Annotated in this window: 54 protein-coding genes and 3 tRNA genes (2 of these 57 running past the window's edge); 35 read left to right on the top strand and 22 right to left on the bottom strand. The window is 70.9% G+C overall.

The genetic code is table 11. The features are described 5' to 3' along the window. The 3 genes from DEJ12_RS18095 to DEJ12_RS14860 form a co-directional block, all read right to left on the bottom strand. Positions 1 to 1,141 carry the 5' portion of a DUF6716 putative glycosyltransferase gene (locus DEJ12_RS18095; RefSeq protein ID WP_181433088.1) on the bottom strand. Its footprint begins 476 nt before the window's first position, so 1,141 of the gene's 1,617 nt are visible here — the first part of the coding sequence; the start codon lies at positions 1,139 to 1,141; the stop codon falls past the left edge of the window. Positions 1,142 to 1,208: 67 nt separating this feature from the next. Next, on the bottom strand, positions 1,209 to 2,081 hold the full coding sequence (locus DEJ12_RS14865) for an N-acetylneuraminate synthase family protein (RefSeq protein WP_071405510.1): 873 nt from the start codon (positions 2,079 to 2,081) through the stop codon (positions 1,209 to 1,211). Beyond that, positions 2,078 to 2,845 carry a cytidylyltransferase domain-containing protein gene (locus tag DEJ12_RS14860; protein ID WP_111030565.1) on the bottom strand — a complete coding sequence of 256 codons (768 nt, stop codon included), beginning with the start codon at positions 2,843 to 2,845 and terminating at the stop codon, positions 2,078 to 2,080. Before DEJ12_RS14860 ends, DEJ12_RS14865 begins: the two co-directional genes overlap by 4 nt. A gap of 152 nt (positions 2,846 to 2,997) precedes the next feature. Between DEJ12_RS14860 and DEJ12_RS14855 the strand changes: the two genes are divergently transcribed. Further along, a tRNA-Arg gene (locus DEJ12_RS14855) sits at positions 2,998 to 3,070 on the top strand. A 62-nt stretch (positions 3,071 to 3,132) separates the two neighbouring features. On the opposite strand, the gene DEJ12_RS14850 is transcribed toward DEJ12_RS14855, so the two are convergent. Together DEJ12_RS14850 and DEJ12_RS14845 are read right to left on the bottom strand one after the other, a co-directional pair. After that, positions 3,133 to 4,467: a hypothetical protein gene (locus DEJ12_RS14850; protein WP_111030564.1), complete on the bottom strand. Its 1,335-nt coding sequence runs from the start codon at positions 4,465 to 4,467 to the stop codon at positions 3,133 to 3,135. Positions 4,468 to 4,556: 89 nt separating this feature from the next. Further along, the gene (locus DEJ12_RS14845) at positions 4,557 to 4,823 is read right to left on the bottom strand and encodes a hypothetical protein (RefSeq protein WP_017886047.1); all 267 of its coding nucleotides are present in this window, start codon (positions 4,821 to 4,823) and stop codon (positions 4,557 to 4,559) included. Positions 4,824 to 4,973: 150 nt separating this feature from the next. On the opposite strand from DEJ12_RS14845, the gene msrA reads away from it, so the two are divergent. The 3 genes from msrA to DEJ12_RS14830 all read left to right on the top strand — a co-directional run bounded on the left by msrA (position 4,974) and on the right by DEJ12_RS14830 (position 6,545). After that, on the top strand, positions 4,974 to 5,501 hold the full coding sequence (gene msrA / locus DEJ12_RS14840) for a peptide-methionine (S)-S-oxide reductase MsrA (RefSeq protein ID WP_111030581.1): 528 nt from the start codon (positions 4,974 to 4,976) through the stop codon (positions 5,499 to 5,501). A 37-nt stretch (positions 5,502 to 5,538) separates the two neighbouring features. Then, positions 5,539 to 5,742, top strand: a complete 204-nt coding sequence (locus tag DEJ12_RS14835) for a hypothetical protein (protein ID WP_027464651.1) — start codon at positions 5,539 to 5,541, stop codon at positions 5,740 to 5,742. A gap of 119 nt (positions 5,743 to 5,861) precedes the next feature. Further along, entirely contained in the window at positions 5,862 to 6,545 is a 684-nt protein-coding gene (locus tag DEJ12_RS14830; protein WP_111030563.1) for a single-stranded DNA-binding protein, read from the top strand. Positions 6,546 to 6,617: 72 nt separating this feature from the next. Here the strand turns inward: DEJ12_RS14830 and DEJ12_RS14825 are convergent, their stop codons facing one another. Next, positions 6,618 to 7,355, bottom strand: coding sequence for a hypothetical protein (locus DEJ12_RS14825; protein WP_111030562.1), 738 nt, complete (start codon positions 7,353 to 7,355; stop codon positions 6,618 to 6,620). A 189-nt stretch (positions 7,356 to 7,544) separates the two neighbouring features. On the opposite strand from DEJ12_RS14825, the gene ettA reads away from it, so the two are divergent. Both ettA and DEJ12_RS14815 read left to right on the top strand, forming a co-directional pair. Beyond that, positions 7,545 to 9,230: an energy-dependent translational throttle protein EttA gene (ettA, locus tag DEJ12_RS14820; RefSeq protein ID WP_111030561.1), complete on the top strand. Its 1,686-nt coding sequence runs from the start codon at positions 7,545 to 7,547 to the stop codon at positions 9,228 to 9,230. 32 nt (positions 9,231 to 9,262) lie between these two features. After that, entirely contained in the window at positions 9,263 to 9,715 is a 453-nt protein-coding gene (locus DEJ12_RS14815; protein WP_071405517.1) for a thioesterase family protein, read from the top strand. Here DEJ12_RS14815 and DEJ12_RS14810 read toward each other — a convergent pair. Then, the gene (locus tag DEJ12_RS14810; RefSeq protein WP_111030580.1) at positions 9,702 to 10,565 is read right to left on the bottom strand and encodes an acyl-CoA thioesterase II; all 864 of its coding nucleotides are present in this window, start codon (positions 10,563 to 10,565) and stop codon (positions 9,702 to 9,704) included. The two genes, DEJ12_RS14815 and DEJ12_RS14810, sit on opposite strands and share 14 nt — an antisense overlap. A gap of 91 nt (positions 10,566 to 10,656) precedes the next feature. Here DEJ12_RS14810 and DEJ12_RS14805 point away from each other — a divergent pair, with 91 nt between their 5' ends. Beyond that, complete coding sequence (locus DEJ12_RS14805; protein WP_071405518.1) at positions 10,657 to 11,358, top strand: hypothetical protein; 702 nt, start codon at positions 10,657 to 10,659, stop codon at positions 11,356 to 11,358. A gap of 122 nt (positions 11,359 to 11,480) precedes the next feature. Then, the gene (locus DEJ12_RS14800; RefSeq protein WP_258370555.1) at positions 11,481 to 12,263 is read left to right on the top strand and encodes an NAD(P)H-binding protein; all 783 of its coding nucleotides are present in this window, start codon (positions 11,481 to 11,483) and stop codon (positions 12,261 to 12,263) included. 210 nt (positions 12,264 to 12,473) lie between these two features. On the opposite strand, the gene DEJ12_RS14795 is transcribed toward DEJ12_RS14800, so the two are convergent. The 3 genes from DEJ12_RS14795 to pepN form a co-directional block, all read right to left on the bottom strand. Further along, positions 12,474 to 12,935: a globin gene (locus DEJ12_RS14795; protein ID WP_258370564.1), complete on the bottom strand. Its 462-nt coding sequence runs from the start codon at positions 12,933 to 12,935 to the stop codon at positions 12,474 to 12,476. Between the two features lie 56 nt (positions 12,936 to 12,991). Next, positions 12,992 to 14,059 carry a mechanosensitive ion channel family protein gene (locus DEJ12_RS14790; RefSeq protein ID WP_111030560.1) on the bottom strand — a complete coding sequence of 356 codons (1,068 nt, stop codon included), beginning with the start codon at positions 14,057 to 14,059 and terminating at the stop codon, positions 12,992 to 12,994. 75 nt (positions 14,060 to 14,134) lie between these two features. Further along, entirely contained in the window at positions 14,135 to 16,714 is a 2,580-nt protein-coding gene (gene pepN / locus DEJ12_RS14785) for an aminopeptidase N (protein WP_111030559.1), read from the bottom strand. 213 nt (positions 16,715 to 16,927) lie between these two features. Between pepN and DEJ12_RS14780 the strand changes: the two genes are divergently transcribed. Next, a complete protein-coding gene (locus DEJ12_RS14780) occupies positions 16,928 to 17,488 on the top strand; it encodes a disulfide bond formation protein DsbA (RefSeq protein WP_244993485.1) in 561 nt (186 codons plus the stop codon). Between the two features lie 72 nt (positions 17,489 to 17,560). On the opposite strand, the gene DEJ12_RS14775 is transcribed toward DEJ12_RS14780, so the two are convergent. Further along, complete coding sequence (locus DEJ12_RS14775) at positions 17,561 to 18,079, bottom strand: GNAT family N-acetyltransferase (protein ID WP_111030558.1); 519 nt, start codon at positions 18,077 to 18,079, stop codon at positions 17,561 to 17,563. Here DEJ12_RS14775 and DEJ12_RS14770 point away from each other — a divergent pair. The 3 genes from DEJ12_RS14770 to DEJ12_RS14760 are packed head-to-tail and all read left to right on the top strand — an operon-like array spanning position 18,078 to position 20,220. Beyond that, a complete protein-coding gene (locus DEJ12_RS14770) occupies positions 18,078 to 18,719 on the top strand; it encodes a helix-turn-helix domain-containing protein (protein WP_084741142.1) in 642 nt (213 codons plus the stop codon). The two genes, DEJ12_RS14775 and DEJ12_RS14770, sit on opposite strands and share 2 nt — an antisense overlap. Before the next feature lie 46 nt (positions 18,720 to 18,765). Continuing rightward, on the top strand, positions 18,766 to 19,254 hold the full coding sequence (locus DEJ12_RS14765; RefSeq protein ID WP_111030577.1) for a ribose-5-phosphate isomerase: 489 nt from the start codon (positions 18,766 to 18,768) through the stop codon (positions 19,252 to 19,254). 36 nt (positions 19,255 to 19,290) lie between these two features. After that, complete coding sequence (locus tag DEJ12_RS14760; protein ID WP_111030557.1) at positions 19,291 to 20,220, top strand: Fpg/Nei family DNA glycosylase; 930 nt, start codon at positions 19,291 to 19,293, stop codon at positions 20,218 to 20,220. Between the two features lie 36 nt (positions 20,221 to 20,256). Here the strand turns inward: DEJ12_RS14760 and DEJ12_RS14755 are convergent, their stop codons facing one another. Beyond that, positions 20,257 to 21,729 carry an amidohydrolase gene (locus tag DEJ12_RS14755; protein WP_111030556.1) on the bottom strand — a complete coding sequence of 491 codons (1,473 nt, stop codon included), beginning with the start codon at positions 21,727 to 21,729 and terminating at the stop codon, positions 20,257 to 20,259. After that, positions 21,726 to 22,385 (bottom strand): FMN-binding negative transcriptional regulator, encoded by a 660-nt coding sequence (locus DEJ12_RS14750; protein ID WP_111030555.1) that lies wholly within the window; start codon positions 22,383 to 22,385, stop codon positions 21,726 to 21,728. The genes DEJ12_RS14755 and DEJ12_RS14750 overlap by 4 nt, the downstream gene beginning before the upstream one ends. A 179-nt stretch (positions 22,386 to 22,564) precedes the next feature. On the opposite strand from DEJ12_RS14750, the gene DEJ12_RS14745 reads away from it, so the two are divergent. From DEJ12_RS14745 to DEJ12_RS14715, 7 genes are all read left to right on the top strand, one after another. After that, positions 22,565 to 24,151, top strand: a complete 1,587-nt coding sequence (locus DEJ12_RS14745; RefSeq protein ID WP_258370557.1) for an ABC transporter substrate-binding protein — start codon at positions 22,565 to 22,567, stop codon at positions 24,149 to 24,151. An 8-nt stretch (positions 24,152 to 24,159) separates the two neighbouring features. Further along, a complete protein-coding gene (locus DEJ12_RS14740; protein ID WP_111030554.1) occupies positions 24,160 to 25,554 on the top strand; it encodes a M14 family zinc carboxypeptidase in 1,395 nt (464 codons plus the stop codon). Continuing rightward, entirely contained in the window at positions 25,554 to 26,495 is a 942-nt protein-coding gene (locus DEJ12_RS14735) for an ABC transporter permease (protein WP_027464675.1), read from the top strand. The genes DEJ12_RS14740 and DEJ12_RS14735 overlap by 1 nt, the downstream gene beginning before the upstream one ends. After that, entirely contained in the window at positions 26,492 to 27,382 is an 891-nt protein-coding gene (locus tag DEJ12_RS14730) for an ABC transporter permease (protein WP_111030553.1), read from the top strand. The genes DEJ12_RS14735 and DEJ12_RS14730 overlap by 4 nt, the downstream gene beginning before the upstream one ends. A gap of 70 nt (positions 27,383 to 27,452) precedes the next feature. Further along, positions 27,453 to 28,862 carry a serine hydrolase gene (locus DEJ12_RS14725; protein WP_258370558.1) on the top strand — a complete coding sequence of 470 codons (1,410 nt, stop codon included), beginning with the start codon at positions 27,453 to 27,455 and terminating at the stop codon, positions 28,860 to 28,862. Beyond that, positions 28,859 to 29,440, top strand: a complete 582-nt coding sequence (locus DEJ12_RS14720) for a GbsR/MarR family transcriptional regulator (protein ID WP_042538535.1) — start codon at positions 28,859 to 28,861, stop codon at positions 29,438 to 29,440. Before DEJ12_RS14725 ends, DEJ12_RS14720 begins: the two co-directional genes overlap by 4 nt. Further along, entirely contained in the window at positions 29,437 to 31,098 is a 1,662-nt protein-coding gene (locus DEJ12_RS14715; protein WP_111030552.1) for an ABC transporter ATP-binding protein, read from the top strand. The genes DEJ12_RS14720 and DEJ12_RS14715 overlap by 4 nt, the downstream gene beginning before the upstream one ends. An 18-nt stretch (positions 31,099 to 31,116) precedes the next feature. Here the strand turns inward: DEJ12_RS14715 and DEJ12_RS14710 are convergent, their stop codons facing one another. Continuing rightward, positions 31,117 to 31,698, bottom strand: a complete 582-nt coding sequence (locus DEJ12_RS14710) for a hypothetical protein (RefSeq protein ID WP_146245565.1) — start codon at positions 31,696 to 31,698, stop codon at positions 31,117 to 31,119. 257 nt (positions 31,699 to 31,955) lie between these two features. On the opposite strand from DEJ12_RS14710, the gene DEJ12_RS14705 reads away from it, so the two are divergent. Both DEJ12_RS14705 and DEJ12_RS18090 read left to right on the top strand, forming a co-directional pair. After that, entirely contained in the window at positions 31,956 to 32,285 is a 330-nt protein-coding gene (locus tag DEJ12_RS14705; protein WP_035807629.1) for a hypothetical protein, read from the top strand. A gap of 101 nt (positions 32,286 to 32,386) precedes the next feature. Beyond that, positions 32,387 to 32,539 (top strand): hypothetical protein, encoded by a 153-nt coding sequence (locus tag DEJ12_RS18090; protein ID WP_163343414.1) that lies wholly within the window; start codon positions 32,387 to 32,389, stop codon positions 32,537 to 32,539. A gap of 67 nt (positions 32,540 to 32,606) precedes the next feature. Here the strand turns inward: DEJ12_RS18090 and DEJ12_RS14700 are convergent, their stop codons facing one another. The 3 genes from DEJ12_RS14700 to DEJ12_RS14690 are packed head-to-tail and all read right to left on the bottom strand — an operon-like array spanning position 32,607 to position 35,731. After that, positions 32,607 to 33,464, bottom strand: coding sequence for a DMT family transporter (locus DEJ12_RS14700; protein ID WP_111030550.1), 858 nt, complete (start codon positions 33,462 to 33,464; stop codon positions 32,607 to 32,609). Beyond that, positions 33,461 to 34,123, bottom strand: coding sequence for a response regulator transcription factor (locus tag DEJ12_RS14695; RefSeq protein ID WP_027464682.1), 663 nt, complete (start codon positions 34,121 to 34,123; stop codon positions 33,461 to 33,463). Before DEJ12_RS14695 ends, DEJ12_RS14700 begins: the two co-directional genes overlap by 4 nt. 39 nt (positions 34,124 to 34,162) lie before the next feature. After that, positions 34,163 to 35,731: a sensor histidine kinase gene (locus tag DEJ12_RS14690; RefSeq protein WP_111030549.1), complete on the bottom strand. Its 1,569-nt coding sequence runs from the start codon at positions 35,729 to 35,731 to the stop codon at positions 34,163 to 34,165. Between the two features lie 132 nt (positions 35,732 to 35,863). Between DEJ12_RS14690 and DEJ12_RS14685 the strand changes: the two genes are divergently transcribed. After that, a complete protein-coding gene (locus DEJ12_RS14685; RefSeq protein ID WP_111030548.1) occupies positions 35,864 to 36,694 on the top strand; it encodes a helix-turn-helix domain-containing protein in 831 nt (276 codons plus the stop codon). Positions 36,695 to 36,933: 239 nt separating this feature from the next. Here DEJ12_RS14685 and DEJ12_RS14680 read toward each other — a convergent pair whose 3' ends face one another. Then, positions 36,934 to 37,965: a LacI family DNA-binding transcriptional regulator gene (locus DEJ12_RS14680; RefSeq protein ID WP_111030547.1), complete on the bottom strand. Its 1,032-nt coding sequence runs from the start codon at positions 37,963 to 37,965 to the stop codon at positions 36,934 to 36,936. 118 nt (positions 37,966 to 38,083) lie between these two features. Between DEJ12_RS14680 and DEJ12_RS14675 the strand changes: the two genes are divergently transcribed. The 7 genes from DEJ12_RS14675 to DEJ12_RS14645 all read left to right on the top strand — a co-directional run bounded on the left by DEJ12_RS14675 (position 38,084) and on the right by DEJ12_RS14645 (position 47,221). Next, on the top strand, positions 38,084 to 39,358 hold the full coding sequence (locus DEJ12_RS14675; RefSeq protein ID WP_111030546.1) for a sugar ABC transporter substrate-binding protein: 1,275 nt from the start codon (positions 38,084 to 38,086) through the stop codon (positions 39,356 to 39,358). A gap of 33 nt (positions 39,359 to 39,391) precedes the next feature. After that, positions 39,392 to 40,270 (top strand): carbohydrate ABC transporter permease, encoded by an 879-nt coding sequence (locus DEJ12_RS14670; RefSeq protein ID WP_111030545.1) that lies wholly within the window; start codon positions 39,392 to 39,394, stop codon positions 40,268 to 40,270. Then, entirely contained in the window at positions 40,267 to 41,244 is a 978-nt protein-coding gene (locus DEJ12_RS14665; RefSeq protein ID WP_111030544.1) for a carbohydrate ABC transporter permease, read from the top strand. Before DEJ12_RS14670 ends, DEJ12_RS14665 begins: the two co-directional genes overlap by 4 nt. Next, positions 41,244 to 42,641: a cellulase family glycosylhydrolase gene (locus DEJ12_RS14660; protein WP_111030543.1), complete on the top strand. Its 1,398-nt coding sequence runs from the start codon at positions 41,244 to 41,246 to the stop codon at positions 42,639 to 42,641. Before DEJ12_RS14665 ends, DEJ12_RS14660 begins: the two co-directional genes overlap by 1 nt. A 14-nt stretch (positions 42,642 to 42,655) precedes the next feature. After that, a complete protein-coding gene (locus DEJ12_RS14655; protein WP_111030542.1) occupies positions 42,656 to 45,682 on the top strand; it encodes a glycoside hydrolase family 38 C-terminal domain-containing protein in 3,027 nt (1,008 codons plus the stop codon). 40 nt (positions 45,683 to 45,722) lie between these two features. Continuing rightward, positions 45,723 to 46,694 (top strand): endo-beta-N-acetylglucosaminidase H, encoded by a 972-nt coding sequence (locus DEJ12_RS14650; protein WP_111030541.1) that lies wholly within the window; start codon positions 45,723 to 45,725, stop codon positions 46,692 to 46,694. Positions 46,695 to 46,930: 236 nt separating this feature from the next. Continuing rightward, the gene (locus tag DEJ12_RS14645; protein WP_111030540.1) at positions 46,931 to 47,221 is read left to right on the top strand and encodes a DUF1905 domain-containing protein; all 291 of its coding nucleotides are present in this window, start codon (positions 46,931 to 46,933) and stop codon (positions 47,219 to 47,221) included. A gap of 23 nt (positions 47,222 to 47,244) precedes the next feature. Here DEJ12_RS14645 and DEJ12_RS14640 read toward each other — a convergent pair. Then, a tRNA-Gly gene (locus tag DEJ12_RS14640) sits at positions 47,245 to 47,318 on the bottom strand. A 54-nt stretch (positions 47,319 to 47,372) separates the two neighbouring features. Here DEJ12_RS14640 and DEJ12_RS14635 point away from each other — a divergent pair. The 5 genes from DEJ12_RS14635 to DEJ12_RS14615 all read left to right on the top strand — a co-directional run bounded on the left by DEJ12_RS14635 (position 47,373) and on the right by DEJ12_RS14615 (position 50,664). Next, a complete protein-coding gene (locus DEJ12_RS14635; protein ID WP_111030539.1) occupies positions 47,373 to 47,648 on the top strand; it encodes a hypothetical protein in 276 nt (91 codons plus the stop codon). A 94-nt stretch (positions 47,649 to 47,742) separates the two neighbouring features. After that, a tRNA-Pro gene (locus DEJ12_RS14630) sits at positions 47,743 to 47,819 on the top strand. A 53-nt stretch (positions 47,820 to 47,872) separates the two neighbouring features. Continuing rightward, positions 47,873 to 49,180, top strand: a complete 1,308-nt coding sequence (tig, locus tag DEJ12_RS14625; protein ID WP_027464695.1) for a trigger factor — start codon at positions 47,873 to 47,875, stop codon at positions 49,178 to 49,180. A gap of 168 nt (positions 49,181 to 49,348) precedes the next feature. Beyond that, positions 49,349 to 49,978: an ATP-dependent Clp protease proteolytic subunit gene (locus tag DEJ12_RS14620; protein WP_035807635.1), complete on the top strand. Its 630-nt coding sequence runs from the start codon at positions 49,349 to 49,351 to the stop codon at positions 49,976 to 49,978. Positions 49,979 to 50,004: 26 nt separating this feature from the next. After that, on the top strand, positions 50,005 to 50,664 hold the full coding sequence (locus DEJ12_RS14615; protein ID WP_027464696.1) for an ATP-dependent Clp protease proteolytic subunit: 660 nt from the start codon (positions 50,005 to 50,007) through the stop codon (positions 50,662 to 50,664). A gap of 63 nt (positions 50,665 to 50,727) precedes the next feature. On the opposite strand, the gene DEJ12_RS14610 is transcribed toward DEJ12_RS14615, so the two are convergent. Beyond that, a complete protein-coding gene (locus tag DEJ12_RS14610) occupies positions 50,728 to 51,336 on the bottom strand; it encodes a copper resistance CopC family protein (protein ID WP_181433089.1) in 609 nt (202 codons plus the stop codon). Positions 51,337 to 51,386: 50 nt separating this feature from the next. Beyond that, entirely contained in the window at positions 51,387 to 52,115 is a 729-nt protein-coding gene (locus DEJ12_RS14605; protein ID WP_181433090.1) for a YcnI family protein, read from the bottom strand. A gap of 236 nt (positions 52,116 to 52,351) precedes the next feature. On the opposite strand from DEJ12_RS14605, the gene clpX reads away from it, so the two are divergent. Further along, complete coding sequence (gene clpX, locus DEJ12_RS14600; protein WP_017886000.1) at positions 52,352 to 53,632, top strand: ATP-dependent Clp protease ATP-binding subunit ClpX; 1,281 nt, start codon at positions 52,352 to 52,354, stop codon at positions 53,630 to 53,632. A 117-nt stretch (positions 53,633 to 53,749) separates the two neighbouring features. Here the strand turns inward: clpX and DEJ12_RS14595 are convergent, their stop codons facing one another. Then, positions 53,750 to 55,251: the 3' portion of a M3 family metallopeptidase gene (locus DEJ12_RS14595; RefSeq protein ID WP_111030536.1), read on the bottom strand. The gene runs 523 nt beyond the window's last position; only the last 1,502 of its 2,025 coding nucleotides appear in the window; its start codon lies off the right edge, out of view — the gene reads right to left on this strand; it ends in the stop codon at positions 53,750 to 53,752.

Below are 55,251 nucleotides of genomic sequence, written 5' to 3'. Positions count from 1 at the left end.
GCATCCACTCCGGCCGGACGACACCGAACCGTCCGTCGACCAGGTCGACGGCGTCACCCTCGAGGCCGCTCCCCACGAACACCTCGTTGATCAGGTGCCGCCCGATCCCGAAGTCGGTCAGCGTGAGCGCGGGCACGCCTCGCGCCGCCGCCTCGAGCACCGCGGTCGAGCTGATCGTCACGAGCGCCACCGCACGGTCGAGGTGCTCGGCCATCGGGCCGCTCTCCACCACGAGGTTGGTCGGCACGTCCGGAGGCACCAGGTCCGGGTAGGGGTGGTCCTCGCGGTGCGTCTGGTGCTCACCGGCCGCAGCGCGCGTCTTGATGACGACGCGCCACTCCGGGTGCGCCCGCGCCGTCTCGACGAGCCACCGCACGACGAGGGCCCGGTCGGCCCGCTCGAACGGCACACTCGGTTGCGCAGCGAAGACGACGGCGTCGCGGCCCGTCGAGCCCGCACCATGGCTTGCGCCGGCACCGCCGGTCGCGCCGGCACCGCCGTTCGCGCCAGCACCCCGCGCGAACGGCAGCGTGGCGAGCGCGAAGTGCGGCTCGACCCCACCCTCGCGCGCCATCTCCTCGTACGCGCGGACCTCGCGGTGACTGTGCAGCACGAACAGGTCGGCCCGGGCACGGAAGAAGATGCCCTTCCACTTGGACGGGAACGAGATCCCCGGCAGCCCCGACACCAGCACCGGCCGGTCCGGGATCCGCCGGTGCACCTCGTCGATCACGAGCTCGGCCACCGGTCCGATCAACGACACCAGGACGGCGTCCGGCGGCTCCTGTCGGAGCTCCTCGACGACGGCGTCGACGTCCTTCGGCGCGGGCGGTTCCCGGTGCAGGTGGGCGAGGCGCCAATCCAGCCCGCGGAACGCCGACCGCAGCTGCTTCGGACTCGCTGACCGCGGAGTCGCCACGGTGCGCAGCTCCAGGTCCCAGTCCGCCGGGGCGCTCGCCAGCAGGTGGGCGCCCCACTTCGCGAACGAGTCGGTGTCGACCAGGCCGACCACGCGTCGGACGCGTGGTGACGTGCCGGACGGGAGGCGCGCCTCCAGTCCGTCTGTCGGCGCACCACCGTCACCCCGCCCGTCCAGGGCACGGGTCCCGTCGACCGGGCCGGTCACGTGCGCTCCGCTCACGCGCCGACGCGACGCAGCTTCGCGAGCGGTGCCTGCTCGCCGGCGGTCGGATGGGGACTGCATCCGCTCACGCGCCGACGCGACGCAGCTTCGCGAGCGGTGCCTGCTCGCCGGGGAAGATCCTCTTGACGCCGTCGCCGAGGGCGGTCTCGATGATGCGGATGTCACGGGCGAGCGTCTTCAGGCCGTGCGGCTCGAGCGACGCGGCGTGGTCGGAGCCCCACATCGTGCGGTCGAGCGTGATGTGGCGCTCGACGGCCGTGGCACCGAGGGCGACCGCGGCGATGGAGATCTGCAGGCCGGGCTCGTGGCCGGAGTACCCGACGGGGACGCCCGCGTAGCGGTGGGCGAGGGTGTCGATCATGCGGAGGTTCGCCTCCTCGGCCGGCAGCGGGTAGGTCGACGTCGCGTGCATGAGGACGAGGCGGTCGGTGCCGAGGGCCTCGACGGCGGCGTCGATCTGCTCGAGCGTGGACATGCCGGTCGACAGGATGACGGGCTTGCCGGTCGCGGCGACCGCGGCGAGCATGCCGAGGTCGGTGACGGACGCCGAGGCGATCTTGTAGGCGACGACGTTGAGGTCCTCGAGGAAGTCGACCGACGGCTCGTCCCACGGCGACGCGAACCAGTCGAGCCCGCGGAGGGTCGCGTGGTCGCCGATCTCGATGTACTGGTCGCGGTCGAACTCGACGCGGTAGCGGTACTCCAGGTAGGTCATGTCGCCCCACGGGGTGCTGCGCGGGGTGTTCTTCATGTGCTCCGGCGTGGAGATCGCGGGAGTGCGCTTCTGGAACTTCACGGCCTGCAGGCCCGCGTCGGCAGCGACGTCGATGAGCTGCTTCGCGATGTCGACGTCGCCGTTGTGGTTGAGGCCGATCTCGCCGATGAGGTACGCGGGGTGGCCCGCGCCGATCGTGGACGTACCGATGGTGACGGTCATGGTGCTCCGTTCGGTGCGGGGGTGGCCCGCGTCGGGGATGGGTCTCGGGTCGTGGTGGGTGCGGGCGCTTCGGCGAGGGCTTCGGCGAGGGCTTCGGCGAGGGCTTCGGCGAGGGCCAGGTCGGCCTCGTCGTCGATGTCGATCGCGCCGGCGCCGTCGACGACGGCCAGCTCGACGCGGCCGTGGAACCGGTGCCGGTTCTCGAGGAACCCCGCCGTCCGCATCACGTAGAAGGCGCCGGTCTCGCGGTACTCGGGCTCCCGGTCCTGGCGGCGGGGCCTGGTCGCAGCGTCGTGGTTCACCGCCACCGCGGTGCCGTCCGGGGCGGTCCGCCACAGGAACGCGTGCGACGGCGTGGCGGCGAACACCGCGTCGGCGTGCCCGTCGACCACGCGCGCGACGGCGGCGTCGAGGTCGGCCGGGTCGATGAACGGCGAGGTCGCCTGCAGGAAGACGAGGACCTCGGGCAGCGGCGTGCTGATCGCGTCGAGGACGTGCAGCAGGGCGGACTCCGAGGACGCCTCGTCCCCGGCGAGCTCGGCCGGACGGCGGACCACGGCGGCACCGGCCGCGACGGCCTCGGCAGCGATGGCGTCGCCGTCGGTCGTGACGACCACCTGGTCGATGCGCGTTGCACGTCGTGCCGACTCGACCGCCCGACGGACCAGCGAACGGCCCGCGACCGTGCGGAGGTTCTTGCCGGGGATCCCCTTCGACCCGGCACGTGCGGGCACGACGGCGAGGACGGAACCGGTGGTGCGCATGCTCCGGACGCTACGAAGCGCGGGTGTCGCGGAGGGGAACGGGGAGCAGACGGCGGCCGACCGTTGGGCGACCGCCGGGTCCTGTCACGGCGACGCGGCGGGGCGCGCATCGAGCGTCCGGTGGCTGCTCGCCGCTACAATCGACGCTGCTCGCCTCCGTAGCTCAGTGGATAGAGCAGGTGGTTTCTACCCACCGTGCCGCGGGTTCGATTCCTGCCGGGGGCGCCGAAGACGAACAGGGCCGCCATCCTCTCCGGATGGCGGCCCTGTTCTCGTCGTGGGGGTGGTTACTCGTCGTCGTCCGCGGCGCGGCGTCGGAGTTCGGCGGCGCTGATCGGCTGCGTGTACGGCGCCTCCGACGTCTCGTTCGCGTCCGCGGGCTCGGCGGGGGCCTGGTTCAGACGCGTCGGGACGGACGTGGTGTTCGTCGCGCCGGGGGTGTCGACCCGGGGTGCCGATGCGGGCGGGACGTCGTTCGCGGGCGCCCGGTTGACGTGGGCGTCGGCCGCGGTGGGCGTCGCGACGGGGCGGTCGGACGAGGACGGACGGTCATTCCGCGGAGCGCGGTCGGAGTCACCGAAGGCGCGGGTGGCGCTGGCGTCGCCGGACGCGCGAGTGGCGCTCGCGTCGCCGAAGGCCCGCGTGGCGCGGTCGTCGTCCACGACCTCGGTGTCGTCCGTGCCGCGGCCCTGGACGGAGCGGGCGGGCGAGGTCGGGGTGCCGAGTGCCGGACGGACCGGGGGTGCAGCCTCGTCGTCGCCGTAGACGCGGGTGGTGTTGTCACCGAAGGAGCGCGTGGCGTTCTGGTCGGCGCTGCCGCGGTTCGGGTTCGTGCCCGCGCCACGGTTCACGGAGAACGACGGGGTCGTCCCGCCGGCGGCACCGGCAGACGCAGCGGGCGCAGCAGCACCGGGTGCGGCAGCGGCCGGCACCGGAGGAGTCGACGGTGCGGACGCGGGGCGCTGGGCCGGACGCAGCGAGGTCGTCGTCGGGGTAGGGCGCTCGGCGGGAGCAGCCGGCGCCGGGGCCTGTGTCTGCGCCTGCGCCTGCGCCTGCGTGCGCGGGGGCTCGGCCTGGTCGGCGTTCCAGTCCTGCTGGCGCTTGATCAGGTCGGCGTCGGGGTCCGGGGACTCGAACTTCCAGCGCTCGAGGTCGGCCTTGAAGAGCTTGCGCGCACGGCTCGGTCGCGCCTGCCAGTCGAGCAGGCGGTCACGGAACTCGGCGAGGGACTGGTCGGCCTGGAAGCTGAACGTCGACGAGTTCTTCTTGATGTCGGCGATCTCGTGCTGGGCCCAGCTGGCGGCCAGCGGCGCACCCTGCACGGGGAGCAGGCGCAGCCGGATGTCGGCGTCCTCGGCGAGGTGGTCAGCGTACGCACGCTCGTCGTGTCCGAGCGATCCCCATGCCGCTGCCTTGCGCGCAGCCGTCAGGATCGCGGCGACGGCCGCGTTCTTCGATTCCCGCTCCTGGAGCGCCACGACCCGCTTGGTCGCGCTGCGCCCGATGAGCGCCGCGATCACGCCCGCCACGACGATGGCGACGAAGGGGATCACAGCGCCCGAGAGCACCCGCCAACCCGTGTCGGACGAAGTCCAGTCGGTCAGGTCGTTCCACCAGTCCATGCGCGCACCATACCCACGGAACGGTCAGGCGTCGGGGAGGCCGGACGGCGTTCCGTGCATCCCGGTGCAGATGATTCCAATGTGGAACATCATGACCAGCGCAGGGTGTCCACGGCGTCGTCGGCGGACCACACGCTCGGCAGCTCGACGAACCGGCGCTCGGTCGCGACGTACCGGCGGGCACGGTAGGCGGTGTCGCCGGCGACGTCGATGCGGTCGACGTACCCGACGATCTCTCCGTTGGCCCGGGTGACCCGGCTCAGGTCGTCGCGGACGTCGAGGATGCGGTAGTCGCCCCGGGCTCGGGCCAGCGGGACGGTGCGGATCCGCAGTGCGGGTTCGGTGATGGTCTGCATCGCTGGCCTCCTGGTCGGTGTGGTGCCGACGCTACGGGGGACCACCGACACGCCGAGGGGCAACGTCCGATCTGGGGAACAGGGTCCCCGCGCACACTGTTGTGGAGGAACGACGGGGCTGCACGGGCAGCCCGGAGAGAGGTTGTGGCCATGACCACGTTCGTGCTCGCAGGTGGATGTTTCTGGTGTCTCGACGCCGTGTACCGCACGCTCCAGGGTGTGCAGGACGTGGTGTCGGGCTACGTCGGCGGACAGGTCGAGGAGCCCTCGTACGAACTGGTGTGCACCGGGACGACGGGGCACGCCGAGGCGGTCGCGGTGACGTTCGACGAGTCGGTGATCCCGGCTGACGTGATCCTCGACGTCTTCTTCACGCTGCACGACCCCCGGCAGCTGAACCGCCAGGGGGCCGACGTCGGCACGCAGTACCGCTCGGCGATGTTCCCGGCCGACGACACGCAGCGCGAGCTGTTCGAGCGCGCCATCGAGCGGGCGTCGGACATCTGGGACGGCGGCATCGTCACCACCATCGAGCCGCTCTCGACGTTCTGGACGGCAGAGGAGTACCACCAGGACTTCTTCGCGAAGAACCCCGGACAGGGCTACTGCCTCGCAGTCGCGCTGCCCAAGGTGAACAAGGTGCGGAAGGCCTACAGTCAGTACATCCTGGCGTCCTGACCCCGGGGCGGCAGGGCCACAAGGAGGTGGTTCGAACATGACGGACAACACGGGAACCTGGGTCGCGATCGGTCCGGCCGGAGCGGTGGGCAGCATCCACCGCGCGGCAGACGGGTTCCAGGTCGAGCTCTACGGGCGACGACGGGCGGGCGGGCCGTACCCGTCCCTCGAGTCCGCGAAGGGCGCGGTCCATGCCGCGCTCGGACCGTTGGCCGCCCGGCCCGAGTTCCGAGCGCACTGACCGGGTCCGGACAGGAGGCTCGGGGGACTCGTCCTCCACAGGTCACCTGATCGGGTCCACACGCCACAGATCGAGCCCGGGGTCGCTGACGCGGCCCCGGGCTCCGTGACGATCGACCCATGAACGACATCATCACCGTCTGCGGAATCGTCGCCACCGAGCCCCGGCACCTCGTCACCGAGACCGGCATCGCCATCACGAGTCTCCGACTCGCCTCACCCTCGCGCCGCTGGGACCGGGCCACCGCCGCCTGGGTCAACGGCGCCACCAACTGGTACACCGTCACCGCGTTCCGGTCGCTCGCGTCGAACGTGTACAAGTCCCTGAAGAAGGGCGACCGGATCGTCGTCGCCGGCCGGGTCCGCATCCGCACGTGGGAACGCGACGGTCGCGGCGGGACCTCGGTCGAGATCGACGCCGACGGCATCGGCCACGACCTGGCGTGGGGGATCAGCAACTGGCTGCGGGTGCCGCGGCAGGTCGGCGACGGCGCCTCGGGGCAGGGTGGCCTGCGCGGTGTGGACCCCCGCACCGGCGAGGTCCGCGACCCGGCGGGGCACGGAGCCGGTCACGGGTCCGACCACGGGGCGGAGCCGGACGGCTCGCACGACCACGCACCGGCGACCGAGCACGGTCCGGACGGTGACGGTGACAGCGACGTCGACGGGGTCCACGGAGCACCGCCGCTCGGCGACGGCGAGGAGCCCGCGGGGCCGTCCGAGCACGTCCTCGAACAGGACGCCGCCCCCTGGGACCCCGCGCCGCCCCTCGACGACCACGCCCACGACGCCGAAGCGGCCTGACCCGCACGCCGACCGGAGTCGGGATGCGGGTCAGGCCGCCGGGTGCGCGTGCGGTTCACCGCGTCGCGTCGGTCACCACTTCTGGGCGATCATCCCGATGCCGGAGACCTGGGCGGTGTCCCAGTTGCCGCCTCGGGGCAGCCCGGTCACGCGGCCGTCGATCTTGAAGCTGGCGCCCTGCACCCGCGGGCTGTTCGTCTGCTTCGCCTTCAGCCCGTGGAACGAGAAGCTCGTGTCCCACTTGCCGTTCAGGCCGGTGTTCGACTTGCGGTCACCGACCGTGATGCGGGTGTTCTGCACCGTCGAGTGCACGACGTCACCGTTCAGGCGGGCGTTGGCCTCGGCGTTGAAGAACAGGCGACCGTCGAGGTTGAGCTTGAGGGTGCCGATCGTCTTGTGGTTCACGATCATCGTCGCGACGTCGTTCTTGTACCAGCGCATGCCGATGGGCGTGAGCTTGTTGGTGGCCGGGCCGAGGTAGCCGTAGGTGAACTTGCCGTTCTGCACGCGCTCCCAGATGTAGCGCGGCTTGCCCTTGCTCTGCGGGGAGCCCTTGTCCGACTGGATCCCGAACGCGTAGGCGTTGTTGTGTGCGTCGTGCACGTTGATGTACGACGAGTAGCCGGTGCCCGTGCCGTTGGCGCTGATGCTCGCCGTGTACAGCAGGTAGGGGCTGCCCTTCGGCACGGCACCGGCGGCCGATGCCGGCGACACCGGGGCGATGAGCGCGACGGTGAGTGCGATCGCTCCGACGAAGGGGAGTGCGAGGCGGCGGAGCCGCGACGGGGTCGTGGTCGTGTGCGTGGTCATGGTCCTCGTCCTGTCCGTGGTCCTGATCCTGGTCCTCGTCGTGGTGGGCGACGGGCCCGAGGTAGCGGGGTGAGGCCAAGCTACGTCGTCCGTGTCGCGAACAACAGGCTTGTTCGTACAGGTGCGGGAAGCGGCGATCCGGCGTCGGGCGAGCGGTGCTCCGGCGGTGTCACTACACTTGGGGCCGATATGGCTGAGTACATCTACCAGATGGTCCGCGCCCGCAAGGCGGTCGGCGACAAGCTGATCCTCGACGACGTCACGATGTCGTTCCTCCCCGGTGCCAAGATCGGCGTCGTCGGACCGAACGGTGCGGGCAAGTCGACGATCCTGAAGATCATGGCGGGTCTCGACCAGCCGTCCAACGGCGAGGCGAAGCTCACGCCGGGCTTCAGCGTCGGCATCCTCATGCAGGAGCCGGAGCTCGACGAGAGCAAGACCGTGCTCGAGAACGTGCAGGAGGGCGTGGGCGAGATCCACGGCAAGCTCGCACGGTTCAACGAGATCTCGGCGCTCATGGCCGAGCCGGACGCCGACTTCGACGCGCTCCTCGCCGAGATGGGAACCCTGCAGGAGGACATCGACGCCGCCGACGCGTGGGACCTCGACTCCCAGCTCGAGCAGGCCATGGCCGCGCTGCAGTGCCCCCCGGGGGACGAACTCGTCACCCACCTGTCCGGCGGTGAGAAGCGCCGCGTCGCGCTCTGCAAGCTGCTGCTCCAGAAGCCCGACCTGCTCCTCCTCGACGAGCCCACCAACCACCTCGACGCCGAGAGTGTGCTCTGGCTCGAGCAGCACCTGCAGCAGTACCACGGTGCCGTCCTCGCCGTGACCCACGACCGGTACTTCCTGGACCACGTCGCCCAGTGGATCGCCGAGGTCGACCGCGGCCGCCTGTACCCGTACGAGGGCAACTACTCGACCTACCTCGAGAAGAAGCGTGCTCGCCTCGAGGTCCAGGGCAAGAAGGACGCCAAGCTCGCGAAGCGCCTGTCGTCCGAGCTCGACTGGGTCCGGAGCAACACCAAGGGCCGTCAGGCGAAGTCGAAGGCCCGTCTCGCCCGGTACGAGGAGATGGTCACCGAGGCCGAGCGCACCCGCAAGCTCGACTTCGAGGAGATCGTGATCCCGGTCGGCCCGCGTCTGGGTTCGCAGGTCATCGACGCCGAGCACCTGCGCAAGCAGTTCGGTGAGCGCGTCATCATCGGCGACCTGTCGTTCACGCTGCCCCGCAACGGCATCGTCGGCGTCATCGGCCCGAACGGTGTCGGCAAGACCACGCTCTTCAAGACGATCGTCGGCCTCGAGCCCCTCGACGGCGGCACGCTGAAGATCGGCGACACGGTCGACATCTCGTACGTCGACCAGAGCCGTGGTGGCATCGACCCGAACAAGAACCTGTGGGAGGTCGTTTCCGACGGACTCGACTACATCCAGGTCGGCAAGACCGAGATCCCGTCCCGCGCCTACGTGTCGCAGTTCGGCTTCAAGGGCCCGGACCAGCAGAAGCGCGCCGGCATCCTGTCCGGTGGTGAGCGCAACCGTCTGAACCTGGCGCTGACGCTCAAGCAGGGCGGCAACCTGCTGCTCCTCGACGAACCGACCAACGACCTGGACGTCGAGACGCTCGGCAGCCTCGAGAACGCCCTGCTCGAGTACCCCGGTTGCGCCGTGGTCATCACCCACGACCGGTGGTTCCTCGACCGCATCGCCACGCACATCCTGGCGTGGGAGGGCCTCAACGAGGACGGCACGCCGAACTGGTACTGGTTCGAGGGCAACTTCGAGGCCTACGAGGAGAACAAGATCGAGCGCCTCGGTGCCGATGCCGCGAAGCCCGGTCGCGCGACGTACCGCAAGCTCACCCGCGACTGATCCTCGTGGCGAGACTGCACGCTCCCATCCGCATGCGGTGGAGCGACATCGACGCCTACGGTCACGTCAACAACTCCGCGATGCTGCGCCTCCTCGAAGAGGCGCGCATCGTGGGGTTCTGGGGTGCCGACCCCGGTGAGGACCCCGACGGCGATCTGCCCGAGCCGATCATCGACGGCCGGCCGGGTTCCGGCACCATGACGGTGATCGCCGGCCAGCGCCTGGAGTACCTGGCGTCGATCCCGTACCTCCGCCAACCGCTCGACATCCAGATGTGGATCGGGCGGCTCGGGGGCGCGAGCATCGACGTCTCGTACGAGGTCTGGTCACCGGTGGGGCAGCACCCCGCCGTCCTGTACACCCGGGCGACGACGGCACTCGTGATGGTCGACGCGGCGACGAACCGTCCGCGCCGACTGACCGACACCGAGCGTGCCGCGTGCGAGCGCTACCTCGAGGAACCGGTGCAGTTCAGCCGGCCGTAGGCACCCGCATCATGCCCTCCTGGGCGACGGTGGCCAGCAGCTGACCGTCGCGGGAGAACATCCGGCCGAACGCGAGCCCCCGTCCGCCCTGTGCGCTCGGGGACTCCTGCGTGTACAGGATCCACTCGTCGGCGCGACCGTCGCGGTGCCACCACATGGCGTGGTCGAGGCTCGCGCTCTTGACCCCCGGGGTGCCCCAGGCGACGCCGTGCCGCCGCATGATCGGCTCGAGGATCGACAGGTCGCTCGCGTACCCGAGCACCGCACGGTGGAGCGCCGGGTCGTCCGGCAGGTCGCCCTGCACGCGGAACCAGACCGCCTGGTGCGGCACGTGCTCGCCCTGCACGTCGACGAACACCGGGCCCTCGACGTGGCGCAGGTCGATGGACCGCGCGGCCCAGGCACGTGCGACCGGGTGGTCGATCGCGGACAGGATCGACGCGGCCGACGGCAGGGACTCCGGGTCCGGGGTGTCCACCGGGTACGGGTCCTGGTGCTCGATGCCGGTGTCCGGCACCTGGAACGACGCGATCATCGAGAAGATCGGGACACCGCGCTGGTACGCCTGCACGCGTCGGGCCGCGAACGAACGACCGTCGTGGATGCGCTCGACCCCGAAGGTGATCGGCACGTCGATGTCGCCGGGCCGCAGGAAGTAGCCGTGCATCGAGTGGACGTCGCGTCCCTCGATCGTGCGCTGCGCGGCGACGATGCACTGCGCCAGCACCTGCCCGCCGAACACCCGTCCGCCGGGGGACCAGTGGCTGGCACCGGTCAGGATCGTCTCGCCCGTGCTCGCGCCGGTGTCCTCGAGTCGCAGGGTCCGCAGGAAGTCGGGTTCGCCGTTCACGCTGTGCAGTCTACGAACGGCTGCCCGCCGCCGTCGCAGGTCGTCGCGCTCAGGTGCGGCGGCGTCGACGGCCAGTAGGATCGAGGACGACATGGGCAACTCGTTCACGCTTCCCGACGCCGCCTCACTCGGTGACCTCCGCACGTACCTCGGACGTGCCGCTCGGATCGAGGACGGCTCGGTCCGGCTCATCGCCGACTCCGGCGTCCTGGCCGTCTACACGGCGATCCTCTACCCGCTCGGGCTGCTCGACGAACTGCCGACGGTGCTCGGCCTCCGCACGTTCTCGCTCACCGAGCCGGCGTCGATCGACACCGTGGTCCCGCTGCAGTCGCTCCTCGAGCGTCTCCGCCTGCTCGCCGAGGCGCAGGACGCCGAACACGCCGAGGGTGCCGACCCCACGCGGGCCACCCCGATCGAGGTCGAGCTGCCGCACGAAGTGCACACCGTGACGTGGGCGGCCATCTCCCCGCCCCGCGGTGGCTGGGTCCCGCTGCCGGACGTCTCACCGGAACTCCTCCGCCGCGCCACCCGCGACGGCATCGCCGAGGTCGCCGACGCCGTGCCGTCCAACGCGGGCGAGGCCATCGTCCGGCGGATCCGCGCCGAGGTCTGGGGTCGACCGGTCCCCGGCGTCGAGCACCTGCCCGCCGGTGCGGGCTTCGCGGGCGAGAGCCTCGGGTTCCTCGGGCACGACCCGGTCCGGCTGTTCGAGACGGGTCCGTGGAGCCGACTCACGACCTCGCGCGGTCACGTGCTCGTCAAGCGCCGCGCCTGGACACTGAGCTCCTAGCAAAGACGACGGCGACGCCGGCCACGCCGCCCGGGCGCCGTGGTTGGCTGGCCGCATGCACGTCTTCCTCACCGGTGCGTCCGGGTACATCGGCTCCTCCGTCCTCCGTCCTCCGCTCCCTCGTGGCCCACGGCGACGAGGTCACCGCGCTCGTCCGGTCCGACGAGAAGGCCCAGCACGTCCGTGACGCCGGTGGCCGGGCCCTGGTCGGCGACGTCACCGACACCGACGTCGTCGAACGCCTGCTGCACGAGAGCGACGGCGTCGTCCACACGGCATCGGCGGCCGGCGTCGACCCGGACTTCATCCGCACCGCGATCGGTGCCCTGGCCGGCACGCCGAAGCCGTTCGTGCACACCGGCGGCATCTTCACCTTCGGTGACTCGACGGACATCTCCGAGCAGTCGCCGATCGACCCGCCGGCCTTGACCGCCTGGCGCGGACCGAACGAGGCTCTGCTGCGGGCGAGCGACGTGCGGAGCACCATCGTCGCCCCTGGCATCGTCTACGGGCGCGGCGCCGGCATCCCGGCGATGTTCGTCAGCGACGGCGAGCAGCCGGTGCGGCTGGTGGGCGACGGCTCGCAGCGCTGGACGACGGTGCACGTCGACGACCTCGGCGAGCTCTACGTCCTCGCGCTGCACCGCGGCGAGCCCGACGGGTACATCGTCGCCGCGACCGGCGACAACCCGACCGTCCGGCAGATCGCCGAGGCCGGGGCCCACGGTGCACCGGTCGTCGCCGAGAGCGTGGACGCGAGCCGCGAACGGCTCGGGCGGGACTTCGCCGACGCCCTGCTGCTGCACCAGGAGGCGTCCGGCGCACACGCGCGGTCGGCCTTCGGCTGGCGGCCGTCGCGGCCGTCCCTGGTCGAGGACCTCGCCTCCGGCTCGTCCGTGCGCTGACCGCGCTGCCCGACGACGCCGGCGTCCCGCGGGCACGAGAACGCGGGGAGCGTCGGACGGGAGGCCCGTGGCGGCGCCGCCACGGGCCTCCCCCCGCCGCTCGCGACGATCACTGCACGCCGGCGTCAGCGGAAGACGCCGCGGGAGCGTCGAGACGCCGCCGGATTCGTCGGCGTCTCGAGGACACGCCGGCGTCGCGCCGGGCGCGCGTCAGTCGAAGGTGTTCGTCATCGCGTGGGCAGCGCGGTCCAGGTAACCCCAGAGCTCGGCTTCGTCGAGGGGCGCGAGCTCGAGTGACTCGACCGCCTCGTGCATGTGGTGGAGCCAGCGTTCCCGGGCCTCGGACGTGATGCGGAACGGGTTGTGCCGCATCCGCAGGCGGGGGTGGCCGCGCTGCTCGCTGTAGGTGCCCGGGCCGCCCCAGTACTGCTGCAGGAAGGCGGACAGGCGCCAGATCGCACCCTCGAGGTCGTCGGCCGGGTACATCGGCCAGATGACCTCGTCCTGCTGGACGCCCTCGTAGAAGCGCCGGACGAGCCGGTCGAAGGTCGGAGCGCCGCCGATCCGCTCGTACAGCGACCCGGTGGCCGAGGCGCCGCGCTCCCCGACGCGCAGGGTGATCGGCTGCGCCGGGACGCCGACCGAGCCGGGCATGCCGGGGCCGCCGGGCATGCCGAGCGAGCCGCGCGCTCCGGGCCCGCCCGTGCCGCTCGGGGGTGTGGGGTCGGTCATCGGGGGTCCTTCCCGCTGTCGGGGTCGTCGGTGCGGATCGGCTGCCCGAGGATGTTGCGCTTGGGACGCCGGGGCTTCGTGGGGGCCGGCGTCGGCTGGGTCCGGACGGTGCGCAGGCCGTTGATCGAGGTGGCGTTCTCCCAGCCCTCGGGCATGATCATCGCCATCGCGGGCAGGGTGATGCCGAGTTCGTCGACGGCGTGCTTCAGGCGGGTGCGGAGCTCCCGGCCGACGACGTCGAGCTCGGACGCGCGGGTCTTCACGACGAGGCGGAAGACCATGCCGGCGTCGGTGATCGACTGCAGCCCCCAGATCTCGGGCTTCTCGACGATCCGCTGCCGCCAGCGGGACTCCTGCGACATCGTGACGGCGGCCTTGAGCAGGGCGTCCTGCACGGCGTCGATGTCGGTGTCGTAGGGCACGGTGATGTCGACGAGCACGCGCGACCAGCCCTGCGACAGGTTGCCGACGCGCAGGATCTGGCCGTTCGGCACGAACCACAGGATGCCGTTCACGTCGCGGATCTGCATGACGCGCAGCCCGACGTTCTCGACGACGCCGGTGGCCTGCCCGGTGTCGACGACGTCACCGACGCCGGCCTGATCCTCGAGGATCATGAAGATGCCGGACAGCAGGTCCTTCACGATGGACTGGGCGCCGACGGCGAGGCCGGCTGCGACGAGCGATGCACCGCCGACGATGCCGACCGCGGCGCCCTTCCACAGCGCCGTCGCGATGATCACGAGCGCGATCACGACGACGACCACGGTGGCGAGGTTCTCGAGCACGCTGCCGAGCGTCCGGGTCCGTTGCACGACCCGCGCGGTCTGCACGGGTGAGGCGATGAGGGCCTGGGTGTCGGCCGCTCCCTGACGTTTCTTGACGCCGTTCACGATGCGGTCGACGACCTGCTTGATCATGCGACGGAGGATCAGCCGGAGGATGATCGCCGCGAGGATCGTGATGACGATCGTGATCGGTGCTTGCCAGGCATCGACGAACTGGAGGAACGCGTTGGACGCCCACTTCGGGACGTCGGTGGTGTCTGCTGCAGCCGAGTTCATATCCGGTCGATGCTAAGCGGCGGGGCCTCGGCATCCCTGGAGGAACACCAAGACCCCGCCGGATCAGAGCAGGGGTCAGGCGTCGGCGGCCTGGACCCGGAGCGCGCGCTCGGTGCCCGCGAGGCTCTCGGACACGATGCGGCGCAGCGCCGGCGTCTCCTGGTGCTCCTCGAGCCACGCGGCGGCGGCGTCACGGAGCTCAGCCGACGCGAGTGGCGCCGGGTAGAGGCCCGAGACGATGGTGTCCGCCATGTGGTAGCTGCGCTCGGCCCAGATGCGCGTGAGCACCTCGAAGTACTTTGGCACGAGCCCCTCGAGCAGCACCGGGCTGTTCACGTGCTGGAACCCGACCGTGGTCTGGCGCACGATGGCGTTCGGCAGCTCGGACGAGTCGACCAGTGACGAGAACGCCGCCAGCTTGCCCTCGGCCGTGGGGATCGTCGCCCGGGCACGTGCCGCGGCCTGCTCACCCGACGCGGTCTTGTCCGCGGCGAGCTCGGCGTCGATCTCGGCGTTGTCCGCAGCACCCGCGAGCACGAGGCCCTCGAGCAGCTCCCAGCGCAGGTCGGTGTCGATCTCGAGGCCCTGCAGCGTGACCGATCCGTCGCGGAGGCCCTGCAGGGTCGCGACGTGCTCGGGCGTGGACGGGACCTGCGCGAAGAACTTCACGAACTGGAACTGCGCGTCCGAGCCGGCCTCAGCCGAGGACGCGAGCTGCCAGAGCGTGTCGCCGACGGTGCGGACCGTGGCCTCGACCGAGCCCGGTGCCACGTAGTTGCGTGCGGTGAGCAGCAGCTGCGAGAGCGTCGTGCGGATGGTCGTCGACTCGGTCTCGGTCGCGATGTTGCCCAGCACCAGGCGGACGTAGTCGCTGGCCGGGGACTCGGCGTCGCGCGTGGCGTCCCACACGGAACCCCAGACGATCGAGCGGGCGAGCGGGTTCGCGATCGACGCGAGGTGCTCGATCGCGGTGCGCCGGGAGTGCTCGTCGAGACGGATCTTGGCGTAGGCCAGGTCGTCGTCGTTCAGCAGCACGAGGTCGCCGCGCTGGACGCCGACGAGCTCGGGCACCTCGGTGCGGGCACCGTCGACGTCGATCTCGACGCGGTGGACCCGCTCGAGCTTGCCGCCGGCGGAGGCCGTGTCGGCACCGAACGGCGCGGACTCGTCGTTCCGGAAGACGTACACGCCGATCGCCAGACGGTGCGGGCGCAGCGTCGGGTAGTCGGCGGGGGCTTCCTGCAGGACGGTGAACGACGTGATGACACCGGACTCGTCGGTCTCGATCTCGGGGCGCAGGGTGTTCACGCCCGCGGTCTCGAGCCAGAGCTTCGACCACTCGGTCAGCTCACGGCCGCTCGTCGCCTCGAGCTCGACGAGCAGGTCGCGGAGCTCGGTGTTCGAGTGGTGGTGCTTCTTGAAGTAGGCGGAGACACCGGCGAAGAACGCGTCGATGCCGACCCACGCGACGAGCTGCTTGAGGACCGAGCCGCCCTTCGCGTAGGTGATGCCGTCGAAGTTGACCTGGACGTCCTCGAGGTCGTTGATCGTCGCGACGATCGGGTGCGTCGAGGGGAGCTGGTCCTGGCGGTAGGCCCAGGACTTCTCCATCGCCTGGAACGTGGTCCAGGCCTCGGTCCACTCGGTGGCCTCGGCCGTGGCGATCGTGGAGGCCCACTCGGCGAAGGACTCGTTGAGCCACAGGTCGTTCCACCACTTCATGGTGACCAGGTCGCCGAACCACATGTGGGCGAGCTCGTGCAGGATCGTGACGACCCGGCGCTCCTTGATGGCGTCGGTGACCTTCGACCGGAACACGTAGGTCTCGGTGAAGGTGACCGCGCCGGCGTTCTCCATCGCACCGGCGTTGAACTCCGGCACGAACAGCTGGTCGTACTTGTCGAAGGGGTAGGCGACGTCGAACTTCTCCTCGAAGTACGCGAAGCCCTTCTTCGTGATGTCGAACACGTACTCGGGGTCGAGGTACGAGGCGAGCGACTTGCGCGCGAACACACCGAGCGGGATCGTCCGGCCGTCGCGGCTGGTCAGCTCGTCGCGCACGACCTCGTACGGGCCGGCGACGAGCGCGGTGATGTAGCTCGAGATGCGCGCGGTGGGCGGGAAGGCCCAGGTCGCGACGTCGCCGTCGACGTGCGGCTCCGGCGTGGGGGAGTTCGAGACGACCTGCCACCGCGACGGCGCCGTCACGGTGAAGGAGAACTCGGCCTTCAGGTCGGGCTGCTCGAACACCGCGAACATGCGGCGGGAGTCCGGGACCTCGAACTGGGAGTACAGGTACACCTCGTCGTCCACCGGGTCGACGAAGCGGTGCAGGCCTTCACCGGTGTTCGTGTACAGCGCGTCGCTGACGACCACGAGCTCGTTCTGCTCCTGCAGGTCGTCGAGCTGGATGCGCACGCCGTCGTTCACCGCGGCGACGTCGAGCGCCGAGCCGTTCAGCGTGATCGAGTGCACGGTCTTCGTGATGGCGTCGATGAAGGTCGATGCGCCGGCGGTGGCGGTGAAGCGCACCCGCGTGGTGCTGCCGAAGCTGTCGGCGCCGCGGGTCAGGTCGAGCTCGACGTCGTACGTCTGCACGGCGACGACGGCCGCGCGCTCCTGGGCTTCGATTCGGGTGAGGTTCTCTCCGGGCACGCAACGCTCCATCTTCGCTGGGGACGCGGACGATCGGTGTCCGCGTACGGGGCCCCGGACGGCGTCGTGCGCCGGCGGGACGATGGGTTCCAGCCTAGCGACGCCGCGTACGCTCGGATCGTGACCGAGACGACTGTGGACAACCCGACCGACCCCACCACCGAGCGCACCGCCGTGGAGTTCTGGTTCGACCCGAACTGCCCGTGGGCCTGGATGACGAGCCGCTGGGTGGGTGAGGTCGCCGAGCACCGCGACCTCGACGTGACCTGGAACGTGATGAGCCTGTTCGTCCTCAACGAGGACCAGGACGTGCCGGAGAGCTACAAGGAGCGTCTGCACGCCGGTCAGGTCTACCCGCGCATCGTGACGGCGGCGAGGCTCCGGCTCGGGCAGGACGTCGTGAAGCCGCTCTACGACGCCCTCGGCGAGCACATCCACCACCGCCAGGAGTCCGACCCGGAGCAGGTCGTCCCCGCCGTGCTCGCGGAGCTCGGCCTCGACGCCGACCTGCTCGAGTACGCCTGGACGGACGAGGTCGACGCCGCCGTGCGCGCCAGCCACCAGGACGGCATCGACCGCGTCGGACAGGACGTCGGCACGCCGGTCATCGCCGTCGAGGGCACCGCGTTCTTCGGACCGGTCATCTCCCCGGCGCCCAAGGGCCAGGAGGCGCTCGACCTGTGGGACGGCGTCGTCGCCGTCGCGAAGTACCCCGGCTTCTTCGAGCTCAAGCGCTCGCGCACCGTCGGCCCGATCTTCGACACCACCGACTGACGCTCCGGAACCAGGTTCGGTTCGTCGACGGGCGGCCGGGAGGCCCGTGGTGCGCCCGCCCCGCCCGTCGCGTCAGACGAGCGGCAGGCGCATGAGCGTCAGGTCGAGCCAGCGGTCGAACTTGCGTCCGACCTCGGGCACGACCGCGACCGTGGTGAACCCCAGGCGTTCGTGCAGGGCGATCGACCCCGTGTTGGTGCTGCAGATCCCGGCCATCATGACGTGCCGGCCCTCGGCGGTGGCCCGCGCGACCAGCTCGGCCATCAGGGTCGTCGCGATGCCCCGGCCGCGGAACGCCTCGACCACGTAGACGCTGTGCTCGACGGTCAGCCGGTACCCCTGGTGCGGCCGCCACTGCGAGTACGTGGCGTAGCCGGCCACGGTGCCGTCGACCTCGGCCACGACCACCGGGTACCCGCCGCCCTGCCGCTCGGCGAGCCACCCGTCGAAGTACGCACGCGGGTGCGGGGTGTCCTGCCAGATGGCGGTGGAGTGCAGGACGGCATCGACGTGCAGGGCGTGCACGACGTCGAGGTCGGTCGGGGTGCAGTCGCGGATCACGACCCCGTTCGTCGCATATGCTGTCGTCATGTCTCACATCGTAGACGACGCGCACGCCGATCCCGCAACCGGCGCCGACGACACCTCGGTCGCCGAGCAGCGGGCGCTCGGTGAACGCCTCCAGCGCCTCCGCACCGAGCGGAAGTGGAGCCTCACCGAGCTCGCCGAGGAGTCCGGCGTCTCCCGCGCGATGATCAACCGCGTCGAGCGCGGGGTCTCCAGCCCCACCGCGACGATCCTCGGTCGCCTGTCCGGTGCCTTCGGCCTGACGATCTCGCAGCTCCTCGACGATGCCCTGGAGCACGAGGTGCCCAGGGTGACGGACCCCGACGAGGCGCGCGGGGTGCAACGGGGCGCGACCGCCGATTCCTGGACCGATCCCGACACCGGGTACCGCCGCCGTCCGGTCTCGAGCGCGGCGTTCCCCGCTGACGTCACCGAGGTGCGCCTCCCGGCCGGCCGCGAAGTGGCCTACCCGGCGTCCGCCTACGCGTTCCTGCGGCACTGCATCTGGGTCGTCGACGGCGTGCTCGAGGTCGTCGTCGGCGGCGAGCCGACGCGCCTGGCGGCGGGGGACCGGATCGAGCTCGGCGACCCCGCCGACGTCGTCTACCGCAACCCGGGCGAGGACCCCACCCGGTACCTCGTGGTGGTGGTCCGCGCGCCGTAGTCCGTGGTGGTCCGGGCCCGGGAGCCGCAGGAATATGATCGGTTCCATGCGCATCCACCTCGGAACGGACCACGCCGGCCTCGAGTTCAACAAGACCCTCGCAACCCACCTGACCGAAGCCGGGCACGAGGTGGTGGACCACGGTCCGACCGAGTACGACGCGCTCGACGACTACCCCTCGTTCTGCATCAACGCCGCGCACGCCGTGGTGCAGGACCAGCGTGCCGGTGTCCAGGCGCTCGGTGTCGTCTTCGGCGGTTCCGGCAACGGTGAGCAGATCGCCGCCAACAAGGTCGAGGGCATCCGCGCCGCGCTCGTCTGGAACGAGTCGACCGCCCTGCTCGCCCGTCAGCACAACGACGCCAACGTCATCTCCATCGGTGCGCGCCAGCACACCGAGGACGAGGCGATCCGGTTCGTCGACCTGTTCATCGCCGAGCCGTTCTCGGGCGAGGAGCGCCACGCCCGCCGCATCGCCCAGCTGGCCGAGTACGAGACCACCGGGCTGATCGCCGGCCGCGAGATCGACGCGTAGTCCGGCTCGTCAGGGGTACCGGGTAGAACGGTAGTCATGCCCGAGGGTCACTCCGTCCACCGCATCGCCAACCAGTTCACCCGGCACTTCGTCGGCAAGCGCTGCGAGGTGTCGAGCCCCCAGGGGCGCTTCGCCGCCGGGGCCGCGCAGCTCGACGGCAAGCGGATGATCGCCGCGCGTGCGGTGGCGAAGCAGATGTTCCTGGAGTTCGAGGGCGACCTGTTCCTCCGCGTCCACCTCGGCCTGTACGGGGCGTGGGACTTCGCGGGCGTGATCTCCACCGCCCAGGCACTGTCCGACGACGACGACCGCGAAGAGTCGCTCAGCTCGATCGGCGCACCGCGGCTCGCCCGCTACCGGATGGCCGAGCAGGAGAAGGCGGAGGACTCGATCGAGTCCTTCCCGCCGGACCCGGTGGGCCAGGTCCGGGTGCGGATCCTCACCGAGGACACCGTCGCCGACCTGCGTGGCCCGACCGCGTGCGTCGTGGAGACCCCGGCCGAGGTGCAGCGCGCGCTCGACAAGCTCGGCCCCGACCCGATGAACGACGACGGGCCCGAGGCGGAGAAGACCTTCGTCGACAACGTCCGCCGTCGGAACGTCGCGATCGGGCAGCTGCTCATGGACCAGTCGGTCGTGGCCGGCATCGGCAACATCTACCGCGCCGAGCTGCTGTTCCGGCAGCGCATCGACCCGTACAAGCCCGGCAAGAAGATCACCGTCAAGCAGGCCAAGGCGCTCTGGGCCGACTGGTCGAAGCTGTTGCACGACGGCGTCCGCGACGGCCTGATGATGACGATGGACGACCTGTCCGAGGCCGACCACAAGAAGGCCCTGCGCTCCCGCAAGGACCGCCACTGGGTCTACCACCGCCAGGGCGAGCCGTGCCGGGTGTGCGGCACCGAGATCCGGATGGCCGACATGGCCGGTCGGAAGCTCTACTGGTGCCCGAAGGACCAGAAGTAGCCCACGGGGCACAGACGCAGCCGCCCGCCCTCCTGGTCACAGCTCCCGGTACGTGAACCGCCCGGCCACGGCCGTCCCGAGCACCCGCATGCCGCGCAGTGCGGCGGACGAGGACGCGGCCAGCGGATCGGACTCGACGAGCACCAGGTCCGCCACGTCGCCGACGGACACCCCGACCCGCCCGTCGGTCGACCCCTGCCACGCGACGAGTGCCGAGAGCCGTTCGGCCGGGTGCCACGGGTCCCGCCCGTCGCGGTCCCGCCCGACGGCCGCCGCCATCGACACCCACGGGTCGAGCGGCGCCACCGGCGGGTCCGACCCGAGCAGCAGGCGCGCTCCGGCCCGGGCGAGCGAGGCGAAGGCGAACGCCCGGTCGGTGTGCCCGGCCCAGTGCCGGTCGGCGATGTCCCGGTCGTCCATGGCGTGTTCGGGCTGCACGGACGCGGCGACTCCCAGCCGGGCGAACCGGTCGACGTCGGTGTCGACGAGCAACTGCGCGTGCTCGATCGTGCCGCGGGCCCCGACGGTCTCGAAGACGTCGAGCGCCAGGGTGTTCGCACGGTCGCCGATCGCGTGGATCGCGGGGACGAGTCCGGCGTCGACGGCACGGCGGGTGATCGCGACGAGCTCTTCGAACGGCCAGGCGAGCACACCGGAGCCGTCGGTCATGGCGGCGGTCCGGGTGCCGAGCGACCCGTCCGTGACCACCTTGAAGGGCCCCATCGTGAGCAGGCCCCGCGTGCCGTCGACCACGTCGCCGGTGCGCAGCCCCCGGGCGATGGCCTCGTCGAGCTCGGCCGGGTACACCCCGGACGCGACCCGGATCGCGTCGGTGCCGGCGTGGATCCGGCGGCGCCAGCGGTCGAGCCCGAAGCGCATCTCGAGGTCGACCACACCCGTCACCCCACGTGCCGCTGCGGCCTCGGCAGCGTCCGCCACGTAGGCGTCGAGCAGGTCGTCCGGCACCTGCGACAGTGCACCGGTCACGTCGAACGCGTCCTGCTCGCGCAGGACCCCGTCCTCGCCCGCCTCGAGCGGGCGGCCGACAGTGGCCGAGAAGTGCGCGAGCGCGAGGGCGTTGCACCACACCGCGTGCAGGTCCGCGCTGATCACGACGACCGGGAGGCCCGGGGCGGCACGGTCGAGCAGCTCACGTCGCGCAGGGCGCGGCCACATCCCGTCGCGGTAGCCGTGTCCGACCAGGACGCGGTCCGCCACGCCCGCCCGGGCGACGGCGGCGAGCAGGTCGGCGGTCGCCTCGGCGGAGTCGCAGCCGGTCACGTCGACACGGCGGCGGACGAGCGCCCACTGGTCGAAGTGCGTGTGGTGGTCGCGGAGCCCCGGGCCGAGCCAGGCGCCGGCGGCCTCGACCACGTCGGTGTCGACGCTCGTGGGGTCGAGGGTGCCGGTCGGCGTGATCTCGGTGACGCGACCGTCGACGATGCGGACGTCGGCAGGGGCCCCGGAGGTGCCCACACGCCGGACGGTGTGGAGCAGGATGTCCGTCACGACGCCTCCAGGCCGTTCGCCGGGGAGGGGACGGGCCGGACCCGCTCGACCTCGTCGGCGAGCGCCGGCGACGCGTAGGGGCCGTCGCCCCGCAGCCCGGCGACGATGCGGTCGATCACCTCGGGAGCCTTGTTCTGCGACAGCTTGGCGCGGGCGTCGAACCGGGTGACACGGATCCGGATGCCCACGGTGCCCTTCGCGATCCGGCGGGCGGTCTCCTCGTCGATCTGCAACGACACGGGCGAGGGCATGACCTGCTCGAAGTGGTCGACGAGTTCGCCGAGCACCCGGAAGTTCTCGTCGTCGGAGAGGATCTCGGGGGTGCCCCAGACGTGGGCGGTGACGTGGTTCCAGGTGGGCACGAACTGCTCCGGCGGGTACCAGGCGGGGGAGACGTAGCCGTGCGGACCCTGGAACACGACGAGCACCTCGTGCTGTCCGAGTTCGTGCGCGACCTCGTCGGGGCGGCCGACGTGGGACACCAGCACGAGGGCGTCCGGGTCGTCGTCGGGGCCGGGGGTCTCGAGCAGCACCGGGTAGTGCGAGGCGACCAGCCCGGCCGCGGTGTGGGACACGATCGTCGCCCACGGGTTCCCGGTGATGAGGCGTCGGACCTCGTCGACGTCGGTCATCAGGAAGTGCGGTGTGTGGCGCATGTTCCGAGCGTGGCACAACGGGCCCGGCCGCGCGACGGGTGTCGTTTCGTCAGTGTTTCTGCGCGGTAAAACTCTCAGAGCGCATTGAAAGAAGTCTTGTGGTCGGGATTCGAACCGTCCTAGCTTTCCCACCACGACGACCGGGCAGGGATCCGGCCGCACCCGATCGAGGAGAGATCATGCGACGCAGGACGATCGCCGCGCTGGCCGCGGCGGCAACCTTGGCACTGGTGGCGACCGGCTGTTCGGCGGGCGGCGCGGCCGACGACGACGCTCCCTCGAGCCTGGTCTACGCGACCGGCGAACCCGACCACCTGACCCCGGGCCGGCAGACCGTGGCCTTCGACCAGGTGATGAGCGTCTTCGCGCCGCTCACCCAGACCGACGCCGACGGTGACCTGCGGTACGTGGCGGCGAAGAGCGTCGAGAGCGACGACGCCACCACGTGGACGATCACGCTGCGGGACGGCTGGACGTTCCAGAACGGCGAGGCCGTCACGCCGGAGAGCTACGTGAAGGCCTGGAACCACGTGGCCTACGGCCCGAACGCGTGGGAGAACAGCGGTCAGCTCGCCGGGATCGTCGGGTACACCGACCTCAACCCGGCGAAGGGCACCCCGAAGACCAAGGAGATGTCGGGACTCAAGGTCACCGGCAAGGACACCTTCACGGTCACGCTCACCCACGCGGACAGCCAGTTCCCCCTGCAGCTCAGCCAGGCCCAGACGGCGTTCTACCCGATGCCCGAGGCCGCCTACGACGACCTGAAGGCGTACGACAAGAAGCCGATCGGCAACGGCCCGTACGAGATGACGAAGGCGTGGAAGGCGGACCAGGAGTTCACCGTCACGGCCTGGAAGGACTACGAGGGCACGAAGCCCGCCACCGACGAGGTGACCTTCCGCAGCTACTCCGACATGAACACCGCGTACACCGACGTCCTGGCCGGCAACGCCGACGTGCTGTTCCTGCCGACCGACAAGATGACGAGCGCGAAGGCCGACTTCGGCGACCGCCTGCACTCCTTCGACGCCCCCGGCATCGACTACCTCGGGTTCCCGCTGTGGGACGACCGGTACTCCGACCCCGACGTGCGCCGCGCGATCTCGATGTCGATCGACCGTGACGAGGTCAACGACGCGATCTACGGCGGGCTGTACGACCCGGCCACCGCGCTGACCCCGCCGTCGATGTCCGGCACCGAGGAGGGCATCTGCGGCGACGCCTGCGAGTTCGACCCGGCAGCGGCGAAGAAGCTCCTCGCCAGCGCCGGCGGGTTCGACGGCACCATGACGCTCGTCTACCCGGGCGGCACCGGCCTCGACTCCCTGTACGAGGCGTACGCCAACCAGATCCGGCAGAACCTGGGCGTCGACGCCGAGGCGAAGGCCACCACCGACTGGGCGTCCTACTACTCGGAGCTCACCGACAAGACCGTCGCCGGCCCGCACTTCGGCCACTGGGGCGCGCTGTACATCAGCCAGCAGAACACGCTCCGCGCGCTGTTCACCACGGCCGGCGGCTGCTCCCCGTGCACCGGCTACTACCAGTCCGACGACGTCGACTCGCTGCTCGCGAAGGCGGACTCCGCCGGGTCCCAGGACGAGGCGAACGGGTACTACACGAAGACGCAGCAGGCCGTGCTCGAGGACTTCCCGATCGTCCCGACCTTCTTCGACAAGTACTCGTACGTCACGAGCGACAAGATCGCGAAGCTGCCGGCGGTGGCGGGCAGCCCCGTGATCGCGCAGATCGCCGTGAAGTAGGGCGGAGCATGGAGCAGCACACCGTCCTCGACCTGGTCCGCGACGTCCCCGACCGCGACGGCTTCCCGCTCGTCGATGACCTGCACGCCCGGTTCGCCGCGCTCGCCGCGGCGCACCCCGACCGGGTCACGGTCACCCGGATCGGCACGAGCCGCCTCGGCGAACCCCTGCACAGCTACCGCATCGGTACCGGGTCGCACGCGGCCGTCGTGGTCGGCGGGGTGCACCCGAACGAGCCGATCGGTTCGTGGACGGCGCTGCACCTCGCCGAGACGGCCCTCGGTGACGAGCGGGTGGCCGGGCTCGACGTCACCTGGCACATCGTCCCGACGATCGACCCGGACGGCATGCGGCTCAACGAGGCGTGGTTCCACGACCCGCACGACCGGGTCTTCTACTCGCGGCACTTCTACCGGCCGGCCCCGGACAGCCAGGTCGAGTGGACGTTCCCGAACAGCTACAAGTCGGTGTACTTCGACCAGGTGCTGCCCGAGACGCTCGCGTTCATGCGGCTCATCGACGACACCGAGCCGGACCTGCTCGTGAGCCTGCACAACGGCGAGATGGGCGGCGTCTACTACTACCTGTCCGAGGACCTGCCCGACGTCGTCGACACCCTGCACGCGGTGCCGGCCGCACTCGGGCTGCCGCTCGACACCGGCGAGCCGGAGTCGCCGTACCTGCGGGAGCTCGCCCCGGCGGTGTTCGCGATGGACGGCATCGAGACGGCGTACGCCTACCTCGAGGAACTCGGCGTCGACCCCGGCGAGCACATCCACGGCGGATCGAGCGCGGCGTGGGCGATGCGGCACGGGGCCCTCTGCATGGTGGCCGAGCTGCCGTACTGGAGCCACCCCGACGCCGACGACCAGACCCCGACCGACGAGCCGTACGCCGACCTGCTGCGCCGGTGCGCGGACGAGCTCGGTGCCTCGGGCGCGGAACTGCAGGCGTTCCTCGACGAGGCGTCGCCGATGCTCTCGATCCGGTCCCCGTTCGTCGAGGCCTCCCGGGCGTTCGTGCCGATGCTCGTCGGGATGGCGGACACCGACCGCCGCCGTGCCGAACGGGAACCGGCCGACCGGACGGCCACCGTCGCGGAGCGCTTCGGCTGCGAGGACCTCGTCCGCTGCTTCCGCCTGCGCTACGGCGGCATGCTCCTGCGCGCCGTCGAGGCGGAGACGACCGCCGGTACGGCGTCCGCGCCGCTCCGGCGGCTCCGCGACCGCCTGGCCGAGCGCTACGCGCGCTGGCAGGCGGACGCGTCGACGGGTGCGCAGCCGATCCCGGTGGGGAAGCTCGTGGGCGTGCAGTACGGGGCGATCCTCGCCTGCGCGGCGCACGTGGCGGACCCGACCCGCGCCTCCCGTCCGGTGTCGGCGGCCGTGTCGGGAGGCGCGTGATGCGTCCGACGCTCGCCGTCGGTCGCCGACTCGGCGGCCTGGTCATCGTGTTCCTCGGGGTGACCTTCCTCATCTACGCGATGACCTTCGCGCTGCCCGGCGACCCGATCAAGGCGCTCGGCGGCGAGCGCCCCCTCACCGACTCGGTCGTGCGGGCGCTGCGGGCGGAGTACCACCTGGACCAGCCGCTGTGGCTGCAGTACGTGCAGTACCTGGGCGGACTGTTCCGTGGTGACTTCGGCACCGACTTCAACGGGCAGTCCGTCGGCGAGCAGATGGCCTCACGGTGGCCCGTGACGATCACGCTGGCACTCAGCGCGTGGGCGCTCGAGATCGTCCTCGGCATCGGGCTCGGCGTGGTCTCGGCGCTCAGGCGCGGCACCGTGCTCGACAAGACGGTGCTCGTCGGCACCATCGTCGTCGGCGCGGTCCCCGTGTTCGTGCTCGGCGTGGCCCTGCAGCTGGTGTTCTCGGTGCGGCTGCACTGGTTCCCGGTCGCGGGGGTCACCGCCGGGTGGCCGACCGCGTACGTCCTGCCGGCGTTCGTGATCGCCCTGTTCGGCCTGGCCGCGGTGTCCCGGCTCACCCGGACGTCGATGATCGAGACGCTCGACGCCGACTACGTCCGGACGGCCCGCGCCAAGGGGCTCGCTCCGGGCCGGATCGTCGGCGTGCACGTGCTGCGGAACTCGCTCATCCCCACCGCCACCTACCTGGCGACCGACCTCGGGTACCTGATGGGCGGCACCGTCATCATCGAGGGCATCTTCAACCTGCCGGGCGTCGGGAACCTGCTGTTCCAGGGCATCCGCTCGCACGAGGGTGCCGTCGTCGTCGGCATCTCGACCGCCCTCATCCTGGTGTTCCTCGTCACGAGCGTGCTCGTCGACCTGCTGCACGCCGCCCTCGACCCGCGCGTCCGGACAGGAGCCTCCCGATGACCACCGAATCCCTCGGCGCCACCGTCGAACCCGTCGTCGGGGTCCGGCGCCGGCCACTGCTCGCCGCCGCACGGACGCCGGGGTTCTGGGTGCCCGCGTCGGTGCTCGTGGTGGTCCTGCTCATCGCGGCGTTCCCGCAGCTCTTCGCCGGGCTGTTCGGCCACGGCGACCCCCGGGTGTGCGACCTCGGCCGGAGCGGGGCGTCAGCGACCGCCGGGCACCCGTTCGGCTTCGACCTGCAGGGCTGCGACGTGTACGCGAACGTCATCTGGGGCACCCGGTCGTCGATCGCCGTCGCGGTGCTCACGACCCTGCTCGCCGGCATGGTCGCGGTCGTCGTCGGCACCGTCGCGGGCATGGTCGGCGGGTGGGTCGACGCCGTCCTCGCCCGGCTCACCGACGTGTTCCTCGGGTTCCCGTTCCTGCTCGGCGCCGTCGTCGTGCTGAACAGCGTGGGGGAGCGGTCGGTGCTCACCGTGTCGCTCGTGCTCGCCCTGTTCGGGTGGCCGACGATGGCCCGGCTCGTGCGGTCGAGCGTCCGCAGCGTCCGGGGCGCCGAGTTCGTGCTCGCCGCCCGGACGATGGGGCTGTCGACGTGGCGGATCACCACGCGGTACGTGTTGCCGTCGTCGATCTCGCCGCTGCTCGTGCTCGCCACCATCACCGTCGGCGGGGTCATCGTGTCCGAGTCGTCGCTGACCTACCTCGGCATCGGGCTGGAGCGTCCGGCGATCTCGTGGGGGCTGCAGCTGTCCGCGGCGACGTCGCAGTTCCTCCGTGCCCCGCACATGCTCATCGCGCCGGCGGCGTTCCTCGCCGTGACCGTGCTCGCCGTCATCGCGCTCGGCGACACGCTACGCGCCGCACTCGACCCGCGTCGGCGCTGACGTGCGTCGCGGCGGACGCCGCAGCGACCGACGCGCCAGACTCGAACCACCGCTCCTCGAAAGGACCACCGTGACCGACACCCTCTCCGCGTACCGGAAGACCCTGCCCTACATCCGTGAGTGGGTGTCGTACAAGGTGTGGCAGCTGCGGGTGCCGGGCGTGCAGGTCGCCGTCGGCTTCGGCGGCGAGGTCCTGTTCGACGAGGCCTGGGGCTACGCCGACGTCGAGGCCGGGCGCCGCCTGACCACCACCGACCTGTTCCGCATCGCCTCGCACTCGAAGACCTTCACCGCGACGGCCCTGCTGCAGCTCGCCGAGCGCGGGTCGCTCCGGCTCGACGACACCGTCGGCACGTACGTCCCGGCACTGGTCGACGGCGGCTCGCCGCTCGCCGACGCCACCCTGCGCGAGCTCATGGAGATGGGCGCCGGCGTCATCCGCGACGGACACGACGGCGACTACTGGTCCCTGCTCCGCCCGTTCCCCGACGAGCAGGAACTCCTGGCGCTCGTGCTCGACCGGGGCCAGAAGGTGCCGACCGGCTCGTCGTTCAACTACTCGAACCTCGGCTACTCCCTGCTCGGCCTGGTCATCGCCGCGGTGTCCGGGCAGTCGTACAACGACTTCGTGCGCGAGTCGATCACCGAACCCCTGGGCTTGCGGAACACCGGCCCCGACTGGGACCCCGCACGCGCCGACGACTTCGTGGTCGGGTACACCGGCTTCCACACCGCGCGGCACCGGCAGCGCATCGACCACGTCGACACCCGCGCGATGGCCGCCGCCACCGGCTTCCACGGCACCGCGTCCGACCTGGTCCGCTACTTCTCGCAGCACGTGATCGGGCAGGGCACCCTGCTCGACGACCACTCCAAGCGCCTCGCGCAGCGGAAGGCCTGGAGCGCCACCGACGACCCCGCGGCCCGCGGCTACGGCGCCGGGTTCATCGTCGACCGGATCGGCGGGCGCGAGATCCGCGGCCACTCGGGCGGGTTCCCGGGGCACATCACCCAGTCGATGTTCGACCCGGCATCCGGGCTCGTCGTGTCCGTGCTGACCAGCGCCGCCGCCGGACCCGCCACGCTCATCGCCACCGCGGTCATCGCCATGCTCGACGCCGCGGCCGACGCCGACGCCCCGGGGACCCCGGTACCCGACGACGTCGACACCGCCACGTTCACCGGACGCTTCGCCAACCCGTGGGGCGTCACCGACGTCGCCCGGATCGGTGACCGGCTCGTCGAGGTCGACCCGTCCGGCCCCGAGCCGATGGACACCCCCACCCGGCTCGAGGTCGTCGACGCCGACACCCTGCGGATGACCCACGGCAACCGCTTCGGCTCGGTCGACGAGGACATCACCTACACCCGCGACGAGGACGGCACCGTGCGGGCGATCCGTGGCGGTGGCGGCATGTCGCAGGAGCCGTGGTCGATCCCGGACGAGCGACCCGAGGTGGCCGCCGGGCTCGCCTCGTGACCGACGACAGGGGCACCGACGGCACCGACGGTGTCGGCACCGACGCCGACGACGACCGGCTGCTCGGACCGGAGCGCCAGGCGTTCGTCGAGGAGTTCGCCCTGATGCTCAACGACGGCGCGGGCATGCCCCTCACCGACGCCCGGGTGCTCGGCTACCTGATGATGACCCGCGCACCGCACTCGTCGTCGTCCGACCTGCAGGCAGCGCTCGGCGCCAGCTCGGGGTCGGTGTCGATGGCCACCCGACGGCTCGTCGACTCCGGGTTCGTGAAGCGCCACATCGTCCCCGGCGAGCGCAGTCACTACTTCCGCGCCGAGGCCGACGTCTGGGGCTCCTGGCTCGCCAGCGAACGGAAGTACCTCGACCGGCAGCGCGACATCATCGGCCGCGGGCTCGCCGTCGTCGAGGGTGCGGGCCGCACCGGCACGGGCGACGTGGACGCCGAGGTCCGCGAGCGTCTGCTCAACGGCCGCGACTACATGCAGTGGCTGCAGGGCTACCACCGCAAGATGCTCGAGGAGTGGGAGGCCTTCAAGGCCGCCCGCGACGACACCGACCCCCCGGAGACCCCATGAGCGGCACCACCGACGTCCTGACCGTCGAGCACCTCACCGTCACCTTCGACGTCGACGGCGAGGTGGTCCGCGCCGTCGACGACGCCTCGTTCACCGTCGCCCGGGGCGAGGTCGTCGCGGTCGTGGGGGAGTCCGGCTCCGGCAAGAGCATGACCGCGATGACCGCGATGGGCATCGCCCCCGACGGTGCGCGCGCCTCGGGGAGCATCCGGCTCGGCGACCTCGAGGTCATCGGCACCGACGAGCGCACCCTCCGGTCGGTCCGGGGCCGCAGCGTGTCGATGATCTTCCAGGACCCGTCCGCGGCGCTGAACCCGGTGTTCACCATCGGGTTCCAGCTCGCCGAGGCCGTCCGACGCACCGACGGCCAGCACGACCGCGCCGCCGTCCGGGAGCGCTCGCTCGAGCTGCTCCGCGCCGTGGAGGTCCCCGAACCCGAACGCCGCCTGGGCCAGTACCCGCACGAACTCTCCGGCGGGCAGGCCCAGCGCGTGATGATCGCGATGGCGCTCGCCGCCGACCCGGACCTGCTCATCGCGGACGAGCCGACGACCGCCCTCGACGTCACCGTGCAGGCCGAGGTGCTCGACGTCCTCCGCGCGCTGCGCGAGCGCACCGGCACCGCGATCCTGCTCATCACCCACGACATGGGCGTCGTCGCGGACCTCGCCGACCGCGTGGTCGTGATGCGCCGCGGCCGCGTCGTCGAGACCGGCACCGCCGAGGCGGTCTTCGCCGCACCGTCCGCCGACTACACGCGCGAACTCCTCGCTGCGGTCCCGCGCATGGGCACCGGGTCCGGCCTGGAGGCCCGGCTCGGCTCCGCCACGACGCCCCCGGCCGCCGTCCTGGACGTCCGGCACCTCGTGGTCGAGTACGGCGGCGCCCTGCGCGGGCGCTTCCGTGCCGTCGACGACGTGTCGTTCACCGTCGGCCGTGGCGAGATCGTCGGCCTGGTGGGGGAGTCCGGCAGTGGCAAGACCACCATCGGCCGGGCCGCGGTCGGCCTCGCGCCGATCACCACGGGCTCGGTGGTCGTCGACGGCACCGACGTCGCCGGCGCACGACGAGCCGCCCGCCGGCAGATGCGCCAGCACGTCGGCGTGGTGTTCCAGAACCCGCTCCGGTCGCTCAACCCCCGGTACACCGTCGGGCAGACCGTCGCCGAGCCGCTCCGTCAGATCCTCCGGCTGCCGGCGGCGCAGGTCGAGGAGCGTGTCGAGCGACTCCTCGCCGACGTCGGTCTCGACGGCGGGTACGCCGAGCGCTACCCGCACGAACTCTCCGGCGGCCAACGGCAACGCGTCGCGATCGCCCGCGCGGTGGCGCTCGACCCCGCGCTCCTGATCGCCGACGAGCCGACGAGCGCGCTCGACGTGTCGGTGCAGGCCCGCGTGCTCGACGTGTTCCGCGAGCTGCAGGAGCGCCTCGGGTTCGCGTGCCTCTTCGTCACGCACGACCTCGCAGTCGTCGACACCCTGTGCGACCGGGTCGTCGTGCTGCACGGCGGCCGGGTCGCCGAACACGGCACCCGCGACGCCATCCTGCGCTCGCCACAGGACCCGTACACACGACGGCTCATCCAGGCCGCCCCCGTACCGGACCCCGGGGAGCAGGCACGCCGACGCTCCGAGCGCCTGGCCGCTCGCGCGGGCTGAGGCGGGCGAGAGTCCGGGTCAGCGCACCTCGGCCGAGGCCCACAGCACGCCGACCCCGCGGCCCACCGGGCGCAGCAGCGGCACGGCGACGAGCACGGCCGCGGCCAGGTAGGCGACGGTCTGCAGCAGGCCCGGGACCGCGAAGGCGACACCGAGCGACTCCTGCGGGAGCGCCGTGAGGAGCACGGTCCCCGACAGCAGCGCGGTGACGAACCACGCCGCAGCCGCCACCGTGACGATCCAGCCGAAGGCCCGCTGCACGCCCGGTTCACTCCGGACGGTGACGACGCCGAAGGCCACGAGCGCCGCCGGCGCGACGACGAGGAACACATCGATCAACAGTCCGGGAACCAGCGACACGAGCGCGAACGCGAGCACGGACACCGCGAACGTGAGCGCCCGGCGGTCTCGAGCACGCACCGCGGCGACGAGCACGACGACGGCGGCGATGCCCCCGAGGACCGTGGCTCCGAGGAGCAGCCCGCGGGGTAGGTCCCAGGGCGCCAACCAGACCGTCCCGACCAGTCCGGCCGCTCCGAACACCAGCGCCGCCACCACCGCGGCCGCCGACACCACCCGTACCCCCGTGCTGCTCTGCATGCCCGCACACTATGCCCCGGGACCCCGCCAGCGGAACACCTCTCCGCCCGGCGAGGGACGGACGTTCGTGTCCGCGCGATGACGGTTCCGGTTCGCGCCGCCCGGGGATCGTGAACCAGAACCGTCAACGACACGGGAACGCGTGCCCGTCCGCCCCGCCCCGCCGCCCCACGACGACACGCCCGTCCGATGCCAGGTCGTCGTCCAGACGGCGCGGTCGACTTGACTGTCGTTCGAACACACGTTCGAATACCGTCGTGGGACGGCGTCGCGAGAACCGGTGGCAGCCCCCGGAACACCCGGAGGTCGAGCGTCCGCGCGCGTACTCCCTGTCCGAGGACGCCCGCGGCGGCGACGTCTGCCACGCCGTCACCCCGAAGCCGGTCTGGGCGTGGATCCAGTTCCCGACCTTCCACGTCCGGGTGAAGGCCTTCGCGAAGAGCTGGACCCGGGATGCCGTGCTGGTGGAGTGGGCGCAGTTCGGGCAGCAGGCCGAGGCGTGGGTGTGGCGCTCAGCGGTGAAGCACCGCACGCTCCGTGCCGACCGCGACAGCGCGAACCGGAGTCCGCAGAACGCACTGCGTTGACTTCCACCCGCACCCCGAGGATGGTTTAGCGAACGCGGGTTCAGCAAGTAACTCACTGATCGAGGCATTCGATCCGGACCCGTGCCCACGAAGGAGGCACCATGAAGAACGCAGCGGTGCCGTCCTGGGTCGCCCACGTGCTCACCCCGCCCGAGGTCATCAGCGCCTACGTCGAGCGGCGGATCAACGATCCGTCCCTCCTGTCGGGTGAGCAGTCGGAACCCACGTACGCAGACTTCCTGCGCGACGAGTAGACGGTCTTCTCAGGAGGCCCGGATCACGCACCGCCGTCGGCGGACGTGATCCGGGCCTCCTCTTCGTTCACCCCACCGGTCCGCGGCGTCGGCGACGGGCCGAGAGCGTCACGCCGACGCTCGCGGCGGTGACGCACGCCAGGGCGACCGTCTCGAGCACCGACAGTCCCTCGGCCAGCACGACGAGGCCGGCCAGAGCGGCGATCGCCGGGCCGAGGCTCTGCAGCACGCCGAACACCCGTGTCGGCATCCGGCGGAGCGCGAGCATCTCGAGGGCGTACGGCAGCACGCTGGACAGCACGGCGACGGCGCCGAAGACGATCAGGAGCGTCGGTTCGCGCAGGACGCCGTCCACCGCGGACCGGAGCCCGAACGGCAACGACACGAGCATCGCGACCACCATCGACACGACGAGCCCGTCGACGCCGGGGATCGCGGCTCCGACGTGCCGGTTCATCACGATGTAGCCCGCCCAGCACGCGGCGGCGAGGACCGCCCAGACGACCCCGCCCACCTCGGTCACCGCGGTCGGGCCGACGCCGAGCAGCACGACCCCCGCGAGCGCCAGCACGGCCCACAGGGCATCGCGCCAGCGCCGGGTGTGCACGAGCGACAGGGCGAGCGGCCCGAGGAACTCAATCGTCACGGCGACACCGATCGGGATGCTCGCGAACGACAGGTAGATGAAGACGTTCATGCCGCCGAGCGCCAGGCCGAGGCCGACCGCACCGAGCCACTGCGCCCGCGTCCAGTGCCGGACGCGGGGACGGACCACCAGGGCGAGCACGACGGCACCGATGACGAGCCGGAGCGTGGCGGCACCGACCGCGCCGACGTCGTCGAAGTGGGTCTTCGCGATCGCGGCGCCGAGCTGGACCGACACCATCGCGGTGAGGGCCAGCAGGGGTGCGGGGACCCGGCTCATCCGAGGTAGGCGAGGACAGCGAGGACGCGGCGGTGGTCCTCTCCGGTGTCCTCGAGTGCGAGCTTGCCGAAGATGCTCGACACGTGCTTCTCGACGGCACCGGTACCGATCACCAGGGCGCGGGCGATCGCGGCGTTCGTGCGGCCCTCGGCCATCAGCCCGAGCACGTCCCGCTCGCGCGGGGTCAGGGCTGCGAGCGGGTCGCGGCGTCGGCTCATCAGCTGCGTGACGACCTCGGGGTCGAGCACGGTGCCCCCGGCGGCGATGCGGCGGACGGCGTCGTCGATCTCCTCGAGCCGGGTGACGCGGTCCTTGAGCAGGTAGCCGATGCCGGTCGCGCCGGCCGCGAGGACGTCCTCGGCGTAGGTGGCCTCGACGTACTGGGAGAGCAGGAGCACACCCGTCCGTGGAGCGATCCGGCGGGTCTCGACGGCGGCGCGGACACCCTCGTCGGTGAAGGTCGGTGGCATCCGCACGTCCATCACCACGACGTCGGGCGCACCCTCGGGCAGCGTCGCCAGGAAGGCCCGGGCGTCGGAGTACTGCCCGATCACGTCGATGCCGGCCTCGTCGAGCACTCGTGCCAGGCCCTCGCGCAGCAGGACGGCGTCGTCGACGACGACGGCCCGGATGCGTGCTGCATCCGGGCCGTCTGTCATGCCGACCAGCCTAGTGGGAGCGCGGACGCCCCCGTGGGGTCACGACCGCTGGTTCGCCGCCGTCGGGACGCCGTTCAGGGCACCGAGGGGGATCCGGGCGGTGGCCTCGGTCGGGCCGCCCTCGGGGCTCGAGACGACCAGGTCGCCGTCGAGGGCCCGCATGCGGCCGATCAGGCCCTCGATCCCGTGGCCCTGCTGCGGTCGGGCACCGCCCCGGCCGTCGTCGGTGACGCTGACCGTCAGGTACCAGAGGCCCGAGGCGTCGACGACCAACCCGAGGTACACCCCGGCGGTGGTGGCGCCGGCGTGCTTCATGGTGTTCGTCAGGAGCTCGCTCACCGTGAAGTACACGTTGCGCTGGATCTCCGTGGCGAGTTCCAGGCCCTCGGGCAGCCGGACGTCCAGGCCCACCGGGATCGGGGTGCGGGCGACCAGTGCCTCGAGCGCCGCGACGAGTCCGCGGTCGAGCAGGATCGGCGGGGCGAAGCCGCGGGACAGTGCGCGCAGTTCGTCGAGGGCGTCCTGGGCGTGCTCGGATGCCTCACCGATGAGCTGCTTGGCCTTCTCGGGGTCCTTCTCGAAGGCGCGCTCGGCGGCGGACAGGTCCATGCGGAGTCGCACCAGCCGCTGCTGTGGGCCGTCGTGCAGGTCGCGCTCGATCTGGCGGAGCGCCTGCCCCTCGGCGGTGACGGCGCCGGCACGGGAGGCCTGCAGGCCGGCGACGCGCTGCTCGAGCTGCTCGGCACGGAAGCCACCCAGCAAGCCGAAGTCGACCCAGTAGTGCGCCAGGACGGACCCGCGGGCCCAGAGCGGGAAGAGCACGACCGAGGCGGCCATCGACAGCAGGCCGAGGGCGCCGACGCCGGTCACGAACCCGACGCTGTCCGGGAAGTAGCCGACCCGGACGTTGTTCGCGAAGTACAGTCCGCCCACGACGATCGGCCAGGCGAAGCCGACGAGCAGCAGTGCACCGGCCCCGACGGTCACGACCGCGACGAGCGGGTAGACGACCGCGGCGTGCAGCAGGTAGAGCCAGTAGTGCGGGTTGGCGACGGCCGAGCCGGTACGGGTCCACCAGTTCTGCTGCCACCGGGGCGTCCAGTCCACCGGGCGGATCGGGCGTCGGTCGGCCCAGCTCATGCGGAGCTTCTCGAACTGTCCGAGCCACCGCGCCACGAACAGCGCGATGAAGAACATGAGCAGGACGAAGGGGTTGAACAGGTCCCGGAACCCGCCACCGAAGATCGCCGTCGGGAACGCGAAGTACAGCGTGCAGAGCAGCACGGCGGTGAGCGCCATGTAGCCGAAGTCCCGCGGCAGGCGCTTCCACGCGTCGCGGTAGAACTGCCCGGCGGTCATGCCGGACCCGCGACCGGCACCACCGACCGGGCCGGACCCGACCCGCGGGGTGGCGCTCCACGACGCCGGCGGGGACTGCGGGGTGTCCTGGGGGTCCTGGTGGTGCTGGCGCGGGTACTGGGGCATCGGCTTGGTGGCTCCAGGGGGCACGGAGCCGCCCAGCGGGACGGTCTGGGCCTGGTCGGGCGAAGGCGTGACGTCGTCCAGCGGGACGGTTCGCGCCTGGTCGAGGCGGTCGGTGTCGGTCATGCATCCAGCCTCGCGATCGCGGAGCCGTTCCCCCATCCTGCCCTCTCCCCACCCCGGGTGGGGTTATCCCCCCTCTTCCACAGGCCACCCGATCCACGCCCACGCGTCCTGCCCGTGGATCACGCTCGTCGGATGGGTGACGCGCTCCGAGCACTGATCGACGCCGTCGGGCTCCAGGTCGGGCCGGGCACCGAGGTCCGGTCCGACGACGAGGCGTGGACGCTCGACGTCGAACCGACGGGCACCCACGTCTGGGTGGCGACGCGGTCCCGCTCCGTGTGGGTCCGGCACGGAGAGGACATCGCGATCGTCGACGCCGGCACCGCCGCCCTCGTCGAAGGGCACGCGACGATCACGATCGGCACGGGCCCCGAGCGCTCCGGCCCGCCCCGCGTCGCGGAGACGTACGCGTTCCCGCACGAGGCACTCTTCGCGCTGACCGGTGTCCTCCTCGGAGCCGCAACGCTCGGCCCGCTCGCCGACGAGGTCCTCGCACTCCCACCCGTCGCGACCACCGGTCCGCCCGGGGCTCCCTCGCCCGACGTCGGCCTCGCGCTCCGCCACGTCGGGCACCTCGACGGCGGGAGGTGGCACGGCGCGCAGCAGCAGGCCCTCGCCCGCCTCGTCGTCACGACGGTGCTCCGCGACAACCCGCCCCCGGTGCTCGGCGACAACGGTCTCGCGCGGATCCTCGACCGCCTGTTCGATCCGGCCGCTCCGTCGTCTCTGCAGGCCCTCCTCGTCGGTGTCCGGATGTCGGAGCGCACCCTCGAGCGCCGGTGCGCCGCAGCGACCGGATGCTCGCCCGCGCAGCTCGGCCGCTGGTACCGCAGTCTCGCCGTCCGCAGCGCACTCACCCGAGGCGACCGCCCGTCCGACGTCGCAACCCGCTTCGGCTTCAGCACGACGTCGTCCATGCGTCGAGCCCTCGAGCGGGTCCGACCCCCGACGAACCGCCGGTGACCGTCGCCCGCGGGGGAAGGAGGTTCCGCTCCGCGTCGATGACTGTTCTGGTTCACGATCCTCGGGCTTCGTGAACCAGAACCGTCACGGCGCGGAGAAGACCACGTCGTCCCGCGTCGGTGCAGTGCAGTGCGGTGCGTGTGCCAGATGCAGGCAGCCGCGCCGCGCTGCGGGAGGATGAGCGGCGGCATCGGGAGCGGGAGCGGGAGCGGGTCGTCGGCGCCGACGTCCGGAGCGGGTCAGGCGGGGGCGCGGCCGGTGGACTCGCGGACGCTCAGGGTGAGCGAGGGACCCGGGCGTGAGGGGAGAGGGGCGCTGGCGTCGATCTGCGCGCGCAGCAGGGTCGCCGCACGCTGCCCGAGCTCGACGGTGTCGCGGGTGAGCGAGGTGATCGCCGGGCGGACGAGCCGGATCATCGCCGAGTCGTCGAAGGACACGATCGAGACGTCCCCGGGCACTGCGACGCCCATCTCGCTCGCCACGCCCAGCCCGGCGACGGCGAGCACGTCGTTGTCGTAGACGATCGCGGTCGGTCGGATACTCCTCGACAGCAGGGTGCGGGTGGCGCTGGCGCCGGCCTCGGCCGAGTAGTCCGTCGGCACCGAGACCGTGTCGTCGAGCCCCTCGTCGGCAGCGAACGCGCGGAGCCGGTCCATGCGCATGGCGGTGTGCTCGAACTCGGGCCGGCCGGCGACGTGCGCGATGCGTCGGTGCCCGAGGGCGTGCAGGTACCGCAGAACGGTGTCGGTGGCGTCCGAGTCGTCGATCCAGACCGTGGGGGCGGCGCCGTCGGGGGAGGGGTGCGAGCCGACGACGACGGTCGGCATGCCGAGGTCGGCGAGCAGGGCGAGCCGGGCGTCGTCGCGACGGGGGTCGATCACGATCACGCCGTCGACACGGTGTCCGCGCCACCAGTCCCGGTAGGTCTCGAGTTCTTCCTCGGCATCGCGCGCGACGAGCAGGTTCATGCCGACGTGCGTGCCGGCGAGCCCGAGCTGGATGCCGGAGATCAGATCGCCGAAGAACGACTCCGTGCCCAGGGTTCGGGCCGGGCGGTTCAACACGAAGCCGATGGAACCGGCCTTCGCGCCGCCGAGTGCCCGGGCCGCGGTGTGCGGCTGCCAGTCGAGCTCGCGGGCGATCTCGCGCACGCGGCGACGGGTCTCGTCGGAGACGCCGGGGCGGTCGTTCAACGCGAACGACACCGCGCTGATGGACACACCGGCCCGCGCGGCGATGTCGGCGATCGTCGTTCGACGCTTGGTGGCCACGGGGTTGACTATAGCGCTTTAGTCATTCACAGTGGCTGCCACACACGGGTTCGGTGACTGCTGCTGAACCGGTTCAGCTATGACGAGGGAGTCAGACGCCATGAGGACCACCACACGCATGACGAGGGGCCGCGCCACCGCGCTGCTCGCGACGGCCGCCGCCACGGCGCTCGTCCTGACCGGCTGCTCGAGCGGCGGGAACGCGGCCGACAACGGCGGCGGCGAGATCAGCGGCACCATCACCCTGCAGACCTGGGCGCTCACGCCGACCTACACGGGCTACCTCAACGGGGTCATCAAGGACTTCGAGCAGGCCCACCCGGACGCGAAGGTCAAGCTGCAGGACCAGCCCGGCGACGGGTACGCCGACAAGGTGCTCAGCCAGGCCTCGTCGAACAGCCTGCCCGACGTGATCAACCTGCCGCCGGACATCGCCCTGCCCCTCGCGAAGCGCGGGTTCCTGCAGGACGTCGCGAAGGACGACTCGAAGCTCGCCAGCACGTACGTCGCCGGCGCGTTGGACTCGTACAAGTACAAGGGAGTGGACGGCACGTTCGGGTACCCCTGGTACCTCAACACCGACGTGAACTACTGGAACTCGACGATGTTCGCCAAGTGTGGCCTCGACGCGAAGAACCCGCCGAAGACCACCGACGAGCTGTTCACGCAGGCGAAGACCATGCACGACAACTGCCCGACCGACTACCTGATGAGCCGGAAGCCCGGCCTCGGCGACTTCACGCTCGCCGGCGTCAAGGTGCTCAACGCCGACGGCACGAAGTTCACCTTCGCCGACTCGTCGAAGGCCGCCGACCTGATCGACCGCTACAAGGACGCGTACCAGGACGGCTACATGCCCTCCAACGTGCTGAACAGCGACTACCTCGGCAACTCCACCCTGTTCACGCAGGCCAAGGTCGCCTGGACCACCGGTGGCGCCACCTCGCTCGCCGACTTCGAGAAGAACAACCCGTCGCTCAAGGGCAAGGTCACCGTCAGCCCCGCACTCGACACCCCGCCGCTCTACGTGCAGGGCCTGTCGGTCTCGAGCAAGTCGAAGCACCTCGCCACCGCCGAGGCCTTCGCGAAGTTCATGACGAACGCGGAGAACCAGGAGGCGTTCGCCCACAAGGTCAACATCTTCCCGTCCACCACGTCGTCGCAGTCCGACCCGTACTTCTCGAAGGACGACGGCACCGTGAACGGCGAGGCCCGGGTCCTGGCGAACGAGGCCCTGAAGACGGCGAAGGTCATCAACCCGGTCGAGGCGAACTCCGCGATGACGGACTTCCTCGACCAGCAGATCGCCCTCGCGATGAAGGGCCAGGTGGCGCCCGAGAAGGCACTGCAGACCGCCCAGACCAAGATGAACAGCCTGCTGGCCAACGGCTGATCCGGCCCCGGAGAAGGAAGAGGGAGGATCGTCATGCGTGCGAACCGCTGGTACACGCCCTGGTTGCTCGTCCTGCCGGCACTGATCTGGCTCGTCGCGTTCAGCCTGTGGCCCTCGATCAACACGGTGCGGTTGTCGTTCACGAACGCCAGCCCGCTCGGCGGCGTCAGCCAGTGGGTCGGGGTGCAGAACTTCGAGACACTGCTCGCTGATCCGCAGGTGTGGGAGGCGCTGCTCAACAGCGTCATCTACATGGCGGTGTGCCTGCCGCTGCTGACGGTCCTCCCGCTCCTCATCGCGGTGCTCGTGCAGCAGAAGCTGCCCGGGATCGCGTTCTTCCGCACCGCGTTCTACACGCCGGTCATCGCGTCCGCGGTGGTCGTCGGGCTCATCTGGACGTGGATCCTCGACGACCGCGGCGTCATCAACGAGATGGCGCAGGCCCTCGGCATCGTGCAGGGCAGCGTCCCGTTCCTGACCGACCGGTGGCTGCTGCTCCTCAGCGCCATCAGCCTGACGGTGTGGAAGGGGCTCGGCTACTACATGATCATCTTCCTGGCCGCCCTCGGGAACGTCGGCAAGGACCTGCACGAGGCCGCCGCCCTCGACGGCGCCGGAGCCGTCCGGCGCTTCTGGTCGGTCACGATGCCCGGGGTCCGCGGCACGATGACACTCGTCGGGATCCTGGTGTGCGTCTCCGCGCTCCGGGTGTTCAGCGAGCTCTACATCCTCACGAACGGCACCGGCGGACCCGGCGGGCAGGACAACTCGCTCGTCATGCTCATCCAGCAGTACGCCCGCGGCTTCACCGGCAACCTCGGCTACGCGTCAGCCCTGAGCCTCCTGCTCTTCGTCGTGACGCTCGTGCCGATGCTCGCCCTCGCCCGGATGAACAGCAAGGCGGACAAGTGACGAACACGACCAGCACGACCGAACCCGTCATCGGCGGCGCGCAGGGCGCAGCCAGCCCGACGCCGGACGTGACCGGCGCGACGGGCGCTGGACGGGCCTCCAGGCAGAACAGACGCGACGGACGCAAGCGGCGCCGCGCGGTCTGGGGCGTCATGTCCACCCGCGAGAAGGTCGTCCGCTACGTCCTGCTCATCGTGGTGCTCTTCATCACGATCGGCCCGTTCCTGTGGCAGCTGTCCACGTCACTCAAGGGCGCCGGTGAGGACATCTACACCGCGAACCCGTCGTTCATCCCGTCCGAACCGACCATCGAGAACTACCTGAAGGTCGCCGCGGCAATCCCGGTGTGGCGCTACATCGGCAACTCGCTGCTCGTCGCCGCGATCGACGTGCTCGGCAACATCGTGTTCGCGACCCTGGCCGGCTTCGCCCTCGCCCGGCTGCAGTGGCGGCACCGGAAGCTCGTGCTCGGCCTGTTCCTCGGCACCCTCGTGCTGCCCGGCGAGGCGACGATCATCTCGCAGTTCGTCACCGTGAAGGACCTCGGCCTCGCCGACAACCTGGTCGGCGTCGCCCTGCCCGGCATGATCGCAGCGCTCAACGTCCTGCTCATGTTCAACGCGTTCCGGCAGATCCCCGAGGAGATCGACCAGGCCGCGGTGATGGACGGCGCGAACGCGATGCAACGCCTCCGCTACATCTCGCTGCCCGCCGTGCAGGGGACCATCGCGGTCATCGCGATCTTCTCGTTCATCGGTGCGTGGGACGACTTCCTCTGGCCGCTCATCGTGCTGCAGTCGCCCGAGAACCTCACCCTGACCGTCGGGTTGCAGTACCTGCAGGGCACGTTCGCCACCGACCAGCGGATGATCGCGGCCGGCACCATGATCGCCTTCATCCCGATCGCCGTGATCTTCGCCGTCCTGCAGCGCTTCTTCTTCAAGGGCGTCGAAGAGGGCGGTGTGAAGGGCTGATGCGCTTCGGGGTCAACTACACGCCCTCGGTCGGCTGGTTCCACTCGTGGCTCGACTTCTCGCGGTCGGACACCGCCAGGGACCTCGAGGCCATCGCGTCGATCGGCGCCGACCACGTGCGGATCTTCCCGCTCTGGCCGGTCGTCCAGCCGAACCGGACGCTCATCCGGCAGCAGGCCCTCGACGACGTCGCCACGGTCGTCGACCTCGCCGGCTCGTTCGGACTCGACGTCAACGTGGACGCCCTGCAGGGGCACCTGTCGAGCTTCGACTTCGTGCCGTCCTGGCTGGACAGCTGGCACCGCCGCAACATGTTCACCGACCCGGACGTCGTCGCGTCGACCGCCGCGTACGTCCGGGCGCTCGCCGGAGCGGTCGCCGACAAGCCCAACCTGCTCGGCATCACCATCGGCAACGAGGTCAACCAGTTCGCACACGCGCCGCACCCCGCACCGCACGCGATCACGGCGGAGCAGGGGCACGCGTGGGCGGCGGCGATGGTCGCGGCGGCGCGGGCGGGGCTGTCGGTCGGGTCGTCGGCGTCGGTCGCGTCGTCCGTGTCGGTCGGCCTGGAGGCACGGCTCGACCCCGCCTCGTCGGTCCCGCCCGCCACCGGGTCGCGCCCCGGGCCACTGGTCACCGTCGCGCAGTACGACGCGGCCTGGTACGACGACGCCCAGCCCTTCGGCCCCGAGCACGCGGCGGACCACGGTGACGCCACGGTCACGCACTCGTGGGTCTTCAACGGCTCGGCGGCCCTGCACGGCGCCCTCGGGGCCGGGTCGGTGCGGCACGGGGAGTACCTGCTCCAGCTCGCCGCGGCCTGGAACCGCGACGCCGCCCGGCCGAACTGGCTGCAGGAGGTCGGCGCCCCCACCAACGTCGTCGACCCCGCCGACGCCGCCGCGTTCACCGAGCAGACCATCCGGCACGTCCTCGACGCGCAGCAGGTGCTCGGGGTGACGTGGTGGTGCTCCCACGACGTCGCCCGGTCGCTCGCCGACTTCCCCGAGCTCGAGTACGACCTCGGGCTGTTCACGAACGACGGACGCCCGAAGCCCGCCGGCGAGGCGTTCGCCGCCCTCGCCCGCGCCGAGCACACCCGCGACGTCCGTGCTGCACCGCCGACCACCGCGCTCGTCCTCGACGACGTGCTGTCCGACGGCACCGACCGCCACGGCACCCGCGCCGACTGCGCCCCCGGCGGTCGGTTCGCCGCCGCCTGGCTCGCCCTGGCCGAAGCCGCACCGGACGGCCGCGGCCCCCAGGTCGTCCTGCGCTCCCGCCTGTCGGACACCGCGCTGCTGGCCGCCCGAGGCATCGACCGCTGCGTCGACGTGCCCTCCGACCTCGACACCACCACCGTCCGCGTCGCCCACCCGGCGACGACGCCCTGACCCCGGAAGGCCCCATGCACGACGACATCCCCCTCACCACCGGACGCGCCCGACGGGTGCTCGACGAGCGGATCACCCCCGCGGTGCACGCGACCACGACGGCCCTCCAGGCCCACTGGCACGAACTGCCGGGGGAGCCGGTCCCGCCGACCGAGGGGCTCGCCCTCACGTTCGAGCCCTACGAGGTCGGCACCCCGTGGGGCGCAGCGTGGGGCACGACGTGGTTCCGGCTGACCGGGACCGTGCCGACCGAGTGGGCCGGACGCCGGGTGGAGGCCGTGATCGACCTCGGCTTCGACAAGAACATGCCCGGGTTCCAGTGCGAGGGACTCGTCTACCTGGCCGACGGCACCCCCGTGAAGTCGATCAACCCGCGCAACCAGTGGGTCCTGGTCACCGAGCGGGCCGAGGGCGGCGAGACCGTCGAACTGTTCGTCGAGGCCGCGTCGAACCCCGTCCTGCTCGACTACCACCCCTTCCTGCCGACGCAGGAGGGTGACGTGCAGACCTCGTCCTCGAAGCGCCTCTACGCCACCCGCCGGATGGAGCTCGCCGTCTTCGAGTCCGAGGTGCACGAACTCGCCCTCGACATCGACGTCCTGCTCGAACTGCAGGCCGAGCTGCCCGCCGGACCCCGACGCATGCGGATCCTGCAGGCCCTCGACGACGCCCTCGACGCGCTCGACCTGCAGCACATCCCGGAGACCGCCGGGGACGCCCGTGCGGCGCTCGCCGAGGTGCTGGCCGCTCCCGCCGAGGCCTCCGCGCACACGATCTCGGCCGTCGGGCACGCCCACATCGACTCCGCCTGGCTCTGGCCCGTGCGCGAGACCATCCGCAAGGTCGCCCGCACCACGTCGACCATGACCGAGCTCATCGACCAGACCGACGACTTCCTGTACGGCATGTCGAGCGCGCAGCAGTACGCGTGGATCAAGGAGCACCGCCCCGAGGTCTACGCCCGGGTCAAGGCCGCGGTCCAGGCCGGCCGGTTCCTGCCGATCGGTGGCATGTGGGTCGAGTCCGACACCGTGATGCCGACCGGCGAGAGCATCGTCCGGCAGTTCTCGCAGGGCCAGCGGTTCTTCGAGCGCGAGTTCGGCATCCGACCCAAGGGCGTCTGGCTGCCGGACAGCTTCGGGTACTCGCCGGCGTTGCCGCAGCTCATGCGCCGCGCGGGCTTCGAGTGGTTCTTCACGCAGAAGATCTCGTGGAACCAGGTGAACAAGTTCCCGCACCACACGTTCCTGTGGGAGGGCATCGACGGGTCGCGGGTGTTCTCACACTTCCCGTCGATGGACACCTACAACTCACGGCTGTCCGGCAGCGAGGTCGCGAAGGCCTCCCGCCAGTTCCGCGAGAACCGACTCGCGACCGGCTCGATCGCCCCGGTCGGCTGGGGCGACGGCGGCGGTGGCACCACCCGTGAGATGACCGGCACCGCCGCACGGTTGGCCGACCTCGAGGGCAGCGCGAAGGTCCGCTGGGAGCACCCGGACACGTTCTTCGACCGGGCGAAGTCCGAGCTGACCGATCCGCCGGTGTGGGTGGGGGAGCTGTACCTCGAGCTGCACCGGGCGACGCTCACGTCGCAGCACGGCACGAAGCAGGGCAACCGACGGTGCGAGCAGCTGCTCATCGAGGCCGAGCTCTGGGCCGCGACCGCCGCCGCCCGCACCGACTTCACCTACCCGTACGACGAGCTCGACGCCCTGTGGCAGCAGGTCCTGCTCCAGCAGTTCCACGACATCCTGCCGGGCACCTCGATCGCGTGGGTGCACCGCGAAGCGGTCGAGCGGTACGCCGAGACGGCCGCGGCGCTGACCACGATCATCGACCAGTCGCTCTCGGCGCTCGCCGGCACCGGGGACGCGGCCGTCGTCGTGAACCCGGCTCCGTTCCTCCAGGCCGGTGCACCCGCGCAGGGCGCCGTCGTGGCGACCGACGTGGCGGCGGCGACCGCGGTGTCCCTGACCGAGCAGGACGGCGGGTACGTGCTGGCGAACGACCTGGTACGGGTCGTCGTCGACGCGCAGGGGCTCGTGACGAGCGCCGTCGACCTGGCGAGCGGGCGCGAGGCGATCGCGGCCGGCCAGGCGGCGAACCTGCTGCAGCTGCACCAGGACTTCCCGAACATGTGGGACGCGTGGGACGTCGACCGGTACTACCGCAACCGCGTCGAGGACCTCGTGTCGACCACCGGGCTGACCGCGTCGGTCGACGAGTCCGGGGTCGCACGGGTCGTCGTGTCCCGGGCATTCGGTGACTCGACCGTGACGCAGGAGATCGTCCTGGCGCCGGGGTCGCGCACCCTGGAGTTCGACCAGGTGACCGACTGGCACGAGACCGAGAAGTTCCTCAAGGTGGCGTTCCCGCTCGACGTCCGCGCCGAGCACACCGTCGCCGAGACGCAGTTCGGCGCGCAGAAGCGGGTGACCCACACGAACACCTCGTGGGAGGCCGCGAAGTTCGAGACCTCGATGCACCGCTACGTGCTGGTGTCCGAGCCGGGCTTCGGTGTCGCCCTCGTGAACGACTCGATCCACGGCTTCGACACCACGCGCGACGCCGTCGACGGGCACGTCACCACCACGGTGCGGCTGTCGCTGCTGCGGGCACCGCGGTTCCCGGACCCCGAGACCGACCAGGGCGTGCAGACGCACCGGTACGGCATCGTCATCGGCACCGACCAGCTCGGAGCCACGTCGGCCGGCGTGCGGATGAACGCGGGCGCGCGGACGATCACCGGGGCGCACGGCTTCGAGCCGCTGGTGCAGGTCTCCGGCGACGTCGTGCTGTCGAGCGTCAAGCTCGCCGACGACCGGTCGGGTGACCTGGTCGTGCGCGTCTACGAGCCGTCCGGGCAGCGGGGGACCGGGGGCATCGCGGTCTCGGCCGACGAGGCGACCTTCGGCGCTGCCGTCGAGGTGAGCCTGCTCGAGGAACCGCTCGGTGACGCCGTGCCGTCGTCCGACGCGGCCGCGTCCTCGTTCGCCGTCGACGCCTACGAGGTCCGCACCTTCCGGTTCCCGCGCAACTGACCGACCGACTGACCGACCGTCCCACCCAAGGAGGAACCACATGAAGCAGTCCACGAAGTTCAGCATCGCGACCGCACTGGTCGCCATGCTCGCGGCACCACTGGTGCCCGCCGCAGCATCCGCGGCGCCCTCCTCGTCCGGGGCCGGCCACGGGCACGGACACGGATCGTCCCACGGCGGCGGGCACGGTCATGGCCACGGGCACCACGCTGCGCCCACCAAGTCGGGGCCGACGAGCATCGCCTACGTCGAGGTGAACAACGACGAGCTCGCCAACGTCGGGCGGTACACGCTGGAGAACGGCGCGAACGCGTTCGACGTGGCGATCATCTTCGCCGCGAACATCAACTACGAGGACGGCAAGGCGGTCCTGTACAACAACGAGAACGTGCAGCGGACCCTCGACCAGGCGGCCACGCAGATCCGCCCGCTGCAGGCCAAGGGCATCAAGGTGACGCTCTCGGTGCTCGGCAACCACCAGGGCGCCGGACTGGCGAACTTCCCGACGAAGGCCGCGGCGCGGGACTTCGCGGCGCAGGTCTCGGCGACGGTCAAGAAGTACGGACTCGACGGCGTCGACCTGGACGACGAGTACTCGGACTACGGCGTGAACGGCACCCCGCAGCCGAACCAGCAGTCCATCGGCTGGCTCATCAGTGCCCTGCGTGCGGACATGCCGCGCAAGATCATCTCGTTCTACGACATCGGCCCGTCCTCCGATGCCCTGAAGACCGCGAACCCGTCGATCGGCGGGAAGCTCGACTACGCCTGGAACCCGTACTACGGCACCTACACGGCGCCGACGATCCCGGACCTGCCGAAGTCGAAGATCTCCGCCGCCGCGGTCGACATCCAGAACACCCCGCAGGCCACGGCAGTGTCGCTCGCGCAGCGCACGAAGGCCGACGGCTACGGCGTCTTCATGACGTACAACCTGCCGGGAGGCGACGAGTCCTCCTCCGTCTCCTCCTTCACCAAGGTGCTGTACGGACAGGCCGCGTCGTACCGCTGACGCGTCCGTCCTGACAGCGGCTCGCGCCCCGTGCTCCCTGGCTCCGGCCTGGAGGCACGGGGCGCGTCCGTCGTCCGGGTCCCGCTGGGCGGGGGGAGAGGTAGGGGAGGCACCAGTTCCTCCTCGCGAATGACGGTTCCGGTTCGCAGACCCCGGCGATCGTGAACCGGAACCGTCATCCACCGAGAACGAATCCCGACCCGGCGCGCTCGACGCCGCGGCCGTACGATCGCCGCATGGAGCTCGAGTTCCGCGGCGAGGTGATCGAGTGGCGCGGCCCGTCACCGTTCTTCTTCGTCGTCGTGCCACCGGACGTCGCCGAGGTCATCGCCGACCTCGCGCCGGTGCTCACCTACGGGTGGGGTGTGATCCCGGCCCGCGTGACGATCGGCTCGGTGACGTGGACGACGTCGCTGTTCCCGAAGGACGGCGGCTACCTCGTGCCGTTGCGTGCGGCGGAGCGGAAGCGTGCCCGGGTGGAACTCGGCGACTCCCCGGAGATCACCCTGGAGTTCGCCGACCCCTGACGCGCGTGCGCCGAGGGGTTCTGTGGAGGGGATGACGGGAATCGAACCCGCGTAGCCAGTTTGGAAGACTGGGGCTCTACCATTGAGCTACATCCCCGCGCCTGCGCACCCGGCGCAGCCCGACCATCGTAGCGGACGAACGAGCACCGACATGCCGACGCGCGTCATCCCGAAGCCGGACGCCGGTGCCGAGCGCACCATCCGCTGGTCGCGGGTGGTCTCGTACGTGCTGGTGGTCCTCGCCGCCGCGGTGCTGTCCCTGCGTCCCGACCTGTTCGGTGACCCGCAGTCGCAGCCCGCGCACGCACTGCTGCACGTCGGGCGGATCGTCGTCGGGCTGCTGCTGGCGGTGGCTGCCCTCGGGGTCCAGGTGGCCGTCGGGATCCGGTGGCGGCGGGGTCTGCGACGCGCCGCGGAGGACGACTGAGCAACCCCCGGGAACAGCGCGCCGTCGGACCGCTAGACTCACCGGGGTCGCATGCGCCCCTCGGCGTGCGCGGCTGATCCCTGGCACGAAGCAACGGGGCGTAGCTCAGCTTGGTAGAGCGCCCGCTTTGGGAGCGGGAGGTCGCAGGTTCAAATCCTGTCGCCCCGACCAGGTCCTCCGAGCACCACCGACCACACGAACGTCAACCAACAGGAGAACATCCCTTGGCCACCAGCACCGTCGACAAGGTGAGCGACACCCGCGTCAAGCTCACCGTGAACGTGACGCCGGACGATCTCAAGCCGAGCATCGACCACGCCTACAAGCACATCGCCGAGCAGATCAACATCCCCGGCTTCCGCAAGGGCAAGGTCCCGCCGGCGATCGTCGACCAGCGCGTCGGCCGCGGCGAGGTCCTGAACCACGCCGTCGGTGACGCCATCGACAACTTCTACCGCCAGGCGGTCGAAGAGCAGGAGCTGCGCATCCTCGGCCGTGCCGAGGCCGACGTCGCCGAGCTGCCGAACGTCGCGGACTTCACCGGCGACCTCGTCCTCACCTTCGAGGTCGACGTCCGCCCCGAGTTCGACCTGCCGGACTACTCCTCGTACGAGCTCACCGTCGACGCCGTCGAGGTGTCGGACGACGAGATCGAAGAGGAACTGCAGAACCTCCGCACCCGCTTCGGCACGCTCGTGACGGTCGACCGTCCGGCGAAGACCGGCGACTTCGCGCAGATCGACCTCACCGCCAGCATCGGCGACGACGAGGTCGACTCGGCCACCGGCGTCTCCTACGAGATCGGCTCCGGCGACCTGCTCGAGGGCATCGACGAGGCGCTCGAGTCCCTGACCGCCGGTGAGTCGACGACCTTCGAGTCGAAGCTCGTCGGTGGCGACCGCGAGGGCGAGACCGCTCAGATCGCCGTCACCGTCACCGCCGTCAAGGAGCGCGAGCTCCCCGAGGCCGACGACGAGTTCGCCCAGATCGCCAGCCAGTTCGACACCATCGACGAGCTCAAGGCCGACCTGAAGGAGCAGATCGCGAAGTCCAAGACCTTCGGTCAGGGCGCCGCGGCTCGCGACAAGCTCGTCGAGAAGCTCACCGAGGACGTCAACATCCCGATCTCGGAGCAGCTCATCGCCGACGAGGTGCACCGTCACCTCGAGCAGGAGAACCGCCTCGAGGACGAGGAGCACCGCAAGGAGGTCTCCGAGTCCAGCGAGACCGCCTTCCGCTCGCAGATCCTCCTCGACGCGATCGCCGAGAAGGAAGAGATCCAGGTCTCGCAGGAGGAACTGACCCAGTACCTCATCCAGGCCGCCGCGCAGTACGGCATGGAGCCGGCCGAGTTCATCAAGGTCATCGACCAGAACGGCCAGATCCCCGGCATGGTCGGCGAGGTCGCCCGTTCGAAGGCGGTCGCGACCGTCCTGTCCAAGGTGACCGTCAAGGACACCAACGGCGACGCAGTCGACCTGTCCGCCTTCACGGCGGGCGTCGCGCAGGAGCCGGCAGGGGACGCCGAGTAACGATCTCGACGCCACCAGTACGACAGACGGGAGGCACGGTGCCAGCTGGCACCGTGCCTCCCGTCCGTCGTTTCCGCACCTTCGCATTGCCGACAGCGAACAGACGAGAACTGGTGCGTTGCACCCGATAAGTTCGACAACAAGCGACAACTGAACGGGAGCTTTTCCATGGCCGAAGCAACACTGAACCCCAGTGTTTTTGACCGCCTTCTGAGAGACCGGATCGTGTGGCTCGGCTCCGAGGTCCGCGACGACAACTCGAACGAGATCGCAGCCAAGCTGCTGCTGCTCGCCGCCGAGGACCCCGAGAAGGACATCTACCTCTACATCAACTCGCCCGGTGGTTCGATCACCGCCGGCATGGCGATCTACGACACGATGCAGTTCGTCCCGAACGACATCGTCACCGTGGGCATCGGCCTCGCCGCGTCGATGGGACAGTTCCTGCTGTCCTCCGGCACGCCCGGCAAGCGCTACATCACGCCGAACGCGCGCGTGCTGCTCCACCAGCCGTCCGGTGGCTTCGGCGGCACCGCTGCCGACATCCAGACGCAGGCCAAGGTCATCCTCGACATGAAGCAGCGCATGGCGGAGCTCACGGCCGAGCAGACCGGCAAGTCGGTCGAGCAGATCCTCAAGGACAACGACCGCGACAACTGGTTCACGGCGCAGGAAGCGCTCGAGTACGGCTTCGTCGACCACCTCCGCGCCTCGAGCGCCGAGGTCATCGGCGGTGGTGGCACCGTCGGCGACGGCGAGACGCCCACCAGCGCAGCCGAGCCCGACGCCCAGTCCTGATCACCACCGAAGAAAAGGAAACGAGAATGCATCTCCCCATGCTCGGTGGCGCGCAGAACGTCCCGGCTCCGTCCAATCGGTACATCCTGCCGAGCTTCGAAGAGCGCACGGCCTACGGCTACAAGCGCCAGGACCCGTACGCCAAGCTGTTCGAGGACCGCATCGTGTTCCTCGGCGTGCAGGTCGACGACGCGTCGGCTGACGACGTCATGGCCCAGCTGCTCGTGCTCGAGTCGATGGACCCCGACCGCGACATCGTGATGTACATCAACTCGCCCGGTGGCTCGTTCACCGCGATGACGGCGATCTACGACACGATGCAGTACATCCGTCCGCAGATCCAGACGGTCTGCCTCGGCCAGGCTGCCTCGGCCGCGTCGGTGCTGCTCGCCGGTGGCACCCCAGGCAAGCGCCTCGCGCTGCCGAACGCCCGTGTGCTGATCCACCAGCCCGCGACCCAGCAGGGTGGCGGTCAGGCGTCCGACATCGAGATCCAGGCGGCGGAGATCCTCCGCATGCGCACCTGGCTCGAGGAGACGCTGTCGAAGCACTCCAACAAGACGCCGGAGGAGATCAACCACGACATCGAGCGCGACAAGATCATGTCCGCGCAGGAAGCCGTGGAGTACGGCCTGATCGACCAGGTCCTCACCAGCCGCAAGAACCTGCCGGCGCTCGTCAAGTAGCACCAGCAGGAACGACGAAGGCCCCGCACCGAACGGTGCGGGGCCTTCGTCGTTGCGTTGCGGCTAGTCGTCGGAGTCGTCGGACTCCGGGGCCGGCTTGCGGCGCAGGAGCAGCAGCACCGCGACGACCACCCCGACCAGTACGACGCCACCGGCGCCGATCCAGATCGCGTCGGACGCCGCCGAGTCACTCGATCCCGAGGCGGTGCCGGTGGTGGTGTCCGAGCCGGCGTCGTCGTCACCGGCGGTGGCGCAGGTCGGGGGCTTCGCCGCGCCGGCGGCCGGAGTGAAGCCCGACGGTGCCTTCCACGTGAAGGGGTACTCGTCGGACACGGTGTGCCCGTCGGCGGAGACGATCTGCCACTCGACGGTGTACTTGCCGGAGTCGCCGAGTGCGGCGGCCGTGGTCATCGACGGCCCCTCGACGTCGACGCAGCCGTCCTCGTAGTACTTGCCGTCCGGGCCGACGATGCGGAACGCGAACCCGGACCCCGAGTCGCCGATGTCGAGCAGCTTGTCGTTCGTCGTGATGTCGAAGTTCTCCGGCAGCTCGGTCAGGGTGCCGCCGACCTCCGGGTCGGACGAGATCAGGTAGTTGTGCGCGCTGGCCGGACCGGCGAGCCCGAGGACCGCGCCACCGGCGATCGCGACGGCCGCGGCGGACCCGGCCACGAGCCTCCAGGCAGAGGACCGAGGCCGGGACCGACGCGAGCCGCGCTGCGTCACTTGGCGGAGCTCCGACGACGCGTGCCGGCGACGGCGACGACCAGGGCGACGGCGCCGAGCACCAGGCCGCCGAGGCCGAGGAAGCGACCGACCAGGTCGGGGTCGCTCGAGGCGGTCGAGCCGGCGGCCTCGGCCGTCGGGGTGGCGGCGATCGGGTCGCCGTCGTCGTCCGTCGCCTCGGCGGCGGTCAGCGTGATCGAGGGTGCCGGGTGCTCGGGCTCGGCTTCGCCGGCCTTCTGCTCCTGGTTCCACTCGACGCTGCCCTTCTCGCAGGTCTGGATCGCGGGGAACTCGACCAGGTCGCCGGCCTTGCCGTCCGGCAGTGAGAACGAGAGCGCGAAGGTGTCGCGCTCGTCGGCGGGCAGGGGGGTCTTCGCGGTGTACGTGACGCTGGTGACGCGCTCGGCGGCCGTCTCGGCGTGGTCCTCGTCGGATGCCGAGGCCGAGGGGTCGGTGTAGGGCTCGGTCGCCTTCGTGATCGTCCAGTTCGGGTTCACGGTGGGCGTGACCTCGATGACGGACTCCGGCACCTGGAACTGGATCTTCGTCGTGGGGGAGCCGTCGCAGCCGTGCGGGACCGAGAAGGTCGCCGTGGTGTACGAGTTCGCTGCGGTCGACGTGGCCGTGGCGGACACGTGCGCGCTGGCCGCCGTGGCGCTGCCGAGGACGATGACGGCTGCGACACCGAGGGTGACGGCGCCGCCGGCGGCGAGACGCTTCTGCATGGGGTTCCTTCCGGGGTGGTTCTGCACCTGCTGTTCTACAAGATGTAGAGAAGTCCGGATCACCGTAGCAGGCTCGCACGCCCTGGGCGAACGCGCGGGCGGATTCCGGAGGGGCATCGCGGTCGGTGTCACCGGTTGCGGTTAGGCTCGTGTCCACGACGAGGTGCCCACCAGCAGCGGTGCACCAGCGGTGGTGCGACAGCGCGGCCGGCATGTCCAATCAGGGAGGCACGGGAATGGCACGCATCGGAGAGAGCGGCGATCTCCTCAAGTGCTCGTTCTGCGGCAAGAGCCAGAAGCAGGTCCAGCAGCTCATCGCCGGACCGGGCGTCTACATCTGCGACGAGTGCGTCGAGCTCTGCAACGAGATCATCGAGGAACGTCTGGCCGAAGCCGGCGAGGACACCTCGAGCGGGGACTTCGAACTGCCCAAGCCGCGGGAGATCTTCGACTTCCTGCAGGAGTACGTCATCGGGCAGGACCCGGCGAAGCGCGCCCTCGCCGTGGCCGTCTACAACCACTACAAGCGCATCCGTGCGCAGGGGCAGATCACCGCCGCCGAAGACCGCGACGACATCGAGATCGCCAAGTCGAACATCCTGCTCATCGGCCCGACCGGCTGCGGCAAGACGTACCTGGCGCAGACCCTGGCGAAGCGCCTCAACGTGCCCTTCGCCGTCGCGGACGCCACCGCCCTGACCGAGGCCGGCTACGTCGGCGAGGACGTCGAGAACATCCTCCTCAAGCTCATCCAAGCCGCCGACTACGACGTGAAGCGTGCCGAGACCGGCATCATCTACATCGACGAGGTCGACAAGATCGCCCGCAAGGCCGAGAACCCGTCGATCACCCGCGACGTCTCGGGCGAAGGCGTGCAGCAGGCGCTGCTCAAGATCCTCGAGGGCACGGTCGCCTCGGTCCCGCCGCAGGGCGGCCGCAAGCACCCGCACCAGGAGTTCATCCAGATCGACACGACGAACGTGCTGTTCATCGTGGCGGGTGCGTTCGCCGGGCTCGAGGACATCGTGTCCTCGCGCGTCGGCAAGCGCGGGATCGGCTTCGGGGCACCCCTGCACAGTGCGACCGACCACCAGGACCTGTACTCCGAGGTGCTGCCGGAAGACCTGCACAAGTTCGGTCTGATCCCCGAGTTCATCGGTCGTCTGCCCGTCGTCACCACGGTGTCGCAGCTCGACCAGGCGGCGCTCATGCAGATCCTGACCGAGCCGAAGAACGCGCTGGTCAAGCAGTACCAGCGGATGTTCCAGATCGACGGCGTCGAGCTCGAGTTCGACCAGGGTGCGCTCGAGGCCATCGCGGACCTCGCGGTGCTGCGCCAGACGGGTGCCCGCGGGCTCCGGGCGATCCTCGAAGAGGTCCTCGGCCCGGTGATGTTCGACGTCCCGTCCGACGACGACGTCGCCCGAGTGGTGATCACCCGCGAGTCCGTGCTCGAGAACGCGGCGCCGACGATCGTGCCGCGGCCTCGGGCCAAGCGCGTCGAGAAGTCGGCGTAGCCCTCCGGAACCAGCGAACGGACACAGCACCACGGGATTCCGTGGCGCTGTGTCCGTTTCGTGGTGCGGTGCGGTGCGGTGCGGTGCGACGGCGCTCGGCGGCCTGCGCCGGCGCGCCTACTCGAGCCCGCGGCGCCGCAGCAGCGGGCCGACGTCGGCGTCGCGGCCGCGGAAGTCCCGGTACGCCTCGAGCGGGTCCTTCGCCCCGCCGACCCCGAGCAGACGCTCGGCGAACCGCTTGCCGGCCTCCCGGTCCAGCCCGCCGTTGTCGCGGAACCACTCCACCGTGTCGGCGTCGAGCACCTCGGACCAGATGTACCCGTAGTACCCGGCGTCGTACCCGCCCGAGAACGTGTGCGCGAAGTACGTCGACGAGTAGCGCGGCGGCACGGCCTCGACCGCGATGCCGGCGGCGGCCAGGGCGTCCCGCTCGAAGTCCTCGACGGACGTCACCGCTGCGGCGTCGGCTGCCGACAGCCGGTGCCACGCCTGGTCGAGCAGTGCTGCGGCGAGGTACTCGGTCGTGCCGAAGCCCTCGTTGAACCCCTCGGACTCGCTGAGCCCCAGGACGAGTTCGGGCGGCAGGGGTGCTCCGGTCTCGTGGTGCTTCGCGTAGTTCGCCAGCACGGACGGCCACGACAGCCACATCTCGTTCACCTGGCTCGGGAACTCGACGAAGTCCCGCTCGACGTTCGTGCCGGAGAACCGCGGGTAGGTGGTGCGGGCGATGAGGCCGTGCAGGGCGTGGCCGAACTCGTGGAAGAGCGTCTCGACCTCGTCCTGGATGAGCAGGGTGGGGGAGCCGGCGGACGGCTTCGCGACGTTGAGGTTGTTGACCACGACGGGCAGGGTGCCGAGCAGCTCGGACTGCTCGACGACCGGGTTCATCCACGCGCCGCCGCGCTTGCCGTCGCGCGTGTAGAGGTCGAGCAGGTACAGCCCGACGGGCTCGTCGTCGTCGCCGGTGACCTCGAAGACCCGGACCTCGTCGTTGTAGCCGTGGAGGTCCGGGCGCTCGGTGAAGCTCAGACCGTACAGGACACCGGCGGCGTGGAAGACCCCGTCGTGCAGGACCCGGTCGGCCTCGAAGTACGGGCGGAGCGCGGTGCTGTCCGCGGCGAATTGCTCGCCACGCAGGATCTCGGTGGCGTACGCCCAGTCCCACGACTCGATGTCGAACCCGACCGTGCGCGATCGGACCGCGCGTTCGTCGTCGGCGTTCCGGGCGGCGGCGCCGACGAGTGAGGACAGCAGCCCGTCGACGGCCTCGGGGGTCTTCGCCGTCTCGTCGGCGGTGACCACCGCGGCGTGGTTCGGGAACCCGAGCAGCTCGGCGCGCTCGGCCCGCAGCCGGACGATGCGCAGCAGCACCTCGCGGTTGTCGTACTCGTTGCCGCGACGACCGCGGGCGAGCGAGGCGCGCATGATCCGCTCGCGCAGGTCGCGGTTCGCCAGCGAGGACAGCCACGGGTGTCCGGTGTAGAGCGGCAGCGTGATGAGCCAGCCGTCGAGGCCCCGGTCGGCGGCAGCGGCGGCCGCGGCGGACTTCGCCCCGTCGTCGAGCCCCTCGAGCTCGTCCTCGTTCGTCACGTGCACGGCGGAGGCGTTGGTGTCCTCGA

Source organism: Curtobacterium sp. MCLR17_059 (genome assembly GCF_003234665.1).
Classification (GTDB): Bacteria; Actinomycetota; Actinomycetes; order Actinomycetales; family Microbacteriaceae; genus Curtobacterium; species Curtobacterium flaccumfaciens.
Note: the sequence above shows the minus strand (reverse complement) of the source record. Positions and strands in the feature narration are given on the sequence as shown.

Excerpts from the sequence above, each read along its gene's own strand:
- DEJ12_RS14835 (WP_027464651.1), top strand. The coding sequence starts at position 5,539 with ATGACGGACAACACGGGAACCTGGGTCGCGATCGGTCCGGCCGGAGCG.
- DEJ12_RS14690 (WP_111030549.1), bottom strand. The coding sequence starts at position 35,731 with ATGACCGACACCGACCGCCTCGACCAGGCGCGAACCGTCCCGCTGGAC.
- clpX (WP_017886000.1), top strand. The coding sequence starts at position 52,352 with ATGGCACGCATCGGAGAGAGCGGCGATCTCCTCAAGTGCTCGTTCTGC.
- DEJ12_RS14865 (WP_071405510.1), bottom strand. The coding sequence starts at position 2,081 with ATGACCGTCACCATCGGTACGTCCACGATCGGCGCGGGCCACCCCGCG.
- DEJ12_RS14700 (WP_111030550.1), bottom strand. The coding sequence starts at position 33,464 with ATGAGCCGGGTCCCCGCACCCCTGCTGGCCCTCACCGCGATGGTGTCG.
- DEJ12_RS14620 (WP_035807635.1), top strand. The coding sequence starts at position 49,349 with ATGGCCGAAGCAACACTGAACCCCAGTGTTTTTGACCGCCTTCTGAGA.
- DEJ12_RS14685 (WP_111030548.1), top strand. The coding sequence starts at position 35,864 with ATGGGTGACGCGCTCCGAGCACTGATCGACGCCGTCGGGCTCCAGGTC.
- ettA (WP_111030561.1), top strand. The coding sequence starts at position 7,545 with ATGGCTGAGTACATCTACCAGATGGTCCGCGCCCGCAAGGCGGTCGGC.
- DEJ12_RS14805 (WP_071405518.1), top strand. The coding sequence starts at position 10,657 with ATGGGCAACTCGTTCACGCTTCCCGACGCCGCCTCACTCGGTGACCTC.
- DEJ12_RS14650 (WP_111030541.1), top strand. The coding sequence starts at position 45,723 with ATGAAGCAGTCCACGAAGTTCAGCATCGCGACCGCACTGGTCGCCATG.
- DEJ12_RS14850 (WP_111030564.1), bottom strand. The coding sequence starts at position 4,467 with ATGGACTGGTGGAACGACCTGACCGACTGGACTTCGTCCGACACGGGT.
- DEJ12_RS14730 (WP_111030553.1), top strand. The coding sequence starts at position 26,492 with ATGACCACCGAATCCCTCGGCGCCACCGTCGAACCCGTCGTCGGGGTC.
- DEJ12_RS14670 (WP_111030545.1), top strand. The coding sequence starts at position 39,392 with ATGCGTGCGAACCGCTGGTACACGCCCTGGTTGCTCGTCCTGCCGGCA.
- DEJ12_RS14645 (WP_111030540.1), top strand. The coding sequence starts at position 46,931 with ATGGAGCTCGAGTTCCGCGGCGAGGTGATCGAGTGGCGCGGCCCGTCA.
- DEJ12_RS14760 (WP_111030557.1), top strand. The coding sequence starts at position 19,291 with ATGCCCGAGGGTCACTCCGTCCACCGCATCGCCAACCAGTTCACCCGG.
- DEJ12_RS14615 (WP_027464696.1), top strand. The coding sequence starts at position 50,005 with ATGCATCTCCCCATGCTCGGTGGCGCGCAGAACGTCCCGGCTCCGTCC.
- DEJ12_RS14795 (WP_258370564.1), bottom strand. The coding sequence starts at position 12,935 with ATGCCCGGCGGCCCCGGCATGCCCGGCTCGGTCGGCGTCCCGGCGCAG.
- DEJ12_RS14830 (WP_111030563.1), top strand. The coding sequence starts at position 5,862 with ATGAACGACATCATCACCGTCTGCGGAATCGTCGCCACCGAGCCCCGG.
- DEJ12_RS14825 (WP_111030562.1), bottom strand. The coding sequence starts at position 7,355 with ATGACCACGCACACGACCACGACCCCGTCGCGGCTCCGCCGCCTCGCA.
- DEJ12_RS14765 (WP_111030577.1), top strand. The coding sequence starts at position 18,766 with ATGCGCATCCACCTCGGAACGGACCACGCCGGCCTCGAGTTCAACAAG.
- DEJ12_RS14815 (WP_071405517.1), top strand. The coding sequence starts at position 9,263 with ATGCGGTGGAGCGACATCGACGCCTACGGTCACGTCAACAACTCCGCG.
- DEJ12_RS14715 (WP_111030552.1), top strand. The coding sequence starts at position 29,437 with ATGAGCGGCACCACCGACGTCCTGACCGTCGAGCACCTCACCGTCACC.
- DEJ12_RS14750 (WP_111030555.1), bottom strand. The coding sequence starts at position 22,385 with ATGCGCCACACACCGCACTTCCTGATGACCGACGTCGACGAGGTCCGA.
- DEJ12_RS14635 (WP_111030539.1), top strand. The coding sequence starts at position 47,373 with ATGCCGACGCGCGTCATCCCGAAGCCGGACGCCGGTGCCGAGCGCACC.
- DEJ12_RS14790 (WP_111030560.1), bottom strand. The coding sequence starts at position 14,059 with ATGAACTCGGCTGCAGCAGACACCACCGACGTCCCGAAGTGGGCGTCC.
- DEJ12_RS14695 (WP_027464682.1), bottom strand. The coding sequence starts at position 34,123 with ATGACAGACGGCCCGGATGCAGCACGCATCCGGGCCGTCGTCGTCGAC.
- DEJ12_RS14780 (WP_244993485.1), top strand. The coding sequence starts at position 16,928 with ATGACGAGCCGCTGGGTGGGTGAGGTCGCCGAGCACCGCGACCTCGAC.
- DEJ12_RS14740 (WP_111030554.1), top strand. The coding sequence starts at position 24,160 with ATGGAGCAGCACACCGTCCTCGACCTGGTCCGCGACGTCCCCGACCGC.
- DEJ12_RS14845 (WP_017886047.1), bottom strand. The coding sequence starts at position 4,823 with ATGCAGACCATCACCGAACCCGCACTGCGGATCCGCACCGTCCCGCTG.
- DEJ12_RS14770 (WP_084741142.1), top strand. The coding sequence starts at position 18,078 with ATGTCTCACATCGTAGACGACGCGCACGCCGATCCCGCAACCGGCGCC.
- DEJ12_RS14605 (WP_181433090.1), bottom strand. The coding sequence starts at position 52,115 with ATGCAGAAGCGTCTCGCCGCCGGCGGCGCCGTCACCCTCGGTGTCGCA.
- DEJ12_RS14775 (WP_111030558.1), bottom strand. The coding sequence starts at position 18,079 with ATGACGACAGCATATGCGACGAACGGGGTCGTGATCCGCGACTGCACC.
- DEJ12_RS14660 (WP_111030543.1), top strand. The coding sequence starts at position 41,244 with ATGCGCTTCGGGGTCAACTACACGCCCTCGGTCGGCTGGTTCCACTCG.
- msrA (WP_111030581.1), top strand. The coding sequence starts at position 4,974 with ATGACCACGTTCGTGCTCGCAGGTGGATGTTTCTGGTGTCTCGACGCC.
- DEJ12_RS14710 (WP_146245565.1), bottom strand. The coding sequence starts at position 31,698 with ATGCAGAGCAGCACGGGGGTACGGGTGGTGTCGGCGGCCGCGGTGGTG.
- DEJ12_RS14745 (WP_258370557.1), top strand. The coding sequence starts at position 22,565 with ATGCGACGCAGGACGATCGCCGCGCTGGCCGCGGCGGCAACCTTGGCA.
- DEJ12_RS14735 (WP_027464675.1), top strand. The coding sequence starts at position 25,554 with ATGCGTCCGACGCTCGCCGTCGGTCGCCGACTCGGCGGCCTGGTCATC.
- DEJ12_RS14860 (WP_111030565.1), bottom strand. The coding sequence starts at position 2,845 with ATGCGCACCACCGGTTCCGTCCTCGCCGTCGTGCCCGCACGTGCCGGG.
- DEJ12_RS14655 (WP_111030542.1), top strand. The coding sequence starts at position 42,656 with ATGCACGACGACATCCCCCTCACCACCGGACGCGCCCGACGGGTGCTC.
- DEJ12_RS18090 (WP_163343414.1), top strand. The coding sequence starts at position 32,387 with ATGAAGAACGCAGCGGTGCCGTCCTGGGTCGCCCACGTGCTCACCCCG.
- DEJ12_RS14675 (WP_111030546.1), top strand. The coding sequence starts at position 38,084 with ATGACGAGGGGCCGCGCCACCGCGCTGCTCGCGACGGCCGCCGCCACG.